Consider the following 47063-nt stretch of genomic DNA (forward strand, 5'->3'; position numbering starts at 1 on the left):
TAGGCCGGGCATCCGCCCGGCCCACGATAGGAAAAACGAAGTTCGACGTGGGCGCCGGATCCGATCCGGGGTTCACCTCTCAACGTGAAAGGCTCATCTCATGGCGATTGCCAGCCAGAACATCCGGATCAGGCTCAAGGCCTTCGATTACCGCGTGCTTGACGCAAGCACGCAGGAAATCGTGAACACCGCCAAGCGGACCGGCGCCACCGTGCGCGGCCCCATTCCGCTGCCGAACAACATCGAGAAGTTCACGGTTCTCCGTGGTCCGCATATCGACAAGAAATCGCGCGACCAGTTCGAGATCCGGACGCACAAGCGTCTTCTCGACATCGTCGATCCGACGCCGCAGACCGTGGACGCGCTGATGAAGCTCGACCTGGCCGCCGGTGTCGACGTCGAAATCAAGGTCTGAGGAGGTGACAGCCATGTTGCGCTCGGGCGTGATTGCAAAGAAGGTCGGGATGACCCGGATCTTCCAGGAAGACGGCAAGCAGGTGCCGGTGACGGTTCTGCAGCTCGACAAGCTGCAGGTCGTGGCGAAGCGGACCCCGGAACTTGACGGCTATTCGGCCGTTCAGCTGGGCGCCGGTTCGGCCAAGGCCAAGCGGACCTCGAAGGCCATGCGTGGCCATTTCGCCGCCGCGAAGGTTGAGCCGAAGCGGAAGATCGCGGAATTCCGGGTGGACCCGGAAAACCTGATCGAAGTGGGCGAAGAGATCACCGCGAACCACTATTTCGAAGGCCAGTACGTCGATGTGACGGGCGTTTCGATCGGTAAGGGTTTTGCCGGTGCGATGAAGCGGCACAACTTCGGCGGCCTGCGCGCGTCGCACGGTGTGTCGATCAGCCACCGCTCGCACGGCTCCACGGGCCAGTGTCAGGACCCGGGCCGCGTGTTCAAGGGCAAGAAGATGGCCGGCCACATGGGGGCCGCGCGGGTGACCACGCAGAACCTGCAGGTCGTGCGCACCGATGCCGACCGTGGCCTGATCATGGTCAAGGGCGCCGTGCCCGGATCGAAAGGTGGCTGGGTGACGCTGAAGGACGCGGTGAAGAAGCCGGTTCCGGAAAACGTGATTCTGCCCGCCGCGCTGAAATCGGATGCCGAAGCTGCCGCGAAGGCCGCCGAGGAAGCCGCAGCGGCCGCCGCCGCCGAGGCCGAGGCGGAAGCGGAACGCCTGGCCGCCGAGCAGGCCGCAGCCGAAGAGGCCGCGCTGAAGGAGGCCGAGGCCGAGATCGCCGCGGACAAGGATGCCGAGGGTGGCGACGCCCCCGAGGCCGAGAAGAAGGACGGTGAAGAATGAAATTCGACGTGATCAAGCTGGACGGCGGCAAGGCCGGTTCGGTCGATCTCGGGGACGACATCTTCGGCCTCGAGCCCCGCGCCGACATTCTGCACCGCGTCGTCCGCTGGCAGCGCAACAAGGCGCAGTCCGGCACGCACAAGGTGAAGACGCGCTCCGAGACGAGCTATTCCACCAAGAAGATCTATCGCCAGAAGGGCACCGGCGGCGCACGCCACGGCGACCGGAACGCGCCGATCTTCCGCAAGGGTGGCGTCTACAAGGGCCCGACGCCCCGGAGCCACGCGCACGACCTGACGAAGAAGTTCCGCAAGCTGGGCCTGAAGCACGCGCTTTCGGCGAAGGCGAAGGCGGGCGAGATCGTCATTCTCGACGCCGCGGAGGCGAAGGAGCCGAAGACGGGGGCGCTTGCCAAGCAGGTGCGGGACCTCGGCTGGAAGCGCGCGCTGATCATCGACGGCGCCGAGATCAACGAGAACTTCGCCCGTGCGGCGGCGAACATCGAGGGCCTCGATGTGCTGCCGAGCCAGGGCGCCAATGTCTATGACATCCTCAAGCGTGACACGCTGGTGATCACGAAGGCGGGTGTCGAAGCTCTGGAGGCTCGACTGAAATGAGTGCGAAGCCGGAACAGTACGATGTGATCCGCAAGCCGATCATCACCGAGAAGGCCACCATGGCCTCGGAAAACGGCGCGGTTGTCTTCGAAGTTGCGATGGGCTCCACCAAGCCCGAGATCAAGGATGCGGTCGAGGCGCTGTTCGGCGTCAAGGTGAAGGCCGTGAACACGACGATCTCGAAAGGCAAGGTCAAGCGGTTCCGCGGCCAGAAGGGCCGCCGGGCCGACGTGAAGAAGGCTTACGTGACGCTCGAAGAGGGCAACACGATCGACGTGACCACGGGCCTCTGAGCCCGGGCGTCATTCGGACGGGATGAGGGTGCGCCGGCTGGCGCGCCCTTTTTCGTTTTGGGCTTTGTTCGAACTGGTGGTTACTCGAGCCGGCAGCGGCCGCCGGCCCATTCGTCGTAATAGCAGGCCGTCCAGTTGATGCGGCCCGCGCCCTGGACGACGCTGATCCGGGTGGAGCGCCCTGCGGAGACCCGATCCTGGCAGGGATAGCGCTTGCCGCCCGCACCGAAGCGGCACTGGGAGTTGCCGCCATGGTAGGAGAAGACGACACCCCGGTTGCAGACGTTCTGGAGCAGGACATTGGCGCCTTCGCCGACATCGACCTTCTTGAGGCAGGCGGCCTGGGCCCCGGCGGGATGTGCCGTGAGCAGGAGAAGCGGGACGGCGAGGGAGGCGCAGGCGGCGAGAAGGGCGGGGGATCGGGAAAAGGCCATCGGACGTCGGGACACCGCTTGTTGCACTACGGGCAGAAGAGTGCCTGTGGTGGCGGAGGGGAGTCAAGGTTGGGGCGGATATCGTGATGGACGGCTGAAGGGGGCCTGCCGCCGGTGATGCGTGGAAGCGGGGTGGGGTGCCGGGCTGAAGCCCGGCCTACGGGGGGGGGCGTGAGCAGGTGGGGGGAAACCGCGCCGCGGTCGGTGGAATAGCGTGGTGCGGCAGGTTCGTTGCCATTGCCTGCGAATTTGGCGCTGTCGGCAGATCAACTCCCTTGCCACCCAATCCCCATTCCCTTATACGCCCCACACCAGCCACCCCGGATTCGTCCGGGGTGCTGATTTTTGGGCTTTGCCCATTTCTACCCGGGGACCCGGAAGGGGCCTCCTAAACAGAAAAGCCGGGTTTCCACCCGGCGCGAAGCAAACGGAAGACAGAAAGCATGGCACTCAAGTCGTACAAACCGACGACGCCTGGCCAGCGCGGGCTGGTTCTGATCGACCGTTCGGAGCTTTGGAAAGGCCGTCCGGTCAAAGCCCTCACCGAGGGTTTGACCAAGAACGGTGGCCGGAACAACACCGGACGGATCACGATGCGCCGCAAGGGCGGCGGGGCGAAGCGTCTTTATCGTATCGTCGACTTCAAGCGCACCAAGCACGACATGGAAGCGGTCGTCGCGCGCATTGAATATGACCCGAACCGGACCGCCTTCATCGCGCTCATCCAGTACCAGGATGGCGAGCAGGCCTATATTCTCGCCCCCCAGCGTCTGGCGGTGGGCGACAAGATCATTTCGGGCGAAAAGGTCGACGTGAAACCCGGCAACGCGATGCCGTTCTCGGGCATGCCGATCGGCACGATCGTCCACAACATCGAGATGAAGCCCGGCAAGGGCGGCCAGATCGCACGCGCCGCGGGCACCTATGCCCAGTTCGTCGGCCGTGATGGCGGTTATGCGCAGATCCGGCTGTCGTCGGGCGAGCTTCGCATGGTGCGCCAGGAGTGCATGGCCACGGTCGGCGCCGTGTCGAACCCCGACAACTCGAACCAGAACCTCGGCAAGGCGGGCCGCAACCGCAACCTCGGCAAGCGGCCGAGCGTGCGCGGCGTCGTCATGAACCCGATCGACCACCCGCATGGTGGCGGTGAGGGCCGGACCTCGGGTGGCCGCCACCCGGTGACGCCCTGGGGCAAGCCGACGAAGGGTGCGCGCACCCGCAACAAGAACAAGGCGTCGTCGAAGCTGATCATCCGCTCGCGTCACGCCAGGAAGAAGGGCCGCTAAGACATGGCACGCTCTGTTTGGAAAGGCCCCTTTGTCGACTCCTACGTCCTCAAAAAGGCCGAGAAGGCCCGCGAGTCGGGCCGCAACGACGTGATCAAGATCTGGTCGCGCCGCTCCACCATCCTGCCCCAGTTCGTGGGCCTCACCTTCGGCGTCTATAACGGGCAGAAGCACATTCCCGTTTCGGTGTCGGAAGACATGATCGGCCAGAAGTTCGGCGAATACAGCCCGACGCGGACCTATTACGGGCACGCCGCCGACAAGAAAGCGAAGAGGAAGTAAGCCATGGGCAAGGATAAGAATCCCCGCCGCGTGGCGGAGAACGAAGCGATGGCGAAAGCGCGCATGCTGCGCACCTCGCCCCAGAAGCTGAACCTCGTGGCTGCGATGATCCGCGGCAAGAAGGTGGACAAGGCGCTGAGCGACCTCACCTTCTCGAAGAAGCGGATCGCGGAAGACGTGAAGAAATGCCTTCAGTCGGCCATCGCGAATGCCGAGAACAACCACAACCTGGACGTGGACGAGCTGATCGTGGCCGAGGCCTGGGTCGGCAAGAACCTTGTGATGAAGCGCGGCAAGCCGCGCGCACGCGGCCGCTTCGGCCGGATCAACAAGCCGTTCTCGGAACTCACGATCAAGGTGCGTCAAGTTGAGGAGCAGGCCTGATGGGTCAGAAAGTCAATCCGATCGGCATGCGCCTTCAGGTCAACCGCACCTGGGACAGCCGCTGGTACGCGGACACGAAGGATTACGGCGATCTTCTTCTGGAAGACGTGAAAATCCGCGAGTTCATCAAGGAAGAATGCAAGCAGGCCGGTGTTTCGAAGGTGATCATCGAGCGCCCGCACAAGAAGTGCCGGGTCACGATCCACACCGCGCGCCCCGGCGTCATCATCGGCAAGAAAGGCGCGGATATCGAAGTTCTCCGCAAGAAGCTGGCCGCGATGACCGACAGCGAACTGCACCTCAACATCGTCGAGGTTCGGAAGCCCGAGCTTGACGCGCAGCTGGTGGCCGAGAGCATCGCCCAGCAGCTGGAGCGCCGGGTCAGCTTCCGCCGCGCGATGAAGCGGGCGGTGCAGAACGCGATGCGCATGGGGGCCCTCGGCATCCGTGTGAACGTGGCGGGCCGTCTGGGCGGCGCGGAAATCGCGCGGACCGAATGGTACCGCGAGGGCCGCGTGCCGCTTCACACCCTGCGCGCCGATATCGATTACGCCCTGGCCGAAGCGATGACGCCCTATGGCATCATCGGCATCAAGGTCTGGATCTTCAAAGGCGAGATCATGGAGCACGATCCCAGTGCCCGTGACCGTCGCCAGCAGGAGCTTCAGGACGGTCCGGCCCCCCGCGGTGCGGGTGGCGGCGGCCGCCGGAATTAAGGAGCAAGTAAGATGCTGCAACCAAAGCGCACGAAATTCCGGAAGATGCACAAGGGCCGGATCCGGGGCGAGGCCAAAGGCGGCTCGACCCTGAACTTCGGCACCTACGGCCTGAAAGCGGTGGAGCCCGAGCGCGTCACCGCGCGCCAGATCGAAGCCGCCCGCCGGGCCATGACGCGCCACATGAAGCGTCAGGGCCGGGTCTGGATCCGGATCTTCCCCGACACGCCGATCACCGCGAAGCCGATCGAAGTGCGGATGGGTAAAGGTAAGGGTTCCGTCGACCGTTGGGCGGCGAAGGTGAAGCCCGGCCGGATCATGTTCGAGATCGACGGCGTGGCCGACAGCGTGGCCCGCGAGGCGCTGCGCCTGGCGGCGATGAAGCTGCCGGTGAAGACACGGACGGTGGTTCGCGAGGATTGGTGACACCAATGATCGAGTGCGGCACAGGCGATTGCAACGCAATCGCCGCGGCCGGCACCCGGTGAAAGTTGAAGGGCCCCCGCCGGGTGATCGGCGGGGGCTTTCTCTTGCTTGGCCGGTGTTTCGGTTGTAATCCGACCCTCCTGCCAACCGATGGAGGGTGATATGGCCAAGCGCATCAAACCCGAAGACCGGGCATCCTTTCGAGCCGATCTCTAAGCGTCGCAAATCCTACCCGTCCGAGACCCGGGTAAAGACGGGGTACCGATTGGTGCATGGGCGATGTCGATCTCGTGGAAAAGCTTGGCAGGCGTGATCCGTGCCCCTGCGGTTCCGGAAAGATCTTCAAGCTATGCTGCCTCAAGTCCGGCAGATACGATGGGATGCACCGGGACCTCTACTTTTAGAGAACGTTGAGTTCCTGTTTCGCCCGGGCGGCCAGACCGGGCGGCGCCCGACCTTTGGGGCGGGAGGGCGCGTTGCGACGTTGGCTTTCCCGCGGAGCCTCATGCGGGTTTGAGACATAAAGCGCGCCGTTCGCTCGTCGTGCCGCGCCCTCCCAGGGTCGGGTACCACCCGGTCTGGCCGCGTCTTCGATCCCGGCCGCCAAGGCCACCGCTTTCCGTTGATGCGCCGCTGCAACGCTGTGGGATACGTGTGTTTCGGCGGGCTCGCGTCATGGTTGACCGAAACGAAGTGCGCGTGATGCAGTCCTGTCATGAGAGATATGAAACACATTGCTTTGCTTGCCCCGATCTGCGTCCTGGCCTTTGCCAATCCGGCGCTGGCGTTCAACTGGGGCTTCGTCAGGGTTCCCGACTGGATGGATCCCTGGCTTCTTCTGCTGGTCATCCTTCAGGCGCCGTTCTGGATTGTCGCTTTGCGCTACAAGCCGAGGGGTGTGAGCCTGATGCAGATGGACAAGACCGGCTTGCCCGCCTTTGCGCGGTTGTCGATCACGCTAGTGACGATCCTTTTCGCAGCGCTGATGCTGATGATCTTTATCGGGATGGGGCTGGCCCGGATGTAAGAGGCCGCGCCCACCCGGGCTAGTCGCTTTCCTGCCAGTGGTGTAGACGCAGGGCATGGCTGATTTGCGCGATCTCTTCGTCACACCGCTCTACCGTGCCCGCCTTGCCGAGCTTGGCCCGGCGATCGAGGGTGGGGAGCTTGAAGCCTCGTGCCTGTCGATCGCCGAGGATGACGAGGCGGGGCAGGACTGGTGCGAGGCCGAGGGGTATCCCGGCTATACCTCCTACGCGTCGCTGACCGATCTGCCCTGGCGGTTTCCGATCTTCGCCGCGCTCAAGGCGTGCCTGGACGAGCATGTGGCGGCCTTTGCGAAGGATCTGCAGTTCGATCTAGGCGACAAGGCGCTGAAGCTCGAGGATCTCTGGATCAACATCCTGCCGGAAGGCGGCATTCATACCGCGCATATCCACCCGCATTCGGTGATCTCTGGCACGACCTATGTGGCGATGCCGGAGGGCACGAGCGCGATCAAGTTCGAGGACCCGCGGCTTCAGATGATGATGGCCGCGCCGCCCCGCGTGAAGGAGGCGCGGGACGGTTTACGGCAGTTCGTCTATGTGCAGCCGGAGGTGGGGGACGTGCTTCTCTGGGAAAGCTGGCTTCGGCACGAGGTGCCGATGAACATGGCAGAGGAAGAGCGGATTTCGGTGAGTTTCAACTACGCCTGGGGATAGCGGCGCTTTTTCCTGAAGAAGAAGGCTTGCCAAGTGGATTTTCAGGGCCTATACGGCCCGCTCATCCACGGATCTCCGCCGGAATCAGGGTGACCCGCAGGCAACTGCATCGGGCCCTCCGGCGATTGTTGAAAGGACTATGGCGATGGACGCCAACGAATTGCGTAACAAGACGCCCGACGAGCTGCGCACGCAGCTTGCGGATCTGAAGAAAGAAAGCTTCAACCTGCGCTTCCAGCAGGCCACGAATCAGCTGGAAAACACCGCCCGCATGCGCAAGGTGCGCCGGGATACCGCGCGGGTGAAGACCATCCTGAACGAAAAAGCGGCCGCAGCCGCCCAGTCGGAGGCCTGAAGCCATGCCGAAGCGTATCCTTCAAGGCACCGTGACCAGCGACAAGAACGATCAGACCGTCACGGTTCTGGTCGAGCGCCGTTACACGCATCCGATGATGAAGAAGACCGTCCGCGCGTCGAAGAAGTACCGCGCGCACGATCCGAAGAACGAATTCAAGGTCGGCGACAGCGTCCGCATTCAGGAATGTGCGCCGATTTCGAAGACGAAACGCTGGGAGGTGGTCACCGCGTAAGCGACCCACCTTTCGGTTTGATCGAAACCCCGGGGCCAATGTCCGAACACGGCGGTCCCGGAAGTCGGGAGAAACCACATGATCCAGATGCAGACCAATCTGGATGTCGCTGACAATTCCGGTGCCCGGAAGGTTCAGTGCATCAAGGTCCTCGGCGGCTCGAAGCGGAAATATGCCTCTGTGGGCGACATCATCGTGGTGTCGGTCAAGGAAGCGATCCCGCGCGGCCGTGTGAAGAAGGGTGACGTGCGCAAGGCCGTCGTCGTCCGGACCGCCAAGGAAGTGCGCCGCGAGGACGGCACCGCGATCCGCTTCGACCGGAACGCCGCCGTGATCCTCAACAACGCGGGCGAGCCGATCGGCACCCGGATCTTCGGACCGGTGGTGCGCGAGCTTCGCGCCAAGAACTTCATGAAGATCATTTCGCTTGCGCCGGAGGTGCTCTGATGGCTGCGAAACTGAAAAAGGGCGACAAGGTCGTCGTGCTGGCCGGCCGCGACAAGGGCAAGGAGGGTGAGATCACCCAGGTGATGCCCAAGGACGGCAAGGCCATCGTGGACGGCATCAACATCGCCATCCGCCACACCCGCCAGACCCAGGCCAGCCAGGGCGGCCGCATCCCGAAAGCGATGCCGATTGACCTGTCGAACCTCGCGCTGGTCGATTCCAACGGCAAACCCACCCGCGTCGGCTTCCGCATGGAAGAGGGCAAGAAGGTGCGGTTCGCGAAGACCACGGGGGACGTGATCTGATGCTGGATTCTGCGAACTACTCCCCGCGGCTGAAGTCGCATTACGCCGAAACCGTGCGCGCCGCTCTGAAAGAAGAGTTCGGCTACAAGAACGACATGCAGATCCCGCGTCTGGACAAGATCGTTCTGAACATCGGCTGCGGTGCGGAGGCCGTGAAGGACTCCAAGAAAGCGAAATCGGCCCAGGAAGACCTGACCGCGATCGCCGGCCAGAAAGCCGTCGTCACGAAGGCGAAGAAATCGATCGCCGGTTTCCGCGTTCGCGAGGACATGCCGCTTGGCGCCAAGGTCACGCTGCGTGGCGACCGGATGTACGACTTCCTCGACCGCCTCGTCACCGTCGCGCTGCCGCGCGTGCGTGACTTCCGCGGCGTGCCGGGAACGTCGTTCGACGGCCGCGGCAACTATGCCATGGGGCTGAAGGAGCACATCGTCTTCCCCGAGATCGACTTCGACAAGGTCGACGAGGTCTGGGGCATGGACATCGTAATCACCACCACCGCGTCCACGGATGCGGAGGCCAAGGCGCTGTTGAAGCATTTCAACATGCCGTTCAACAGCTAAAGGATCAGGATCATGGCGAAGAAAGCAATGATCGAACGCGAGAAGAAGCGCCAGAAGCTGGTGGAGCAGTATGCCGCCAAGCGCGCGGCGCTGAAGGAAATCGCAAACGATGAATCGAAGCCGATGGAAGAGCGGTTCAAGGCGCGGCTGAAGCTTGCCAAGCTGCCCCGGAACTCGTCTCCCACCCGTCTTCACAACCGTTGCCAGCTGACGGGGCGTCCGCACGCCTATTACCGGAAGCTCAAGATGTCGCGGATCGCGCTTCGGGACCTCGGCTCGAGCGGCCAGGTTCCCGGCATGGTCAAGTCGAGCTGGTAAGGAGGGTATGAGATGAACGATCCTCTCGGTGATATGCTGACGCGCATCCGCAATGCGCAGATGCGTGGCAAATCCACTGTCGTGACGCCGGCGTCGAAACTGCGCGCCTGGGTTCTCGATGTGCTGGCGGACGAAGGCTATATCCGCGGCTACGAAAAGACGACCGGGGCCGATGGCCATCCGGCGATCGAGATTTCGCTGAAGTACTACGAAGGCGAGCCGGTCATTCGTGAGCTGAAGCGGGTCTCCAAGCCGGGCCGTCGCGTTTACATGGGTGTGAAGGATATTCCGCAGGTTCGCCAGGGCCTCGGTGTTTCGATCGTCTCGACGCCGAAAGGCGTCATGTCCGACCAGGCCGCGCGTTCGGCCAATGTCGGCGGCGAAGTCCTTTGCACGGTCTTCTAAGGAGGGATCCCCATGTCTCGAATTGGTAAGAAGCCGGTCGATCTGCCCTCGGGGGTCGAAGCCTCTGTCTCGGGCCAGACCGTATCGGTGAAGGGCCCCAAGGGCGCACGCGAGTTCACCGCGACCGATGACGTGTCGATCACCGTTGACGGCAACGTCATTTCGGTTGAGCCGCGCGGCAAGTCGAAGCGGGCCCGCCAGCAGTGGGGGATGTCCCGCACGATGGTGGCGAACCTCGTTCAGGGCGTGACCGAAGGTTTCAAGAAAGAGCTTGAGATCAACGGCGTCGGCTACCGGGCCCAGATGCAGGGCAACACCCTGAAGCTGAACCTCGGCCTCAGCCACGAAGTGAACTTCGAGGTGCCGCAGGGCGTCACGGTCACCTGCCCGAAGCAGACGGAAATCGTTGTCGAAGGCATCGATCAGCAGCTTGTGGGCCAGGTCGCGGCGAATATCCGCGAGTGGCGCGCGCCGGAGCCCTACAAGGGCAAGGGCATCAAGTACAAAGACGAATACATCTTCCGCAAGGAAGGTAAGAAGAAGTAAGGACCGGATAAATGGCACTTTCCAAACGGGAACTGTTCCAGAAGCGCCGCCTGCGCGTCCGGAACAAGCTTCGCAAGGTGAACGCAGGCCGCGTGCGGCTGAGCGTGCACCGTTCGAACAAGAACATCAGCGTTCAGCTGATCGACGATGTGCAGGGCGTGACCCTGGCCTCGGCCTCTTCTCTCGAGAAGGATCTGGGCATCGTCGGCAAGAACAACGTCGAAGCGGCGGCCAAGGTTGGCCAGGCGATCGCCGAGCGCGCCAAGAAGGCGGGCGTGGAGGAAGCCTATTTCGACCGCGGCGGCTTCATCTACCACGGCAAGATCAAGGCGCTTGCCGATGCAGCCCGCGAGGCGGGGCTGAAGCTTTGAGGTGAATGGTGGGGTGAAACCCCACCCTACGCCAAACGCACTGTAGGGTGGGGTTTCACCCCACCTTCGATGACCGGGGCCCGTGACGGGCACTGCGGTTGAAGATACCGGGCGGCAAGCGCCCACGATCAAAGGAGGCCTGACATGGCCAGAGAACCGAGAGGGGGCAACCGCCGCGAACGCGAGGAAGCTCCGGAATTTGCAGACCGCCTCGTGGCGATCAACCGGGTGTCGAAGACGGTGAAGGGCGGCAAGCGTTTCGGCTTCGCGGCACTCGTCGTGGTCGGCGACCAGCGTGGCCGTGTCGGCTTCGGCAAAGGCAAGGCCAAGGAAGTGCCTGAGGCGATCCGCAAGGCGACCGAGCAGGCGAAGCGGCAGATGATCCGCGTTGCGCTGCGCGAGGGCCGCACGCTGCACCACGATGTCGAGGGCCGTCATGGCGCCGGCAAGGTGGTGATGCGCACCGCGCCCGCCGGTACCGGGATCATCGCCGGTGGTCCTATGCGTGCCGTGTTCGAGATGCTGGGCGTTCAGGACGTGGTTGCCAAGTCGCTGGGTTCGCAGAACCCCTACAACATGATCCGCGCCACGATCGACGGCCTGCAGAAAGAGCAGTCGCCCCGTTCGGTCGCGCAGCGTCGCGGCAAGAAGGTGGCCGATATCCTGCCCAAGCGGGAAGACGCGCCGGAATCGTCGACCCAGGTTGCTGAGGAGGCCTGAGACCCATGGCAAAGACGATCGTCGTAAAGCAGATCGGTTCGCCGATCCGCCGCCCCGCCAAGCAGCGTCAGACGCTGATCGGCCTCGGGCTTAACAAGATGCACAAGACCCGCGAGCTTGAGGATACGCCTTCGGTGCGCGGAATGGTGAACTCGATCCCCCATCTGGTGGAGATCGTGGAGGAGCGGGGCTGAGGCCCTTCTCCCAGGAAGATCGTGACAAGCCCCGCTTCGGCGGGGCTTTTCTCTTTCGCGCGAGGCTTTCCGAGCCGGTGGATCGCATCCTCCTGGCCGGTTTCGCGCTGTGCCTCGCCGTCTTTCTTGGGTGTCTGGGATACGGGCTGGCGCTCGATTACTCGTTCTGGCTTGACGAAATGATCTCCGTATCCTTTGCGCAGGCCGGTTTCGGCGAGGCCCTGCGCCTTGCCTTTCAGGATGTGCACACCCCGCTCTATCCGGCGGTGCTTGCGCTCTGGACGAAGGGTTTCGGCACGTCGGAATTGGCGGCACGCGGTCTGTCGGCGCTGTGGGCGGGCGGGGCGCTTGCCTGCCTTCTGACGCTCCGGGGGCGGTTTCCGGATCGGCAGATCCTGATCGCGATGATCCTTCTGATCAGCCACCCGCTGTTTTTCTACTTTGCGCAGGAAGCGCGGCCCTATGCGATGCTGCTTTGCCTCAGCACGCTTTCGGTGTGCCTGCTTCTGCGCGGTTCGCCCTGGCTGCCCCTGGCAGCGGTCGCGCTGGGACTGACGCATTATTTCGGTGCGCTTCTTGCCGTCGCGCTTCTGAGCCTTTCGTGGTGGAACGGCCCGCGGGGCTGGCGGACCTGCGTTGTGCCGGGCCTCGTGTTTGCCTGCCTCGTGGCATGGCCGGTGTCGCAGTTGCTGTTCGGCCGGCTTGGAAGCCGGCTTGGAGGGGAGCACTGGATCGAGGCGGGGCCGGTGGAGTCGCTATACTTGGCAATGCGGGCGGTGGTGCCGGTGGTGGAGCGCGGCGTGTTCGCCGTCGGCCTGCCCAGAGACCTCGGCGGCTATATCCACCTTGCGTTCATCGTTCTGGGCGTGATCGGGATTGTCGGCCTGGCGATCCGGACGCCCAGAGCGCGGCTGTCGCAGCCGGCCATGGTGTTTCTGGCCTATGCGATCGTGGTTCTGGGCGCGTCGCTTCTGTCGTTTCATACGCCCGTCAGCACGGAGCGGAACTTCATCGTTCTGGTGCCGCTGGCGGCCGTTCTGGGCGCGGTGGTGTCGGGGCACCTGCTGGAGATGCGGCGCCTGAGAGGGGGCGTGGTGGCGGCGCTTATTGTCTATGTGGCGCTGTCCGTCCTGCTTGCCGGCGTCCGGGTTCTGGACAAGACCGCCCCCTATCAGGAGTGGCGTGGCCTCTTCGCAGACGCCGGCGCCGTTGCGATGGAGACGGGCGGAGCGATTTACGTCTGGATCCCGACGGATGGGCCGTCGTCGAATGGGTATTATGAGCGACCGCACCTGTTCTATGTTCCCGCTGATCTGGAGGTGCGGCCGATCTATCGGAGCGGTCTGGCGGGCTTGCGGCCCGGGGACGCCGTGGTGTTCGGCAATGTCGTCGTGACTGCTGACGGGGTCACCGCTTTCGAGGAGGCGTTGCGGGGGGCAGGGCAGGTTTTCCGGCCTTCGCGCGCGGCGCAAACCGCGTCGAGCGCCAACGGAATTGTCGTGATCCTGGGCGATGGATGACCTTCGGCCCGGTCTGCGCGGAGCCGGTGCCGCCGGTTGAGCCGGGGGATGGCTTTTCGGCGCGTGAACAAAGGCCGCAGCCCGTATCTTTCCCCGTATCTTTCATTGGCCCCTTGCCACGTTTGACTGCTTCCACTATACGCCGCCGGTGGCCAAACCGGCCCCAAATCAAACCAAGAAACGCCGTGTCCCCTCCGCATCGCTTCGGGAGGGTGTTCCGGCAAGGAGAAGCGACATGAAACTGAATGAACTCTCGGACAATCCGGGTGCCGCCAAGAAATCCAAGCGCGTGGGCCGTGGCCCCGGCTCGGGCAAGGGCAAGACCGCAGGCCGCGGTATCAAGGGCCAGAAATCCCGCTCGGGTGTGGCGATCAACGGCTATGAAGGCGGCCAGATGCCGCTTTACCAGCGGCTGCCGAAGCGCGGCTTCAACAAGCCGAACCGCAAATCCTTCGCGGTGGTGAACCTCGGCCAGATCCAGAAATTCATCGACGAGAAGAAGCTGAAGGCCGGCGAGATCGGCGAGGACGCGCTTGTCGAAGCAGGCCTCGTGCGCCGCAAGAAAGACGGTGTGCGCGTGCTGGCGAAGGGCGAAATCACCGCGAAGATCCAGCTTACCGTGACCGGCGCGTCGAAATCGGCGGTCGAGGCGGTCGAGAAAGCGGGCGGCTCGCTGACTGTCACAGTTGCGTCGGCGGCCGAATAAGAGGTTGTGGGCGCCGGACACGGCCCTTACATCCTGACAGAGTTTTCCTAGCGCCGCCGACCGGAAAACGGTTCGGCGGCGTTTGCACGAAAGAGACCACATGGCATCAGCAGCAGAGCAGATGGCGGCCAACATCAGCTGGGGCACCCTCGGGAAAGCCACGGAGCTGAGACAGCGCATCTTCTTCACGATCGGCCTTCTGATCGTCTACCGGATCGGCACCTATATTCCGGTGCCCGGGATCGACGGCAACGAGCTTCGCCAGTTCATGGAACAGGCGGCCGCGGGCCTCGGCGGCGTTCTGAACATGTTCACGGGCGGCGCGATCAGCCGGATGGGCATCTTCGCCCTCGGCATCATGCCGTACATTTCCGCGTCGATCATCGTGCAGCTTCTGGGTGCGATGCTTCCGGCCTTCCAGCAGCTGAAGAAGGAAGGCGAGCAGGGGCGGATGAAGCTGAACCAGTACACGCGCTACGGCACGGTGGTGCTGGCGACGTTCCAGGCCTACGGGCTTGCCGTTTCGCTTGAATCCGGCGGGCTTGCGACCGATCCCGGCTGGTTCTTCCGGGCTGCCGTGGTGATCACGCTCGTGGGCGGCACGATGTTCCTGATGTGGCTTGGCGAGCAGATCACCGCACGCGGCGTCGGCAACGGCATTTCGCTGATCATCTTCGTCGGCATCATCGCCGAACTTCCGCAGGCGCTGGCGCAGTTCTTCAGCCAGGGCCGTTCGGGGGCGCTGTCGCCTGCCGTGATCATCGGGGTGACGGCGATGCTTCTGGCCACGCTTGTCTTCGTGGTGTTCATGGAGCGCGCGCTTCGCAAGATCCATATCCAGTATCCGCGCCGCCAGGTGGGGATGAAGATGTATGATGGCGGGTCGAGCCACCTGCCGATCAAGGTGAACCCCGCGGGCGTCATTCCGGCGATCTTCGCGTCGTCGCTTCTTCTGCTGCCGACGACGATCGGCACGTTTTCGGGCAATACGACGAACCCGATCCTGTCGACGATCCTTGCGTATTTCGGGCCGGGCCAGCCGGCCTACCTGGTGTTCTTCACCGCGATGATCGTGTTCTTCACCTACTTCTATACCGCGAACGTGTCATTCAAGACCGAGGACGTGGCCGACAACCTGAAGAACCAGAACGGCTTTATCCCCGGTATCCGGCCGGGCCGGAAGACCGAGGAATACCTCGACTACGTCGTCAGCCGTATCCTCGTGGTGGGCTCCGCCTATCTCGCGCTGGTCTGCCTGATCCCGGAAGTCGTGCGGAGCAACCTTGCGATCACGGCCTATTTCGGCGGCACGTCCATCCTGATCATCGTGTCGGTCGGCATGGATACGGTTCAACAAATCCAGTCCCACCTCTTGGCCCATCAGTATGAAGGGCTTATTGAGAAGTCTCAGCTGCGCGGCAAACGGCGTGGCAAGACAGGGAAGGGGACAGCACGCCGATGAATATCATACTTCTCGGGCCTCCGGGTGCCGGCAAGGGCACCCAGGCCCGGAAGCTGGTGGACGAGCGGGGGATGATCCAGCTCAGCACGGGCGACATGCTGCGCGAGGCGCGGACCTCTGGCACGGAGATGGGCCTGAAGGTGGCCGGGATCATGGACCGGGGCGAACTTGTGACCGACGAGATCGTCATCGGGCTGATCGAGGAAAAGCTCGAAGGCGAGAAGGGTGGCGGGTTCATCTTCGACGGGTTCCCGCGGACGCTGGCCCAGGCCGATGCGCTGGGCGCGCTCTTGGAGCGGCATGGCGAAAACCTTGATGCCGTGATCGAGATGCGCGTGGAGGACGAGGTGCTGGTGGCGCGGATCGTCGCGCGCTCAACCTGCGGGATGTGCGGCGAAGTCTATAACGACGAGACGAAGCCGATTCCGGCGGATGGCAAGTGCACCAATTGCGGGGGCACGGAGTTCAATCGCCGCGCGGACGACAACGAGGACAGCCTGAAGACGCGGCTTCTGGCCTATTACAAGCAGACCTCGCCCCTGATCGGCTATTACTATGCCAAGGGCAATCTGAAGCCTGTGAACGGGCTTGGCGAGATTGACGAGGTGGCCGGCGAGATTGCGGCGGCGCTCGGCGGCTGACGCGGGGCTTCACGTGAAGGCATTTCTGAAACGTGTTTTGCCCGATGCACTGTTCGCTGAGTTGCGATAACTTTTTCAGTTCCGGGATCGCGGCCACGTCGCACGCTTTGTTGCCAAGGAACACGCACACGCGAGCAGGGCGCAAAAGCAGGAACTGATCCGCACATTTCGCCGGATTGACCGTCGCATAGATTGTCCGCATACGATGTCGGAGATCCTTTATTTCGTCGACGTGATCCTTGACACACCCGCCGATCGCAATGGGGCGTTCATGGAGTGCGGGGCCTTCAAGGGTGAAAGCACGGCGAAGTTTTCGATCGCCTGCAGGCTGGCCGGTCGACGGCTGATCGTTTGTGACAGCTTCGAGGGCATCCCGGAAAACGACGAATCCGATCACATGACGCTTGACGGTAAGGCCGTGGAGTTTCCGAAAGGCAGCTATATGGGCGGCCTTGAAGAAGTGGAGAAGAACATTGCCGACAATGGCGCGATCGAGGTGTGTGAGTTCGTAAAGGGATACTTCGAAGAGACCTTGCCGGAGCGCGAGGATGTTCTTGTTGGCGTTTATCTTGATGTGGATCTGGCCAGTTCCACACGGACATGCATTGGCCATCTCTGGCCGCGCCTTGTTGACGGCGGCTGGCTCATGTCGCAGGACGGGCATCTTCGCCTTGTGCTGGATGAGTTCAAGGATCCGAACCTCTGGGTCGAAACCTTGGGTGAAGAAGTTCCCCACCCGCTGGGCTTTGGCGAGGAAAAGCTGATCCGGCTGCAGAAGACGGCAAGATAGATCTAGCGATCCTGCACTCAGGATATGGCACTTTCGTTGCGTGTCTGTTCGGTCGTTTGCGCGCGACTCTCATCGCTCCTGCGACCATATCTGGTCTTCAATCGTAGGGCAGGGGCCTCGATGAGGTGCCACGAAAGGATCGCGGCGATCAGTGTGAGCGGCAACGCGAATGCCATGTTCTCAACCGGGCTCATACCGGGGAACAGAAAGCTTCCAAGCTGCTGAAACGGGAAGGCGTAAATATAGATCCCGTAGGAGTAGTCTCCGAGCCCGTTGAATCTGCGGACCCTGCCAGCGGGGACATAGGCCAGATAAAACACCGTGTATACGGTCGCCATGGAAAGTACAGTGTGGTGGAACGGCAGCGAGGTTGTGGCGAATGCGAGAGCCAGCAACGGAATGACCGCCCAACCCGAGAGCCGAATTCTGTCTCGCAGCAAATAGACGATAGAGCCCATGACAAAGGGCAGTGCGAGGAAGGCAAGAGCCATCATGCGTCCGGGAAGCCCGGCGACTTCTCCGAACTCGACAATCAGGATCGTGAAAACCGTCGCCGCCGCCAGCAGCAGAAGGCCCAGCTTTCGCGACGCAATGCCTCCGATGAGCCCCAGCGCGGCTACGCCTGCATAGCAGGTGAGCTCATGGTTCAGTGTCCAGAGCGACCCGTTGATCGCTTCGGGAAATGGGTTTTCGGTAAAGACGCCTGGCAGGGCGGGTTGCAGAAAGTAGAGTGACAGGTTGCTTGGCACATAGCTGAGGGTATCCGTGGCACCGAAATACTCCTCTAGGGAGAGGTTCGTGACTGATGTGCCAAGGATCAGCGCGGTTAGCACAAGCACAACAAGAAGGGCTGGAAAGATCCGAAGTGCGCGTGCTGCGAGCCACCTCGAAAAGCGCGAAGAGTTGTCAAAGCTTTGTGTGATCAGAAGCCCGGAAACCGCAAAGAAAGTCAGGACCGAAAGATGCCCCAGAGGCTCACCCACGATCCGCTCAAGCGGCTGGATTGCGGAGGGCCCAAGCGTGAGTGGATAGGCGTGGCTTATCAGAACGCCCGTGGCCGCCAGAAAACGGATCAGGTTAAAGTTGTTGTCGCGGCCCTGAATGGCCTCTGAAATAAGCAATTCACCTGCTCCTTGCGCCCTGGGGCACATAACATATGAAGGTACGGGCAAGAGGATGTCTACAAGATGGCAAGGGGTGGAAGAAAAGCCCTTGACAGAGGGTTGACGCTCCGCCCTCGACCCCTTAGATCACGCCATCTCTGCAGGAGAATCGTCTGACGCACCGGGTCGCGCCCGGTTCAAAAAGACACCCCGAATAGATTGAAAGCCCGTGGCCCTACGCCTCGGGCTTCAGTTGTGAAAAAAGGGCCTGGGACTACGGGCTCGCAACGAAAGGAAAAGCCACGTGGCACGTATCGCCGGCGTCAACATCCCGACCGCTAAGCGCGTTCCGATCGCGCTCACCTACATCACCGGAATCGGCCATTCGTCGGCCAAGGCCATCTGCGAGGCCGTGAACATCGACGCTACGCGCCGGGTGAACGAACTTTCCGACGCCGAAGTGCTCGCTATCCGCGAACACATCGACGCCAACTATTCGGTCGAGGGCGACCTGCGCCGCGATGTTCAGATGAACATCAAGCGGCTGATGGACCTCGGCTGCTATCGCGGCCTCCGGCATCGCCGGAACCTCCCGGTGCGCGGCCAGCGCACCCACACCAACGCGCGCACCCGCAAGGGCCCCGCGAAGCCGATCGCCGGCAAGAAGAAGTAAGGGAGGGCGTTAGATATGGCACGCGATACCCGTCGTGGGAAGAAGAAGGTTTCGAAGAACATCGCCGCTGGCGTGGCGCATGTGAATTCGTCGTTCAACAACACCAAGATCCTGATCTCGGACGTGCAGGGCAATGCGATTGCCTGGTCGTCGGCCGGCACCATGGGCTTCAAGGGCTCGCGGAAGTCGACGCCCTATGCCGCCCAGATGGCCGCGGAAGACGCGGGCCGGAAGGCGCAGGAGCACGGCGTGCGCACCCTCGAAGTCGAGGTGCAGGGCCCCGGGTCCGGCCGTGAGAGCGCATTGCGCGCCCTGGCCGCCGTCGGCTTCAACATCACGTCGATCCGCGACGTGACGCCGATTGCGCATAACGGCTGCCGTCCGCCGAAGCGCCGCCGCGTCTGATCGGGCATCGTCTGTACCGGGCGGCTGACAGGTCGCCCGGATTCGTCATTTGGAACCTCGGGAGTTCGCCGCTTTAGGACATGGGCGCCGGACGGGAATTGAGGAGACACGCATGATCCATAAGAATTGGCAGGAACTGATCAAGCCGACGCAGCTTGACGTGAAGCCCGGAAACGACCCTGCGCGCCAGGCAACGGTGATCGCCGAACCGCTCGAGCGCGGTTTCGGTCTGACCCTTGGCAACGCGCTGCGGCGTATTCTGATGTCTTCGCTTCAGGGCGCCGCCATCACTTCGGCCCAGATCGACAACGTTCTGCACGAGTTCTCGTCGGTCGCGGGCGTCCGCGAGGACGTGACCGACATCGTACTGAACCTCAAGGGCGTCGCGATCCGCATGGACGTTGACGGCCCGAAGCGTCTTTCGATTTCGTCGAAGGGCCCGGCCGTCGTGACCGCCGGCGACATCTCGGAAACCGCCGGGATCGAGATTCTGAACAAGGATCACGTGATCTGTCACCTCGACGAGGGCGCGGACCTGTTCATCGAACTGACGGTGAACACGGGCAAGGGCTATGTCTCGGCGGACAAGAACCGGCCCGAGGACGCGCCGATCGGCCTTATTCCGATCGATGCGATCTATTCGCCGGTGAAGAAAGTCAGCTATGACGTCCAGCCGACCCGCGAGGGGCAGGTTCTGGACTATGACAAGCTGACGCTGAAGCTCGAAACCGACGGGTCGGTCTCGCCGGACGATGCGGTCGCCTATGCGGCGCGGATCCTGCAGGACCAGCTTTCGATCTTCGTCAACTTCGACGAGCCGGAATCGGCGCGGACGGAAAGCGACGACGACGGCCTCGAGTTCAACCCGCTTCTTCTGAAGAAGGTGGACGAGCTGGAGCTTTCGGTGCGGTCGGCGAACTGCCTGAAGAACGACAACATCGTCTATATCGGCGACCTGATCCAGAAGACCGAAGCCGAGATGCTGCGCACCCCGAACTTCGGCCGGAAATCTCTGAACGAGATCAAGGAAGTGCTGTCGGGCATGGGCCTGCACCTTGGCATGGATGTCGAGGAATGGCCGCCGGAGAACATCGAGGATCTTGCGAAGAAATTCGAGGATTCGTTCTGATTTGCCGAGGTGGGGTGTAACCCCACCCTACGGCATCGGGTTGGGCGGAGGATGATCCGCCAACCCCAAGGAGAGCGGCAGACACGCATCTGACCGCCGGACAAAGCAAAATCGCCCGTAGAGGGCAAAGAAGGAGACACGAAGATGCGTCATGCCCGCGGTTACCGCCGCCTGAACCGGACCCATGAACACCGCAAGGCGATGTTCGCCAACATGGCAGGGTCGCTTATCGAACACGAACAGATCAAGACCACGCTGCCCAAGGCGAAAGAGCTTAAGCGGATTGCCGACAAGCTTGTGACGCTGGGCAAGCGCGGGGATCTTCATGCCCGCCGCCAGGCCGCCGCGCGCCTGAAGCAGGATGCCCATGTGGCGAAGCTTTTCGAGGTGATCGGCCCGCGCTATGCCGAGCGTCAGGGCGGCTATGTCCGCGTGCTGAAGGCCGGCTTCCGCTATGGCGACATGGCCCCGATGGCGATCGTCGAATTCGTGGACCGCGATCCCGCCGCGAAGGGCGCCGGCGATCGCGCGCGCGTCGAAATGGAAGAACAGGGCGAGGAGGCGTAAGACGCCCTCAGAGCCGGAGTTCGAGGGGCCGCGCGGCACTTGCGCGGCCCCTTTTCACGTCAGATTCGAACCTGCCCTGCGGGCGCGGAGCAGGTTCAGGGATTCGGTCAGAACCTCCGCGTCTGTCTGCTGCCAGCGCCCCGCTTGCCGTGAGCTGGTTCTCAGAAACCTCATGAGATCCGTACGCGCCGTAGGGTCGAGAGTATCGATATGGCGCATTGGATCTTTCGTTTTGTCGGTCACGCACACCTCTGGATTGTATGGATTGGCACCAAAATACAATTTAAGGTTGACCGCGCGCAGAACAACTTGTCTAAAAGTACATGCGGAGTAGGGTGATATCGTGAATTCGATAGCGAGCGAGAATGCAGGACTGGAGCTGGGCCTTTCACGGCTCAAGCGCCTTGCGCCACAAGGGTTCGCCCTTGGTCTGCATATTCGTTTCGCGTCGGCTCACATCATGGTGCAAACCTACGATCCTGCATGGATCGAGCTGTATACGTCCCGCGGTTACATGATGTGCGATCCGTTGGTGTCCTGGGGGTTTGCGACCACCGGGACGGCGCGCTGGAGTGCGCTTGACCATCCAGATCCGCACAATGTGCTGGGGCAGGCTTCCGCATACGGATTGAATTACGGGGTGGCGGTTTCGACCGGGCCGACGACCTCGCGTTCGATCGGGGGGTTTGCACGAAAAGACCGCGAGTTCACTGACGAAGAAATCGGCCTGATTGAACAAACAGTCATCCTGCTGCACGAAGAATCCACGCCTCCTGACAACCTGACCCAAGCACAGCGACACGCGCTGCGCCTTATCGCGTCGGGCCATCGCTACGCGGAAGCCGCCGCCCTCCTGGGAATATCGGAAAGCGCGTTGAAGGCACGGCTGAAGTCCGCCCGTGACCGCCTCTATGCGCGCACGACCGCCGAGGCGATTCAACGGGCGCAGGAGTACAAGCTCCTCTGAAAGAGTCGCCCCGGCTGGGAAGTTTCTCAACCCCAAGCTGGAGGCTACTATGCAAACCACAACCCTTTCTTTTGGCAACTTCCACACGCATGGCGAGCTTTTTGCTTACATACTTCGCGCTAGACGCGAGTCGTTCATCGTGCAGCGCAAGTGGGATCTGCCCGAAGCGGATGGCATGGAGTTCGACCAGTACGACACGCCGCAGTCGCGCTGGATTGCGGTGCATCACCTAGGCGAGGTGCTGGCCGGAATCCGGATGACGCCGACCACCGCACGCTGCGGGATCTACACCTACATGATCCGGGATGCGCAACTGGGCCTTCTCGACTCGATCCCGGCCGACCTTTTGCACGAAGAGGCGCCGGTGGACCCCCATGTCTGGGAGACGAGTCGGGTCTTCATCGCGCATCACGTACCCGCGAAACTGCGGTTGCAGGTTCAGGCGCAACTGATGGAACAGATGGTGCGTACGGCGCGGGACGAGGGGGCGACGCAATTGCTTGGCCTCTGCCCGCGGGCGTGGATGCGCTGGATGCGGCGCCTGGGTTACCAGACCTATCACGTCGGCCCCTGCCTCGATATCGGCGGATCGATGAACCAGGCGATCATGATGCACCTGCGCGAGAGCCTGCACTAGGGCAGCGCTTTTCACGGGCCGATCCGCACCGTAGGGTCGGCTCATGTCGGATCTTTTCGATACCGCGCCGGGGGCGGAGACCCCCCGGCCCGACGCGCCGCGGCCGCTGGCCGACCGGCTGCGTCCGGTTGTGCTTGGCGAGGTTATCGGGCAGGAGCACATCCTTGGCCCCGACGGGCCCCTGGGTGTGATGCTGGCTGCCGGCAGCCTCGGGTCGGTGATCTTCTGGGGGCCGCCGGGCGTGGGGAAGACGACGATCGCGCGGCTTCTGGCGGATGCGACCGACCGGGCCTTCGTGCAGATCAGTGCGATCTTTTCGGGCGTGGCGGAGCTTCGGCAGGTGTTCGAGGCCGCGAAGCTGAGGCGCCGGTCAGGGCAGGGAACGCTTCTGTTCGTCGACGAGATCCACCGGTTCAACAAGGCGCAGCAGGACGGGTTCCTGCCGCATATGGAGGATGGAACGATCCTTCTGGTGGGGGCGACGACGGAGAACCCTTCGTTCGAGCTGAACGCCGCGCTTCTGAGCCGGGCGCAGGTGCTGGTTCTGAACCGGCTGACGCCCGCCGACCTCGAGCGGCTGGTGCAGCGGGCCGAGAAGGTGCTGGACCGTGCCCTGCCGCTTGATGGGCCGGCGCGCGAGGCGCTGATCGAGATGGCGGACGGGGACGGGCGGGCGCTTCTTAACCTCGCCGAGCAGGTGATGGCCTGGACGGTTGACGGCAAGCTTGACACCGCGGCGCTGACCGCGCGCCTTCAACGGCGGGCGGCGCAATACGACAAGTCGGGCGACGCGCATTACAACCTGATCTCGGCCCTGCACAAATCGGTGCGCGGATCGGACCCGGATGCCGCGCTCTACTGGCTGGCTCGGATGCTTCAGGGCGGGGAGGATCCGCGATACCTGGCCCGGCGGATCACGCGGATGTCGGTGGAGGATATCGGGCTGGCGGAACCGCAGGCGCAGCGTGTCTGCCTTGATGCCTGGGAGACGTATGAGCGGCTTGGATCGCCCGAGGGCGAGTTGGCGCTGGCGCAGGCCGTCGTCTACCTCGCGCTCGCGCCGAAATCGAATGCCGCTTATGCCGGGTACAAGGCGGCGGTGTCGGCCGCGAAATCTTCCGGTTCCGAGCCGCCGCCGAAGCACATCCTGAACGCGCCGACGCGGCTGATGAAGGACCAGGGCTATGGCGCGGGTTATGCCTATGATCACGATGCGGAGGACGGGTTTTCGGGGCAGAACTATTTCCCGGAGACGATGAAGCGCGGGGTGTATTACCAGCCCGTCGAACGGGGCTTCGAGCGGGAGCTGAAACGGCGCATCGATTACTTCGTGAAGCTGAGGGCGAAGCGGGGCGACGGTTGACAATGGCCGCCCCGGGGATCAGGTGAGCGGCCATGATTGGAACAGCGGTTCAGGTGGCCCTCGGGGGCGCGATCGGCGCGGTGATGCGCTATCTCGTCGGCGTGGGCGTGTTCCGGCTTTGGGGCGGCGGGTTTCCCCTTGGTGTGCTGAGCGTGAATATCTTCGGGTCTTTTCTGATGGGGGTGTTCGTGGTGGCGGCCGCGCATCGTGGACTGACGCATCTTTCGCCCTTCGTGATGACCGGGATCCTGGGCGGGTTCACGACGTTTTCCGCGTTCTCGCTTGAGGCCGTCACGCTCTACGAGCGCGGGGCGCTGGGACAGGCGGCGCTTTACGTGGGGCTTTCGGTTGTCCTGTCGATCGGCGGGCTGATGTTCGGGCTTTGGGCGGCGCGGGCGGCGTTCGCATGAGCCGGGTTCAGACGGTGAACGTGGCCGAAGGCGATGGCGGGCAGCGGCTTGACCGGTGGCTCCGGCGGATGTTCCCGCAAGTGACGCAGGGCCAGATCGAGAAAATGTGCCGGAAGGGCGAGATCCGGGTTGATGGGGGCCGCGTGAAGGCCTCGACCCGCGTCGAAGAGGGCCAGGCGGTAAGGGTGCCGCCGCTGCCGGACGCGGAGACGGCGCCGAAGCCCGCGCGCCCGAAGGTTTCGGACGCGGATGCCGAGTTGATGCGGGCCGCTGTGCTTTGGAAGGACGATCACATCATCGCGCTGAACAAGCCCGCGGGCCTTCCGACGCAAGGGGGTACCGGGCAGACGCGGCATGTCGACGGCCTCTCTGAAGCGTTGCGGTTCGGGTATGACGAGAAGCCGAGACTGGTGCACCGGCTGGACAAGGACACGTCGGGCCTTCTTCTGCTGGCGCGCACGCGGGCGGTGGCGCAGAGCCTGACCGAGGCGTTCCGGTCCCGGGAGACGCGCAAGATCTATTGGGCCGCGGTGGCGGGCGTGCCGAAGCCCGCGATGGGGACGATCCGGTTCGGCCTTGTCAAGGCGCCCGGGCACGGGCGGGGCGGCGAAGGCGAGAAGATGATCTGCATCCATCCCCGCGATGTCGACAGCACGCCGGGAGCGAAGCGTGCGACATCGGATTACGCGGTGATTTCCGCGCTGGGCGGGCGGGTGGCCTGGGTGGCGCTCGTGCCGGTCACCGGGCGGACGCATCAGCTGCGCGCACATATGGCGGAGATCGGGCATCCGATCGTTGGGGACGGGAAATACGGCGGATCGGGACAGGAGAACCTGGGTGATGGCTGGGGCGCGCAGCTTGGGGGAGAGGTGAGCCGCAAGCTTCACCTTCATGCCCGGCATCTGCGGCTGAAGCATCCGGTGACGGGGGCCGATCTGTCGCTGACCGCCCCGCTGCCCGATCACATGGTCCGCACGTGGCAGATGCTGGATTGGCATGCCAAGGATGCGCCGGCGGACCCGTTCGAGGAGGAGCTATGAGCGAGTGGGCGGCCAAACGCTTCTGGACCGACACGCAGGTGGCCGAAGTCGAGGGCGGGTTCGAGGTGCGGCTGGACGGGCGGCCCGTGCGGACGCCGTTCAAATCGCCCCTGCACCTGCCGACGCGTGCGGTGGCCGAGCTTCTGGCCGGGGAATGGGAGGCGCAGAGCGGGACGATCGACCCCAACAGCATGCCCGCGACGCGGATGGCGAATTCGGCGATCGAGAAGGTCGCGCCGCAATGTGCGGCGGTGATCGCGCATCTCGCGAGCTATGGCGAGACCGATTTGTTGTGCTACCGGGCCGAGAGCCCCGAGGGACTTGTCGCCTTGCAGGCGGAGGCCTGGGACCCGTGGCTTGACTGGGCGCGGGACACCTACGGGGCCGAACTGACGACGACCAGGGGCGTTTTGCCGGTCACTCAGCCAAGGGAGGCGATCGACGCGCTGACCGCGCCGATGGCCGCGATGGGGCCGTTCGAGCTGGCCGCATTCCACGATCTGGTGAGCCTGCCGGGATCCCTGATCCTCGGGCTGGCCGCGGCGGCGGAAGCGGCGGCGCCGGAGCCGCTTTGGCAGGCCGCGCGGCTCGACGAAGTTTGGCAGATCGAGCAATGGGGCCACGACGACGAGGCCGAAGCAGTGAATGCACATAAATTACAGGCGTTTATGGATGCCGCCGTATTCCTTCGCGCGGTGCGTAGCGAAGCGGCATAGGGCCTTCGAAACACTCAATTTTCAGGCAGAGACGCCTTGAAAAACGGCTCTTTTACTTGACCTCAGGGGTCTTATGTACTCTCTATCCCACGCGATGAGGGGGTGCCCTTTCATTGGAAATCCGGTCTGGGAGGATCGGCAAAGCCGCCCGCATAAACCGACGGGCAACCAGGATGAGGTAAAAATGAAAAAATCCATCTATTTCGGCGCGTTTGCCGCTGCTGGCCTTCTGGCCGGCGCCGCGCAGGCGACCACCCTCGAAGACATTCAAGCCCGTGGCGCGCTTAACTGTGGCGTGAACACCGGTCTGGTTGGCTTCGCGGCGCCTGACGCCAACAACAACTGGCAGGGGTTCGACGTTGAACTTTGCCGCGCTGTGGCCGCTGCGGTCCTCGGCGATGCGGATGCCGTCAAGTACGTGCCGCTCACGGGTAAGACCCGCTTCACCGCGCTGGCCGCTGGCGAAATCGACCTGCTGTCGCGGAACACCACCTGGACGTTCTCGCGCGACAACGACCTGAAGTTCGAATTCGTGGGCGTCAACTACTATGACGGTCAGGGCTTCATCGTTCCGAAGGAACTGGGCGTGACGTCTGCGAAGGATCTGGACGGGGCGACCGTCTGCATCCAGACCGGCACGACGACCGAACTGAACCTTGCCGACTTCTTCCGTTCGAACGGCATCTCGTATGAGCCGGTTCCGATCGAAACGAACGCGGAAGCGCTTCAGCAGTACACCGCCGGTGCCTGCGACACCTACACCACGGACGCTTCGGGTCTTGCCGCATCGCGCGCGACCTTCGAGGATCCGGGTGCGCATGTGATCCTGCCCGAAATCATCTCGAAAGAGCCGCTTGGCCCGCTTGTGCGCCACGGCGACAACGAGTGGGGCGACATTGCCCGCTGGGTTCTGAACGCGCTGATCGCGGCTGAAGAGCTTGGCGTGACCTCGGCAAATGTCGGCGAACTGGCCAACGGCACGGACAACCCGGAAATCAACCGTCTTCTGGGTTCCGAAGGCGGCCTTGGCGAAATGATCGGCCTGTCGAACGACTGGGCGAAGAACGCCATCATGGCCACCGGCAACTATGGCGAGATCTTCGAGCGCCACATCGGTGAGAACACTCCGATCGGTCTGGCCCGTGGCCTGAACGCGCAGTGGACCGATGGCGGCCTGATGTACGCACCGCCGTTCCGCTAAGACAAGACACCGAAGAGCGTAGAGAAATCTGCGCCCTTCGCGTATTCAAGAACGACCCCCGATAGCGCAACGACGCCAAAACCAGAACGGGGGACGACGGGGAACATTGCATATGACGACGCTCACCGACCCGCCCGTGGAGTCGTTCCGGCTGTCCATGCTGCTGAACGACACGCGGTACCGGGGCTATACGCTCCAGTTCATTGCGCTGATCTTGATCTTTCTGTTCTTCGGGTGGCTGATCTCGAACGCCATTCAGAACCTTGCCGATCTTGGTCAGGATATCTCGTATGAGTTTCTCGGCGAGGCCGCCGGGTACGACATCAACCAGCAGCCCATTCCGTATAACAGCCAGGACACGCATTTCCGGGCTTCGATGGTCGGGGTTCTGAATACCCTGATCGTTGCCTTCCTGGGATGCTTGACGGCGACCGTTCTTGGTGTTGTCGCCGGGGTTCTGCGCCTTTCGAACAACTGGATCGTATCGAAGCTGATGGCGATCTATGTCGAGGCGTTCCGGAACGTGCCGGTGCTGATCTGGATCCTGATCATCTTCTCGATCATGACGGTGAGCCTTCCGGGGCCGCGCGACTTCCGGGGTGACGACGCAACGGCGTCGATGCTGTTCGACAGCTTCGCCTTCACGAACCGGGGTGTTTACGTGCCGCGCCCGATCTGGGAGGCCGGATCCTGGCTGGTTGTCGTGACCTTCCTTTTGTCGGTGCTCGCGATCATCCTGTACCGGCGCTATGCCACCAAGCTTCTCTACGACACGGGCCGGCTTCTGCCGACGTTCTGGCCGTCGCTGGCGCTGTTCTTCGTGCCGACGCTTCTGATGTTCTTCATCCTCGGCCGTCCGATCGGCCTGGAGTATCCCGAACTCAGGGGCTTCAACTTTCAGGGGGGCATCCAGGTTCGCGGATCGCTGATCGCGCTTTGGTTTGCGCTGGCGATCTATACCGGCGCGTTCATTGCAGAGAACGTCCGCGCGGGTATCCAGGCGATTTCAAAGGGGCAGACGGAGGCGGCGGCGTCGCTTGGCCTCAGGCCCAACCGGATCATGAGCCTCGTGATCCTGCCGCAGGCGCTTCGGGTGATCATCCCGCCCTTGATTTCGCAGTATCTGAACCTGACGAAGAACTCGTCGCTGGCGATCGCCGTGGGATACATGGACGTGACCGGGACGCTGGGGGGCATCACGCTGAACCAGACCGGACGGGCGATCGAGACGGTTCTTCTTCTGATGCTGTTCTATCTGCTGATCTCGTTGTCGATCTCGGCGGTGATGAACCTCTATAACAACGCCGTCAAACTGAAGGAGCGCTGATATGTCGGAAATGCACGCGCATTCAGTCGCCTTCGTTCGGGAAACGTCGATTCCGCCTTCGCCGCCGCCGGCGGCGGAGACCGGGGCGGTCAAGTGGGTGCGGGAAAACCTGTTTTCCTCGGTCACCAACAGCATCCTGACGCTTCTGGCGCTTCTGGCCGTCTATTCGATCCTTTCGCTGATCCTGCCCTGGCTTCTGAACGGGATCTGGAACACCGGTTCGCGCCGGGAATGCCTTGACCAGCTTCAGGGCCAGGTTGGCGGCTGTTTTTCGGTTCTGACCGAGCGGTGGCACCAGCTTATCTTCGGGCGCTATCCGATCGACAGTTACTGGCGGCCGACGCTGGCCTTCGTGCTGATGTTCGTGGCCATTGCGCCGGTGCTGTTTTCGGCGCTGCCGCGGAAGATGCTGATCTGGACCGGGCTGTTCCCCTTCGTGGCCTACTGGCTGGTCTGGGGCGGATCGATCCTGAGTCCGCTGGCCGTTCTGATCGGCTTCGTCATCGGTTACCTGGTGTACCGGAAGCTTGTGGATCAGTCCTTTGCCATGGGCTTTATCGGCGGATTGATCGCCACTGTTCTGTTCTGGTGGGTGTCGGGGCTGATCCTGGGCGAAGATCCGCCTCGGGTTCTGGCGCTGACGCCGGTGGAATCGCGGGAGATCGGCGGGTTCATGCTGAACATGATCCTTGGCGTGACCTGTGTGTCGCTGTCGTTGCCGCTTGGGATCGCGCTTGCGCTGGGCCGGCAATCGAAAATGCCGATCATCCGGATCTTCTCGGTCATCTTCATCGAGTTCATTCGCGGTGTGCCGCTGATCACGCTTCTGTTCGTTGCGAACGTGGTTCTGGCATACTTCCTGCCGCCCAATGCGAACTTCGACATCATCGTACGCGTGATGATCATGATCACGTTGTTCGCGGCGGCCTATATCGCGGAGGTTATCCGTGGCGGCCTAGCCGCGTTGCCGCGCGGACAGTACGAGGCGGCGGATTCGCTGGGGCTCGACTACAGCCAGGCGATGCGGCTGATCATCCTGCCGCAGGCGCTGAAGATCTCGATCCCTGGGATCGTGAACGTGGCTGTCGGTCTGTTCAAGGATACCACGCTTGTATCGGTCATCTCGATGTTCGACCTCGTGGGGATCATCCGTGGACCGATCGTGTCGGTGACCGAATGGCAGGGGATCTATTGGGAGCTTTACGGCTTTGCCGCGCTTCTGTTCTTCGTCTGCTGCTACGGCATCTCGCAATACTCACAATGGCTGGAGCGGCAGCTTCAGACCGATCATCGTTAAGGGGAGGCCGTGACCATGGCTATGACCGACGAGGCACTTGCCCGCAAAGACGCGAACGTTTCCGACGAGGTGGCGATCTCGATCGAGAACATGAACAAGTGGTATGGCACGTTCCACGTGCTGCGTGACATCGACCTGACGGTGTACCGGGGCGAGCGGATCGTGATCTGTGGCCCTTCGGGGTCGGGCAAGTCGACCCTGATCCGGTGCATCAACGCGCTGGAGGAGCATCAGAAGGGCCGGATCGTCGTCGACGGCACGCTTCTGTCGTCCGACATCAAGAACATCGACACGATCCGGTCGGAGGTTGGCATGGTGTTCCAGCACTTCAACCTCTTCCCGCATCTCACGATCCTGGAGAACTGCACCCTGGCACCGATCTGGGTGCGGAAGATTCCGAAGAAGGAAGCCGAAGAGACGGCGATGCACTTCCTCACCAAGGTGAAGATCCCGGAGCAGGCCAACAAGTATCCCGGCCAGTTGTCGGGCGGCCAGCAGCAGCGGGTGGCGATTGCGCGGAGCCTGTGCATGCGGCCTCGGATCATGCTGTTCGACGAACCGACCTCGGCGCTTGACCCGGAGATGATCAAGGAAGTGCTCGATACGATGATCGAGCTGGCCGAAGAGGGCATGACGATGCTGTGCGTGACCCACGAGATGGGCTTTGCCCGCCAGGTGGCGAACCGCGTGATCTTCATGGATGACGGGCAGATCGTGGAGCAGAACGAGCCGGAGGAGTTCTTCAAGAACCCGAAGAGCGACCGGACGAAGCTGTTCCTGAGCCAGATCCTCGGGCACTGATCCCGCGGAGGCCCAGCGCGCCCCGAGAGACGGCCCCGGCTTGTGCCGGGGCATTTCTTATTCGAGGAGTTCGCGGGGCAGAACGAACGCGACCAGGGTGCCATCGCCCCAGTCGACGTCGCGCCAGTGGGATTTCCCGAATTCGATGACCGCTGTCGCGCAGGTCGGGAAATCGGCGTAGCGCGGGTGATCGGCGGGTGCGTTGACGATGCGTTCGGCGAAATCGGCGATGCCCGGGTTGTGCCCGATGATCATCGCCGACGGGGCCGAGAGCCCGCGGAGGACCGCGAGGATCGACGGCGCGCTGGCGTGATAGAGGGCCGGATCGGAGCGCATGGGCGCCTTGTCGGGAAGTTCCCGGGCGATGGCCGACCACGTGTCGACCGTGCGCCTGGCGCCGGAAACGACGACCTCTGCCGGAACGTGGCCGGCTTCGGCGATCCACTGGCCGATTGCAGTGGCCGAGCGGCGCCCGCGGCCGTTCAGCGGGCGATCGAAATCGTCGAGCGTCGGATCGCTCCAGCTTGATTTGGCGTGCCGGGTCAGAACGAGTTTGAGGGTCATCTCGCGAAGTGGCTCATGTGATAGGCCGACTGGGCCTCGAGGCGTCCGTAGGTTTCAGAGATCGGGCATGCGCGGCGCACGGCGCACCCCTTCGCCATGCAGCTTTCCTTCCCCACCTCGGTGGAGAGATAGCCTTTGCACGCCGGAATGTCATATCCAATTGTCGTGAGGGCAGTGACGGGGCAGGCGGAGAGGCAGGGACGTGTATCGCAGGTGTCACAGGGGCGGGGGCCGGGCTGTGGAAGCGCGAGGCGCTCCCCGAGGCCGAGGGCGCCCCGGTAGGAGACCATGAGGCCCGCCCGATCATTCACGAGCAGCGTCACCGGGCTTTCCCAGGCGCGGCCGGAGCGGCGCGCCCAGGCGATGAACGGGTGCCAGGGAGGGCCGGAAAACGGGAAGTAGGCCTTGCCGCCGAGATCGCAGGCCAGCGTGCCTATGACGCGGCGGGACCAGCGATCGACCGCGTCGGGCTGGCCATCGGCCCATTCCGGGGTGTCGAGGAGATGAGGCCAGAAGCCCGGTTCGCCCGGCCCGAGGAGGACGAGCGTTTTGATCGACGAGGGGAGCCCGTCGCCCTCTGCCGGGTGGAAGGCCCCGAAAATGTCGAGTTGCGCGGCGCGGACCTTGGCCTCGAGCGCCGCGTAATTCATCGCGGCGCCCGGATCAGGCTGCCGGCCCCGTGTTCGGTGTAGAGCTCGAGCAGGCAGGCATTCGGGGCGCGGCCATCGAGGATGACCACGGCGCGCACGCCGCCCGCGATGGCCTCGAGCGCGGTTTCTGTCTTCGGGATCATGCCTCCGGCGATCGTGCCGTCGGCCGTCATCGCCGTGATCTGATCGGGTGTCAGTTCGGTCACGACCTCGCCCGAGGCATTCTTCACGCCCGCCACATCGGTCAGGAGAAGCAGGCGGTCTGCCTTAAGCGCCGCGGCGATGGCGCCCGCCGCGGTGTCACCGTTCACATTGTAGGTGGCGCCGTCGCGGCCCATGCCGATCGGAGCGATCACGGGGATCGTATCCTTCTCGCCGAGATCGCGCAGGAATTCGGCGTTGATTTCCACCGGCGTGCCGACGAAGCCCAGATCGGGATGCGTCTGTTCGCAGATCATGAGGCCGGCATCCTTGCCGGAAAGCCCGACGGCGCGGCCGCCCTGGGCACCGATGGCCTGGACGATGCGCTTGTTGACCCGGCCGGAGAGCACCATTTCCACCACTTCGACCGTGGCCGCGTCGGTGACCCGCTTTCCGCCCACGAAATCGGATTTGATCTCGAGCCGGGCGAGCATGTCGTTGATCATCGGGCCGCCGCCATGGACGACCACGGGTTTTACGCCCACCTGCTGCATCAGCGCGATGTCGCGGGCGAAGCTTTCCATTTCGGCGTCATCGCCCATCGCGTGGCCGCCGAATTTGATGACCACGGTTGCGCCGTCGTAGCGTTGCAGGAAGGGCAGCGCTTCGGACAGCGTTCGTGCGGTGGCGATCCAGTCGCGGGTCATGTCTCTGGGCTTCATTTCTGTGCTCTCCGCCCCCCTGTTAGGCGGTCCGGCGCGGGGCCTCAAGACCTGTGCGGTGCGGTTCGCGTTACTCGAGTTCCGCGATGACGGCGCGGAGGGTATCGATGCCCTGGCCCTTCTCGGACGATGTGGTGATCAGTTCCGGGTAGGCCGCGGGATGCGGCTGAAGCGCGGCGCGGACCTGTGCGAGCACGCGCGCGCGATCCTTTTCCTTCACCTTGTCGGTCTTCGTCAGCACCGTCTGGAAGGGCACGGCGGCCTTGTCGAGCAGGCCCATGATCTCTTCATCCACCGGTTTGACGCCGTGGCGGGCGTCGATCAGCACGAAGGCGCGGCGGAGGTTGGGACGCCCTGCGAGGTAGGCCTTGAGGAGCGCCTGCCATTTCCTGACGACCGCGAGGGGCGCGTTGGCGAAGCCATAGCCGGGAAGATCGACGAGGTAATGGGTGTCGCCCAGGGTGAAGAAATTGATTTCCTGCGTGCGGCCTGGCGTGTTCGAGGCCCGGGCGAGGCCGCGTCGCCCGGTCAGGGCGTTGATCAGCGTGGATTTCCCGACATTCGAGCGCCCGGCAAAGCAGATCTCGATCCGGTCGCCGGGCGGCAGGCCATCCATCGCGACGACACCTTTCAGGAAGTCGGTGTTCTGGCGGAAGAGCTGTGTTCCGGTCTCGAGCGCGGACGGCTCGGGCGTGGCTTCGGGGAAGGGGAGGGTCGTCACTGGGGCACCTCGACCGGATCGCCGGTGGCGATCGCGCCGTCCGAGAGCACCTCTGCATAAACGCCGAAATCCTGGTGATCCCAGCTTCTGAGCGCGGCGAGGGTATCGGCGTCGCGGCGGCCGGTCTCGGGGTTTGCCATGGTGGCCTTGCAGCGGGTGATGCGTTCGCGGATCGTGAAGGCGACCGCGCCGATCCGGATCGTCTTGCCGATCCATTCGAATTCCTGCCAGGGGGCGAGGCCCTCGATCCAGAGATTGCCGCGCCAGCGGTGGATCGAGAGGGGCGTGTCGAGGCGCTGTTCGACCGCGCGGTGGGTTGCGGCGTTGTGGATCGAAAGCCAGGGATCGGGGACGTCGGTGAGGTGGGCCGCATCGGTGCGATAGAGGCCGGTCGGGGGCGGAAGATCCTCGGGCCAGATCCCGCCCAGCCAGTGCAGCAGGCGGGGGGTATCGTCGGGATTGTCAGGGTGAAGCGTGAGGGGTCCCGCCTCGGGATGGTTCAGGGTTAGGCTCGCCCCGTCCTCCGACAGATGCGCCGTGGCGGCCATCAGGGAGGGCCCGCTGACGCCCCGGAGGAAGTTGACCTTCGGCGCCCAGCCTGGCCCCTCGATGCGGGACTTGCCGTGTGTGACGGCCCAGATCCTGTCACCCGGCATCCACTGGCCGGCCGTCAGGTTCACCCTTTCGCAAACCTCCCGGCCAATCGCCTTGAGCGGGTGGCGTACGATATGGGTGAGGGTGGCGGTCACTTCTTGTCGGGTTTGCTGGTCTTGTTCGCCGCGGTTTTTTCGGTTCCGCCCGGCTTCTTCCTGAAGCCCGAGGTGATGTTGCCGAACACGTCAGGCTTCATGCCCTGGCTGCGCATGATCGCGTATTGCTGCATGAAGGTGATCGTGTTGTTCGCGATCCAGTAGATCACGAGCCCGCTGGCGAAGGAGCCTAGCATGAACATGAAGACCCAGGGCATCCAGGCGAAGATCATCGCCTGCGTGGGATCGGTGGGTGCCGGGTTCAGCTTTTGCTGCAACCACATCGAGATGCCGAGGATCAGGGGCAGGATGCCGATGAAGATCAGCGCGAGGATCGAGCCCGGTTCCGGCCCTGCCCAGGGCAGGACGCCCCAGAGGTTGAAAAGCGACGACGGGTCGGGGGCCGAAAGATCCCTGATCCAGCCGATCCAGGGGGCGTGGCGCAGTTCGATGGTGACGAAGATCACCTTGTAGAGCGAGAAGAAGATCGGGATCTGCAGAAGGATCGGCAGGCAGCCCGCGGCCGGGTTGACCTTTTCCTTCTTGTAGAGGCCCATCATCTCCTGCTGGAGTTTCTGGCGGTCGTCGCCGGCGCGTTCCTTGATCTTCTCCATCTCCGGCTGAAGTTCCTTCATCCGGGCCATGGAGACATAGGATTTGTAGGCCAGGGGAAGGAGCAGCGCCTTGATGATGAAGGTGAGCGCGATGATCGCCCAGCCCATGTTGCCGATGACCCCGTTGAGCCAGTGCAGGACGGCGAAGATCGGCTTCGTCAGGAAGAAGAACCAGCCCCAGTCGATCGAATCGATGAAGCGGTAGATGCCCTTGGCTTCCTCGTATTCGCGGATCGTTTCCCATTCCTTGGCGCCGGCGAAAAGGCGCTGGGTGACCTCGACCGTGGCACCCGGGGCGACGTCGCGTGTCGAGAGGAGGGCCGTGGTGCGGTAGATGTCGCGGGCCGCGTCATATTGCAGGGCGGCCTGGAACGGTTCGGCCGTGTCGGGGATGAGCGTCGTCATCCAGTAGTGATCGGTGAAACCGATCCAGCCGTTCTGTTCGACCTGAACGACATCCGAGGCCGGGCCCCAGCGCGGATCGGCATCGAAATCGCGCAGGTCGTCGTAGCCGTATTCATCGAGCTGCTCGCCGGTCTGGCGGATCGGGCCTTCCTGGATGATGAAGAAGCCCTTGAGATCGTCGGGTTCGCCGTGGCGCGCGATGACGCCGTAGGGGGCGAGGCGCACGGGGGCACCGGAATTGTTCGTCACCGACTGTGTGACGGTGAACATGAAGTCGTCATCCACCGAGATCCGGCGCTGGAAGCTGAGGCCGGCGCCGTTATCCCATGTCAGCAGCAGATCGTTCCCGGTGGTCAGCGCGCCGTCGCCGCTTTGCGACCACGGTGTCGACGCGCCGGGAACGGCCCCGGCATCGAGCCCCGCACCGGGCGACCAGCCGAACAAAGCGTAATAGGCGCGGTTCTGCCCTTCCGGCACAAGGAGAGTAACGGTATCGGCGCCCGGATCGATGGTTTCGCGGTAATCGGAGAGGTTCAGCGTGTCGATGCGGCCGCCGGCAAGGGAGATCGAGCCGGAGAGCCGGTTTGTTTGGATCTCGACGCGCGGCGCGGCGGGCGCCTCGGGAGCGGCAGTGGCGCCCTGACCGGATCCCGGAACACCGGCCTCGGATGTGCCGGGCAGAGTGGGATTGGCTTCCGCACCCGGGACGGCCGGCTGCACGGTGCCTTCCGCGGTCGCCGGGGCCACATCCTGTGGAGGAACCGGCTCTTCCGGCGGGAAGAGAATGAACCAGATGAGAATGACGAGAAAGCTCAGCGCTGTCGCCAGGATAAGATTCCGGTTCTGTTCGTCCATGCCCGTCCACCGCAGATTTCTTGGGTAGGTCGGGGCAGGTTCAACCTGTCGCGGGCCAAAAGGTCAAGCCGTTTTCCCGGTCAGCGGCAGGCTCTCGGCCGGGTGGGACGATTCGACCTGATTCTCAGATCTGGCGCGGTGGAGCAGCGCCGCGGTGTGTTCCTTCACCCATGGGGCGACCTGCTCGAACGGCATGGGCCGCGCGATGCCGTAGCCCTGAAGGTGGTCGCAGCCGAGCTGGCGCAGAATCGCGTGTTCGGCGGGGGTTTCGACACCCTCGGCAAGGGTTTGAAGTTCAAGCCGCTTTGCCAGGATCAGAATCGCAGACACGATGTTCTGTTGTTCCATGTCGGTATCGATCTGGGTGACGAAGGAACGATCGATCTTGATGCGGCCGACCGAGAACCGCTTGATATTCGCGATGGAGGCGTGCCCGGTTCCGAAATCGTCGAGATCGATCATGAAGCCCAGATCCGCGAGCAAGCGCAGGTTGCGGATGATGGTATCGCTGGATGACTGCGCGATGACGGTTTCCAGCACCTCGACAGACACACGCATCGGCGGAATATCGAAGCGATCGAGTTCCCACCTGATCTTGTCGACGATAGACGGGTTGCGAAGTTCCTCGGCAGAGAAGTTCAGCGAGATCTTCGGAACCAGGATGTCTTCGGCATCCCATGCGCGCAGAGCGTTCAGGCTTTTGTAGAGCATGACCTCACCCAACCGCTCCAGCAGCCCGAGCTCTTCCGCTGCCGTAAGAAATTCAGACGGAGGCACGAGGCCGCTTTCGGGATGTTCCCAGCGGGCAAGCACCTCGAAGCCGGTGATTTCCCCGGTCGTGGCGGAGATCTGGGGTTGAAACCACGGTTTGATCTGATCGTTTTCAAGCGCGTTCGGCAGTTGATCCGACAAGGCGCCGCGCGACCTGGCCCTTTTCTGGATGTCGGGCGAAAATGCCCGGATCGCCCCGTTGCCGTGCGATACGGCATCGTCGAGCGCCTGTTCGGCGGCTTCGATCAGCATGGCGCCGGATTGCCCCGGGCGCCGCTTGGGCGTGCAGAAGCCAATGGAGCTTGTGACATAGATCCGCGTGCCATCGAGGGCGATCGGCTCCTGAACCGCGTGCTGAAGACGAACCGACATCTGGATCAAGCTTTCAAGATCCGCCCGCGTTGCCGCTGTCAGGACGACGATGAAGCGCGGGCCGTCCAGCCGGCCCAGAAGATCCGACGACCGGATAACCGAGCGCAGCCGTCCGGCGACCGTGTGCAGGATGTCGGATGCGGCGGTGTGACCGAACTGAAGCTCGAGATCGGAGAATTCGTCGATTGCGAGTGCAAGGGATGCCATCATACCGCTTTGCGTTGGGCCATCAGCCAGCAAGTCATCGGTTCTGGCGATGATTTCAGGGCGAAAGGGAAGCTCCGACACGGGATCGCGCTGCAGACCATCGAGGCGCGCGCGCCGGATGTAGAGACCGGCCATGGCGAAGGCGGCGGGCATCAGAATCGCGATCGCGATCAACGCCGCCTCGCCACCGAGCCAGAACGCGGCCAATGTCATCGCAGGCATGAATGCAAGGAGATGAGGGCCGGACAGGAGCCGCCGCAACGTCGTTTGCAACTGTAGTAGTGAGGACCCAATAGAAATGCGCATCGCCAACCCAAGCCTTCGCAAGCGCTCAACCGCCGCGGGCAAACGGTTAGCGTCAGGCTCTGGGTAGAGAGTTAATCAAGCCGGGTTCGCGGCGACAGAAAACAGACAAGTTTATGTATCTGCCGCGCCGTCCGGCCCGGTAGTATCCCGCATCAGCCCCGCGAAATCGAACATCCGCTGATCGAGGAGATGCGAGGGGCGGACATTGGTCAGCGCGCGAAAAAGCACCTGGCGGCGCCCCGGTCGGTTGCGTTCCCAGCCGTTCAGCATTTCCTTTACCTGCTGGCGCTGCAGCCCATCCTGACTTCCACACAGGTCGCATGGGATGATCGGATAGTTCATCGCGCGGGCGAAACGATCGCAATCGTCTTCGGCGACATGGGCAAGCGGCCGGCAGACGAAAAGATCCCTGTCCTCGTTGAGAAGGCGCGGCGGCATCGTGGCGAGCCTGCCGCCGTGAAAGAGGTTCATGAAGAAGGTTTCGAGGATGTCGTCGCGATGGTGGCCAAGCACAACGGACGAACAGCCTTCTTCCCGGGCGATACGGTAGAGGTTGCCGCGCCGGAGCCGCGAGCAGAGGGCGCAATAGGTGCGGCCTTCGGGAACCTTGTCGGTGACGATGGAATAGGTGTCCTGGTATTCGATCCGGTGCGGCACGCCCATGCGGGTGAGAAATTCAGGCAGGACGGTGGCCGGGAAGCCCGGCTGACCCTGGTCGAGATTGCAGGCGAGGAGATCGACGGGCAGGAGGCCGCGCCATTTCAACTCGTAGAGCGCGGCGAGCAGGGTGTAGCTGTCTTTCCCGCCGGAGAGGCAGACGAGCCAGCGGGCGCCGCGTTCGACCATTCCGTATTCCTCGATCGCCTCGCGGGTCTGGCGCAGGATGCGCTTGCGGAGTTTGCGGAACTCGGTGGTCTTCGGCGCGCCGTGGAAGAGCGGGTGGATGTCGTCGAGATCGTCAAGCATCGGTACCTCGTCAGCAGTGGCGACGGGGTAGCCGATCTGTCGCCATGGCGAAAGCGGGTTGTTTGCCGGCGGTCTGTCCCTCGCAGCGGCGGTGTCGGCCCTGAAGGCCCTTACTTCGGCGGCACGTCGTCCACGCCCATGCCACCCCAGGGGTGGCATCTGAGGATCCGGCGCAGGGCGAGCCAGCCGCCCCGGAGCCCTCCATGGGTGCGGAGCGCCTCGAGCGCGTAGGCCGAACAGGTGGGATCGTAGCGGCAGTTGAAGCCGACCCACGGGCTGAAGATCAGCCGGTAGGCGCGGACGGGCAGCGAAAGGAGCCAGGCCAGCGGCGTCATGGCGCGCGCTGGTGCAGGCGCCGGAGGGCCGTGCGAAGATCCGAGACCAGATCTTCGAAGGGCAGGGCGGCGGTTGCGTCCTTGCGGCCGATCAGCACGTAATCCCAGCCGGGACGCCCATGATCGGGGAGCACAGCCCGCGCCGCTTCGCGCAGGCGGCGCTTCGCACGGTTCCGGGCGACGGCATTGCCGACTTTCTTGGAGCAGGTGAAGCCGATGCGCAGAGCCGGGGTTTCATCCCGCCGGTCGATCCCCTGAAGCACGAAGCCCCGCGAGACCTCGCGCCGTCCACGGGCCGCGCGCAGGAAATCCTTGCGCTGTTTGAGGCCCTCCGGACGTGCGAACGCCGCCGGGGGCTGGCTGGCCTCCGGCGGCGACATGATTCCCTCTGGGGCGTTGATCAGGCCGAAAGCTTCTTGCGGCCGCGTGCCCGGCGGGCGTTCAGGATCTTGCGCCCGGCCTTGGTTGCCATGCGCGCGCGGAAGCCGTGGCGGCGTTTCCGCACGAGGTTCGAAGGCTGAAAGGTGCGTTTCATCACCCGGTCTCCATCCGTCAGGCCCGAACCCGGTTTCGGGTGGATTCGAGCGAATATCTCTCAGAAGCCGCTCTGTTAGTGGGTGCGGGGATCGAAGTCAACGCGCGAGACGGGGCTGAACTGCAACAAATCCACGCAGCTGCCGGGGTAAATGTTTCAATCGATCCAGTCCCCGCGGCAACCCTGACACGTGACGTTCACCCTCAATCAACCGAGCGTGATGATCCTGTCGCTTTGCTTTCACGCCCCTCATCTTGTGGCAGAAGGTATGAACGAGAACGAGGACCGGACACGTGACCGATATGACCGACATGCCACAAAGCAGCGGGCTGGCAAGGCGCCTGCCGCTTATTGCGATCCTGCTTGTGGCGGCGATCGGGGCCTTCACCCTGCGCGATCATCTGAGTTTCCAGGCCCTGGCCGACAATCGCGAGGCACTGATCGCGTTTCGCGATGCGAATTACGGGCTGACGGTTGTGGCCTTCATCGCGGTCTATGTCGTGATCGTCGCCTTCTCGCTGCCCGGGGCGACGGTGGCCACGCTGACCGGCGGTTTTTTGTTCGCGACCTTCCCGGGCGCACTTTTCAACATTGTCGGGGCGACGATCGGGGCGACGCTCATATTTCTGGCCGCACGCTGGGGGTTGGGCGAGCGCTTGGCGGAAAGGATGGACAATTCAGAAGGCACGGTGAAGAAGATCAAGGCCGGGATCGACGAGAACCAGTGGGAGATGCTGTTTCTGATCCGCCTCGTGCCCGCCGTTCCGTTCTTCGTCGCGAACCTCGTTCCGGCGCTTGTCGGCGTACCGGTTATCCGTTTCGTCGTCACGACATTTCTGGGGATCATTCCCGGGGCCGTTGTATACACATCCGTCGGCGCCGGCCTGGGAGAGGTGCTTGCCCGGGGCGAGACGCCGAACCTCGGGATCATCTTCGAGCCGCATATTCTTCTGCCGATCCTCGGCCTTTGCGCGCTTGCCGCGCTTCCCATCGTCCTGAAGGCGATCCGCGGCAGGAAGGGCCTTTGACCCATGGAACGTATCAAGACGGATATCTGCGTGATCGGCGCCGGCTCTGGCGGCCTTTCGGTGGCGGCCGGTGCGGTTCAGATGGGCGCGAAGGTCGTGCTGATCGAGGGCCACAAGATGGGCGGGGATTGCCTGAACTACGGTTGTGTGCCGTCGAAGGCGCTTCTTGCGGCCGGCAAACAGGCCCAGGCGATGCGCACCAATGAGTCCTTCGGGGTTACACCGGTGATGCCGGAGGTCAGCTATTCTGCCGCGAAGGATCATGTGCACCGTGTGATCAAGACGATTGCGCCCGTCGACAGCGAGGAGCGGTTCGAGGGCCTTGGCGTTCACGTCATCCGCGAATGGGGCCGCTTTATCTCGCGAACCGAAGTGCAGGCGGGCGACACGGTGATCGAGGCGCGCCGGTTCGTGATCGCCACGGGATCGTCGCCTTTCGTGCCGCCGATCCCGGGGGTGGAGGATGTCGAGGCTCACACGAACGAGACGATCTTCGACCTGCGCGAGCGGCCCGAGCATCTTCTGATCATCGGCGGCGGGCCGATCGGGATGGAAATGGCGCAGGCGCATGTGCGGCTTGGATCCAAGGTGACCGTGATCGAAGGGCAGACGGCCATGGGCAAGGACGACCCCGAACTGGCGGCGATCGTACTTGAAAAGCTGCGTGCGGAGGGCGTCGAGATCGTTGAAGGTGCCCAGGCGACGCGGATCAAGGGCGAAGACGGTCGGATTACGGTGGAGACCGAAGGCGGGAGCTTCACTGGCACGCATCTTCTGATGGCTGTTGGGCGAAAGGTGAATATCGAGACGCTCGACCTTGAAAAGGCTGGCGTGGCTCATGACCGCGCCGTGAAGGTCGGGGCCGATCTGCGATCGGTGACCAACAAGCGCGTCTATGCCGTTGGTGATGCGGCTGGCGGGCTGCAATTCACGCATCTGGCCGGCTATCATGCGGGTGTGATTGTCCGGTCGATGCTGTTCGCTCTGCCATCGAAGCAGCGCACCGATCACATCCCCTGGGTGACCTATACCGACCCGGAACTTGCGCAGGTCGGCCTGACCGAGGAACAGGCGATACGCGAGCACGGGCGGCATGCGGTGACGGTGGCCCGGTTTCCCTATGAGGAAAACGACCGGGCGATCGCGGAGGGCAAGACGACGGGCCTGATCAAGGTGATGGTGGTGAAAGGACGGCCCGTTGGCGCCTCCATCGTCGGGGCGCAGGCCGGTGAGCTGATCGGTGTCTGGGCGCTTGCCATCGCGAACAAGCTGAAGATGAGCGCGGTGGCCAACATGGTCGCGCCCTATCCGACGCTTGGCGAGATCAACAAGCGTGCCGCTGGGGCCTATTTCTCGCCGAAACTGTTTGATAATCCTACGGTAAAGAAGGTGGTGGGCTTCGTGCAGACCTACCTGCCCTGACGCGCGGAAGGCCCAAGCAGCAGAGATGTTTCTGAATTCGCTCTCCGGCCGCTTCCTGATGCTGACGATCATCTTCGTCATGCTGGCGGAAGTTCTGATCTTCGTGCCATCGGTGGCGCGGTTCCGGCTGGATTACCTCAGCAACCGGCTGGAACGGGCGCAGATCGCGTCGCTGGCGCTGGAAGCCAACGACATGATCGATGACCGGCTGGAATACGAGCTTCTGAAGAATGCCGGTGTGCTGAACGTCGTCTTGCGGCGGGACGAGATGCGCCAGCTTGTGCTGTCCAGCGAGGTTCCGGCGCCGATTACCGCGACCTATGATCTGCGCAACACGACGGCACTTGAACTGATCCGCGATGCACTGTCGCGCCTCGTGAGGCCCGCGCCCGAGGTGATCCGGGTCATCGGGGAGCCGGTGCAGGGGGCGGGGCTTCTGATCGAGGTGACCTTGCCGACCGAGCCGCTGCGCGAGGCGCTGATCGATTACGGGGTTCGGATCCTGATCCTGTCCGCCGTGATCTCGGTTCTGACCGCGAGCCTTCTGTTTTTCGCCGTGCGGCGCCTTCTGGTGAAGCCGATCCGCGGGGTCGTGGATGCCATGAAGAGCTATTCCGAGGCGCCAGAGGATGCGCGCCGGATCATCGGACCGTCTGCGACGGTGCGGGAGCTTCGGGATGCCGAGGAGACGCTTCAGGCACTGCAGACGGAACTGACGGGCGCCCTGCGCCAGAAGGAGCGGCTTGCGCAGCTGGGCGGCGCGGTGGCGAAGATCAGCCACGACCTGAGGAACATCCTGACGGTGGCGCAGCTTTTCGGCGACCGGATCGAGAACAGCGAGGATCCCGGCGTGCGGCGGATGGCACCCAAGCTTCTGGGTTCGCTGAGCCGGGCCGTCAATCTTTGCGAGACGACGCTGGTGTTCGGGCGCGCCGAAGAACCTCCGCCGATGCTGGACAGGATCCAGCTGCATCGCGTGACGCAGGATGTCATCGAGGGGGAAAGCCTGTCGGCGAGCGATCTTGTGAGCTTCGAAGACAAGGTGTCGCCGGGCCTGATCCTGCGGGCGGATCCCGAGCAGTTGTTCCGCGTGTTGTCGAACCTCGTGCGTAATGCGCGCCAGGCCATCCTGGCCACCGGTGCGGCGGGCGTCGTGACCGTCACCGCCGAGGAGACCGAGACCGAGTGGAGCATCTATGTCAGCGACACCGGGCCCGGGTTGCCGCCCAAGGCGCGGGAAAACCTGTTCCGGGCGTTCCAGGGCGGGGCGCGGAAAGGGGGATCCGGGCTTGGCCTTGCCATCGCGGCGGAACTGGTGCGCGGGCATGGCGGGCGGCTTGACCTCGTGAAGTCGGACGGGGAGGGCACGACGTTTTCGATCGTGCTACCGAAATCCGTCGCGGGGCTGGAGAGTGCGGCGTAGAGTAAAGGCTTGCGCTTCGCCGTCACCGGGGCTACATCGCCCGGTATTCCGCGCGCTGGTAGCTCAGTTGGATAGAGTACTTGACTACGAATCAAGGGGTCGGGGGTTCGAATCCTCCCCAGCGCGCCACTATATCCTTATAACTATTTGTTAAAATTTAATAAATTTGGGAGACATCCATATTTAGCCCTCTCTTGTTCCCCCTTTGGGTATTGGAACTGGAAGGAACTTAAGGGAACAGTGCGTCGATCAAGAACCGGAAGCTGGTCGTTCCGTTAAATATAAGGACCTGCACTTTTCTCGTTCTTCTCGCTTCAGATAGCGATGCCCGGAGCCAAATGCGTTAGTCGGCAGGATCAAGTATCTACTGTCACTGCGCGTGCGACACGGCGACATGTGCGACAATGCGACAGACTTCTCGCGCGATGATCATACCCAAAATGGTGTGAGAAAGAGCCATCTTCCTTTTGCGAGGACATTGTCCCCCTCGAACAGGCCAGCTCTACTGTAGTGATGTAGGTCAATGCTCACGTTCTTGAGGTTGATATGTCTTCGTAAAGCAAGCGGGTTGGCTCTTGGCTCTGTTGTGTAGCTCAACTTTCGGAACTGCAGTCTTCGTAGCCTAAGACATAGCTCCGATGAGGCAGGCGCGCCCAGCAAAAGGTCGGACCATGCGTACCAGAACAGAGGTATTTATGGACACTTCTGAAAACCGACCACCACGTATCCAGGAAGCTGGCTGGTTTGAGATCGCATCCGAGGTTGGCAGGCGGATCAAGTTCATTGAGGTGCTTGTTCTCTTCTTTATTGCTCTCTTGGCGGCCTTCGTTACAGGCCAGTCCATATTCATCATGATCTTGGCTGCTGTCTCCGACGGTCCTGGTCAGCAAGGCGTAGTATTGGCATTTGATTGGCTCCCTGCACCATTCTGGGGGCTAACTCTTTTGCTTGCTGGGCCGCTTTTGATAGGCACTGGGTTGGCAAGCGGCTTCTTGGGCTACGTCTGGCTCCTTGTCGGGGCTACTACATGGATGTTTCTTTTTTCTCTGATCTTCCTCTCATTTATGGGTGATTTTTTGTTTGTGCTCGCGTGGTCACTTCACTCCGCGACGCTATACGGGCCGCTTGCGGCCTCGTTCTTTTGGGAGGCCCTCCTGTTACGCCATCCTGATCTTGCTCCGGGCGCAACCTCAAGAGATACTAGGTGGCGTCTTCTGCTCCTAGCGACGGTCATTATCCTGGGTCATGTGCTCTCCCTAGCTCTGGCTTTGGTAGCGGAGACGCAGGACGCTAAGAGCTCGCAGCCTAGCCCAGAACAAGCGGACAAGTATGTTGCCGACAATCTTCCAAGTACACGCAGGTCCGCGGAGAGTGGCAGTACCTCTGCGCAGTATCAGCTTGGGCGTTGGTACAGTTTGGGTCGAGGCGTACCGAAGGACAATACTGAAGCGGCTCATTGGTACCGGTTGGCGGCAGAGCAAGGTCACGTACAAGCTCAAACCAGATTGGCTGAACTGTATTACCGAGGTGAGGGCGTACCGCAGAACAACCAGGAAGCTGTACGCTTGTTAAGACTTGCCGCCGAGGAGGATTTTGCCCCAGCACAGATTGATCTGGCTTGGGCGTATTACCGTGGCGAAGGCGTCCGAGAGGATCTTCCAGAGGCGGCCCACTGGTTTAGAGCCGCAGCAAAGCAGGGCTATGCGAACGCGCAATATCAACTCGCCGTGATGTATGACCTAGGAGAGGGCGTCCCAGAAGATCGGGTTCGCGCTCTAGCTTGGTTGCTGATCGCCACCGAAGCCGGGCATCGAAAGGCCCAGTTGATGCGAAATCAAGTTATTCAAGAACTTCGTTACGAGGAGCTCACCGAAGCTAGAGAGCTTTCGAGGGTGTGCATTGAGAGTGGATTAGCGGAGTGTCCTCTCTGACAAGCAGTCATTCGCTGCGCGATGCACCAAGATCCGCTTTTCCGGCATGTGGCAGTCTGTAGCTTATAGGTCCCGATGCCGAACCAAAAATTTAGTGAACTTAAGTTCACTGCTCCTCATGCCTATCGCCCAACATACTCTGCCTTTAGCTTCGCGATTACCGCAGAGAATTCTTGCTCGTGGTGGTCAACGTGGCGGCGCCCCTCAGGGGTAGACTTCCAAAAGTTGAGAAGTTCGTCGTGCGTGTTGCCGCGCGCCATTGGCCTGCGGGCTTCGCGCGGATGGTCCGAGAGATAAGCTTCAATGATCTCTTCGTCGCGCCTGATCTCGTCTTCTGTGTCGTACAGAGCAGCGAGCGGTTCGATTGGGGCCCGCATCGGTGAAGGATTAATCTCATACTCCTCCTTGATCGCTTGGAGCCGTGACCTGAACTCATTGCCCCAGGTGGGATCGGTCCACTTGGCCCAAGCTCGTTCCTCCTGTCGTTTCACCGCTTCAAGGTATCTTTCGCGCGGGATCGCAAGCCGCTTACGGAGGGCTGATAGACGGGACTTGGGAGCCTCAGGCACCGAGCAGCTCCAATCTTGCGTGAAGCTCATCGAGCTCTCGGTGCAGTTCCTCGGTCTCCATCGCCTTTCGCGCCGCCTCGACGGTGCGCAGGAGAGCATCGGCCTCGTCAGTGGTAATGTCTCCTGCGGAAACGGCCACTAGGACGGCATTCACGGCCTTCAGGATGTCTTCTGGCTTCTCGATCAAGGGCAGACTGACCTTCAGGGGGCGACACTTGCGCGGTGGCAGAATACGTTCCAGGCACAGCCGGATCGCCGTCATTTCACCGGCCTTGGCCAGTTCTATGGCTTTAGTCGTGATGGCCGCGGCATCACCGTCCATCAAAGCTTCCGCCGCCAAGGTGGCCTTGTTACGCGCGCCCTTAGGCCGACCCTTTGGATTGCCGCTTTTACCCTTCGCGAACTTGCCGGTTTTTGGCGCCTTCGCCTGTTTCGCGCCTGTACTTTCAGTAGGTTTGCCCATTCCAAATCTGCCGTCGCTGTAGCTCAGCATATTATGGCAGCATTTCTGACCTTTATGAAGCTCATTCTGGTGAACTTAAGTTCACCGATGGCGGGTGTGTTGGCGCGTTGCTAAGAGCTTTGGACGCGATTACCCTCGGTCAAGCTTTCACTGCGCAGCGATGATCGCTTCAAGGACTTCAAGAGCAGCAGCTTCTGTGAATAAGTCCAAACGCAGGTCGTTGGCCGCTGCATATCCAAAGACACCGACCATCGTATTCCTACCCCAAGCCCCGTCGATGCCCGATGAGTAAAGCCCTTTTGCCTTGAGGCTGGATTGAACGATCTTCCTGTCATCCAGAGGAAGAGAATTGAATGAGGCTCTGAGCTCGGGGAAGGCTCCGGTAACGCTTGGCCTATTGCTGAAGTACTCGTCCCGCTTGTGTTCAACGAAGAACACGGCACTGTTCTTGTCAATCAGGACGCCTTTCCCGTGCTTGGCGCTCTCTGCAAACGGGCCGACATACGTTATCGGCCCTTCAGGATTTGCTGGCCCTTTTGGATAGAAGGCAACCCCTCGTCCGGACCTCTTACCCTCGACCCACTGGCCCTCGTAGCGATACCCGTCGGTATAGGTCATCACGCCGAAGCCGTCGTTCTTGGCGTTCCGGAAT

General features: G+C 62.7%; 61 protein-coding genes, 1 tRNA gene and 1 pseudogene. 47 read left to right on the plus strand and 16 right to left on the minus strand.

What is annotated here, in order from left to right; all coding sequences use genetic code 11:
• The first annotated feature begins 106 nt into the window (after positions 1-106).
• The 4 genes from rpsJ to RXV90_RS23180 are packed head-to-tail and all read left to right on the plus strand — an operon-like array spanning position 107 to position 2217.
• Complete coding sequence (rpsJ, locus tag RXV90_RS23165) at positions 107-415, plus strand: 30S ribosomal protein S10 (RefSeq protein WP_316652423.1); 309 nt, start codon at positions 107-109, stop codon at positions 413-415.
• Positions 416-428: 13 nt separating this feature from the next.
• Complete coding sequence (gene rplC / locus RXV90_RS23170) at positions 429-1307, plus strand: 50S ribosomal protein L3 (RefSeq protein WP_316652311.1); 879 nt, start codon at positions 429-431, stop codon at positions 1305-1307.
• The gene (gene rplD / locus RXV90_RS23175) at positions 1304-1924 is read left to right on the plus strand and encodes a 50S ribosomal protein L4 (protein ID WP_316652313.1); all 621 of its coding nucleotides are present in this window, start codon (positions 1304-1306) and stop codon (positions 1922-1924) included. Before rplC ends, rplD begins: the two co-directional genes overlap by 4 nt.
• The gene (locus RXV90_RS23180) at positions 1921-2217 is read left to right on the plus strand and encodes a 50S ribosomal protein L23 (RefSeq protein ID WP_316652315.1); all 297 of its coding nucleotides are present in this window, start codon (positions 1921-1923) and stop codon (positions 2215-2217) included. Before rplD ends, RXV90_RS23180 begins: the two co-directional genes overlap by 4 nt.
• 80 nt (positions 2218-2297) lie before the next feature.
• On the opposite strand, the gene RXV90_RS23185 is transcribed toward RXV90_RS23180, so the two are convergent.
• Positions 2298-2651, minus strand: a complete 354-nt coding sequence (locus tag RXV90_RS23185; RefSeq protein WP_316652317.1) for a hypothetical protein — start codon at positions 2649-2651, stop codon at positions 2298-2300.
• A gap of 443 nt (positions 2652-3094) precedes the next feature.
• On the opposite strand from RXV90_RS23185, the gene rplB reads away from it, so the two are divergent.
• The 24 genes from rplB (at position 3095) to RXV90_RS23300 (ending at position 17026) form a co-directional block, all read left to right on the plus strand.
• On the plus strand, positions 3095-3937 hold the full coding sequence (gene rplB, locus RXV90_RS23190; protein ID WP_316652319.1) for a 50S ribosomal protein L2: 843 nt from the start codon (positions 3095-3097) through the stop codon (positions 3935-3937).
• A gap of 3 nt (positions 3938-3940) precedes the next feature.
• Entirely contained in the window at positions 3941-4219 is a 279-nt protein-coding gene (gene rpsS, locus RXV90_RS23195; RefSeq protein ID WP_316652321.1) for a 30S ribosomal protein S19, read from the plus strand.
• 3 nt (positions 4220-4222) lie between these two features.
• On the plus strand, positions 4223-4603 hold the full coding sequence (gene rplV, locus RXV90_RS23200) for a 50S ribosomal protein L22 (protein WP_316652322.1): 381 nt from the start codon (positions 4223-4225) through the stop codon (positions 4601-4603).
• Complete coding sequence (gene rpsC, locus RXV90_RS23205; RefSeq protein ID WP_316652323.1) at positions 4603-5319, plus strand: 30S ribosomal protein S3; 717 nt, start codon at positions 4603-4605, stop codon at positions 5317-5319. Before rplV ends, rpsC begins: the two co-directional genes overlap by 1 nt.
• 12 nt (positions 5320-5331) lie before the next feature.
• Complete coding sequence (gene rplP / locus RXV90_RS23210; RefSeq protein ID WP_316652325.1) at positions 5332-5745, plus strand: 50S ribosomal protein L16; 414 nt, start codon at positions 5332-5334, stop codon at positions 5743-5745.
• A 272-nt stretch (positions 5746-6017) separates the two neighbouring features.
• Positions 6018-6149 carry an SEC-C metal-binding domain-containing protein gene (locus tag RXV90_RS25905; RefSeq protein ID WP_410482397.1) on the plus strand — a complete coding sequence of 44 codons (132 nt, stop codon included), beginning with the start codon at positions 6018-6020 and terminating at the stop codon, positions 6147-6149.
• A gap of 311 nt (positions 6150-6460) precedes the next feature.
• Entirely contained in the window at positions 6461-6772 is a 312-nt protein-coding gene (locus RXV90_RS23215; protein ID WP_316652327.1) for a hypothetical protein, read from the plus strand.
• 55 nt (positions 6773-6827) lie between these two features.
• The gene (locus tag RXV90_RS23220; protein WP_316652329.1) at positions 6828-7448 is read left to right on the plus strand and encodes a 2OG-Fe(II) oxygenase family protein; all 621 of its coding nucleotides are present in this window, start codon (positions 6828-6830) and stop codon (positions 7446-7448) included.
• A 145-nt stretch (positions 7449-7593) separates the two neighbouring features.
• Complete coding sequence (gene rpmC, locus RXV90_RS23225) at positions 7594-7803, plus strand: 50S ribosomal protein L29 (RefSeq protein ID WP_316652425.1); 210 nt, start codon at positions 7594-7596, stop codon at positions 7801-7803.
• 4 nt (positions 7804-7807) lie between these two features.
• The gene (rpsQ, locus tag RXV90_RS23230) at positions 7808-8038 is read left to right on the plus strand and encodes a 30S ribosomal protein S17 (protein ID WP_316652331.1); all 231 of its coding nucleotides are present in this window, start codon (positions 7808-7810) and stop codon (positions 8036-8038) included.
• A 78-nt stretch (positions 8039-8116) separates the two neighbouring features.
• Positions 8117-8485 carry a 50S ribosomal protein L14 gene (rplN, locus tag RXV90_RS23235; RefSeq protein ID WP_085793564.1) on the plus strand — a complete coding sequence of 123 codons (369 nt, stop codon included), beginning with the start codon at positions 8117-8119 and terminating at the stop codon, positions 8483-8485.
• Positions 8485-8790, plus strand: coding sequence for a 50S ribosomal protein L24 (gene rplX, locus RXV90_RS23240; RefSeq protein WP_316652335.1), 306 nt, complete (start codon positions 8485-8487; stop codon positions 8788-8790). The genes rplN and rplX overlap by 1 nt, the downstream gene beginning before the upstream one ends.
• On the plus strand, positions 8790-9353 hold the full coding sequence (gene rplE / locus RXV90_RS23245) for a 50S ribosomal protein L5 (protein WP_316652338.1): 564 nt from the start codon (positions 8790-8792) through the stop codon (positions 9351-9353). The genes rplX and rplE overlap by 1 nt, the downstream gene beginning before the upstream one ends.
• A 12-nt stretch (positions 9354-9365) precedes the next feature.
• On the plus strand, positions 9366-9671 hold the full coding sequence (rpsN, locus tag RXV90_RS23250) for a 30S ribosomal protein S14 (protein WP_316652339.1): 306 nt from the start codon (positions 9366-9368) through the stop codon (positions 9669-9671).
• Positions 9672-9683: 12 nt separating this feature from the next.
• Positions 9684-10076: a 30S ribosomal protein S8 gene (rpsH, locus tag RXV90_RS23255; protein WP_316652341.1), complete on the plus strand. Its 393-nt coding sequence runs from the start codon at positions 9684-9686 to the stop codon at positions 10074-10076.
• Between the two features lie 12 nt (positions 10077-10088).
• On the plus strand, positions 10089-10622 hold the full coding sequence (gene rplF / locus RXV90_RS23260) for a 50S ribosomal protein L6 (protein ID WP_316652343.1): 534 nt from the start codon (positions 10089-10091) through the stop codon (positions 10620-10622).
• A gap of 11 nt (positions 10623-10633) precedes the next feature.
• Positions 10634-10993 carry a 50S ribosomal protein L18 gene (rplR, locus tag RXV90_RS23265; protein WP_316652344.1) on the plus strand — a complete coding sequence of 120 codons (360 nt, stop codon included), beginning with the start codon at positions 10634-10636 and terminating at the stop codon, positions 10991-10993.
• A gap of 144 nt (positions 10994-11137) precedes the next feature.
• Entirely contained in the window at positions 11138-11713 is a 576-nt protein-coding gene (gene rpsE, locus RXV90_RS23270; RefSeq protein WP_316652347.1) for a 30S ribosomal protein S5, read from the plus strand.
• A gap of 5 nt (positions 11714-11718) precedes the next feature.
• Positions 11719-11907: a 50S ribosomal protein L30 gene (gene rpmD / locus RXV90_RS23275; protein ID WP_096806461.1), complete on the plus strand. Its 189-nt coding sequence runs from the start codon at positions 11719-11721 to the stop codon at positions 11905-11907.
• Between the two features lie 77 nt (positions 11908-11984).
• Complete coding sequence (locus RXV90_RS23280; RefSeq protein ID WP_316652351.1) at positions 11985-13427, plus strand: glycosyltransferase family 39 protein; 1443 nt, start codon at positions 11985-11987, stop codon at positions 13425-13427.
• A 235-nt stretch (positions 13428-13662) separates the two neighbouring features.
• Positions 13663-14133 carry a 50S ribosomal protein L15 gene (rplO, locus tag RXV90_RS23285; RefSeq protein WP_316652353.1) on the plus strand — a complete coding sequence of 157 codons (471 nt, stop codon included), beginning with the start codon at positions 13663-13665 and terminating at the stop codon, positions 14131-14133.
• A gap of 100 nt (positions 14134-14233) precedes the next feature.
• Entirely contained in the window at positions 14234-15595 is a 1362-nt protein-coding gene (secY, locus tag RXV90_RS23290; RefSeq protein WP_316652355.1) for a preprotein translocase subunit SecY, read from the plus strand.
• On the plus strand, positions 15592-16236 hold the full coding sequence (locus RXV90_RS23295) for an adenylate kinase (protein WP_316652357.1): 645 nt from the start codon (positions 15592-15594) through the stop codon (positions 16234-16236). The genes secY and RXV90_RS23295 overlap by 4 nt, the downstream gene beginning before the upstream one ends.
• A gap of 205 nt (positions 16237-16441) precedes the next feature.
• The gene (locus tag RXV90_RS23300; protein WP_316652359.1) at positions 16442-17026 is read left to right on the plus strand and encodes a TylF/MycF/NovP-related O-methyltransferase; all 585 of its coding nucleotides are present in this window, start codon (positions 16442-16444) and stop codon (positions 17024-17026) included.
• A 17-nt stretch (positions 17027-17043) separates the two neighbouring features.
• Here the strand turns inward: RXV90_RS23300 and RXV90_RS23305 are convergent, their stop codons facing one another.
• Positions 17044-18147 carry an acyltransferase family protein gene (locus tag RXV90_RS23305; protein ID WP_316652361.1) on the minus strand — a complete coding sequence of 368 codons (1104 nt, stop codon included), beginning with the start codon at positions 18145-18147 and terminating at the stop codon, positions 17044-17046.
• A 286-nt stretch (positions 18148-18433) separates the two neighbouring features.
• Between RXV90_RS23305 and rpsM the strand changes: the two genes are divergently transcribed.
• From rpsM to RXV90_RS23375, 14 genes are all read left to right on the plus strand, one after another.
• On the plus strand, positions 18434-18802 hold the full coding sequence (rpsM, locus tag RXV90_RS23310) for a 30S ribosomal protein S13 (RefSeq protein WP_316652363.1): 369 nt from the start codon (positions 18434-18436) through the stop codon (positions 18800-18802).
• Positions 18803-18817: 15 nt separating this feature from the next.
• Entirely contained in the window at positions 18818-19207 is a 390-nt protein-coding gene (gene rpsK, locus RXV90_RS23315) for a 30S ribosomal protein S11 (RefSeq protein WP_316652365.1), read from the plus strand.
• 112 nt (positions 19208-19319) lie between these two features.
• Positions 19320-20336, plus strand: coding sequence for a DNA-directed RNA polymerase subunit alpha (locus tag RXV90_RS23320; RefSeq protein ID WP_316652367.1), 1017 nt, complete (start codon positions 19320-19322; stop codon positions 20334-20336).
• 144 nt (positions 20337-20480) lie between these two features.
• The gene (gene rplQ / locus RXV90_RS23325) at positions 20481-20903 is read left to right on the plus strand and encodes a 50S ribosomal protein L17 (RefSeq protein WP_316652369.1); all 423 of its coding nucleotides are present in this window, start codon (positions 20481-20483) and stop codon (positions 20901-20903) included.
• Between the two features lie 343 nt (positions 20904-21246).
• Positions 21247-21870, plus strand: a complete 624-nt coding sequence (locus RXV90_RS23330; protein ID WP_316652371.1) for a helix-turn-helix transcriptional regulator — start codon at positions 21247-21249, stop codon at positions 21868-21870.
• A gap of 49 nt (positions 21871-21919) precedes the next feature.
• Positions 21920-22507: an acyl-homoserine-lactone synthase gene (locus tag RXV90_RS23335; protein WP_316652373.1), complete on the plus strand. Its 588-nt coding sequence runs from the start codon at positions 21920-21922 to the stop codon at positions 22505-22507.
• A gap of 43 nt (positions 22508-22550) precedes the next feature.
• Entirely contained in the window at positions 22551-23870 is a 1320-nt protein-coding gene (locus RXV90_RS23340; RefSeq protein ID WP_316652375.1) for a replication-associated recombination protein A, read from the plus strand.
• Positions 23871-23902: 32 nt separating this feature from the next.
• The gene (crcB, locus tag RXV90_RS23345) at positions 23903-24280 is read left to right on the plus strand and encodes a fluoride efflux transporter CrcB (protein WP_316652377.1); all 378 of its coding nucleotides are present in this window, start codon (positions 23903-23905) and stop codon (positions 24278-24280) included.
• A complete protein-coding gene (locus tag RXV90_RS23350; RefSeq protein ID WP_316652379.1) occupies positions 24277-25320 on the plus strand; it encodes an RluA family pseudouridine synthase in 1044 nt (347 codons plus the stop codon). Before crcB ends, RXV90_RS23350 begins: the two co-directional genes overlap by 4 nt.
• A complete protein-coding gene (locus RXV90_RS23355; RefSeq protein ID WP_316652381.1) occupies positions 25317-26036 on the plus strand; it encodes an ATP12 family chaperone protein in 720 nt (239 codons plus the stop codon). The genes RXV90_RS23350 and RXV90_RS23355 overlap by 4 nt, the downstream gene beginning before the upstream one ends.
• A 184-nt stretch (positions 26037-26220) precedes the next feature.
• The gene (locus tag RXV90_RS23360; RefSeq protein ID WP_316652383.1) at positions 26221-27237 is read left to right on the plus strand and encodes an amino acid ABC transporter substrate-binding protein; all 1017 of its coding nucleotides are present in this window, start codon (positions 26221-26223) and stop codon (positions 27235-27237) included.
• A gap of 112 nt (positions 27238-27349) precedes the next feature.
• A complete protein-coding gene (locus RXV90_RS23365) occupies positions 27350-28564 on the plus strand; it encodes an amino acid ABC transporter permease (protein WP_316652385.1) in 1215 nt (404 codons plus the stop codon).
• A 1-nt stretch (position 28565) separates the two neighbouring features.
• Positions 28566-29861 (plus strand): amino acid ABC transporter permease, encoded by a 1296-nt coding sequence (locus RXV90_RS23370; RefSeq protein ID WP_316652387.1) that lies wholly within the window; start codon positions 28566-28568, stop codon positions 29859-29861.
• 15 nt (positions 29862-29876) lie between these two features.
• Complete coding sequence (locus RXV90_RS23375; RefSeq protein ID WP_316652389.1) at positions 29877-30662, plus strand: amino acid ABC transporter ATP-binding protein; 786 nt, start codon at positions 29877-29879, stop codon at positions 30660-30662.
• A 57-nt stretch (positions 30663-30719) separates the two neighbouring features.
• Here RXV90_RS23375 and RXV90_RS23380 read toward each other — a convergent pair whose 3' ends face one another.
• From RXV90_RS23380 to rpmH, 11 genes are all read right to left on the minus strand, one after another.
• On the minus strand, positions 30720-31226 hold the full coding sequence (locus RXV90_RS23380) for a SixA phosphatase family protein (RefSeq protein WP_316652391.1): 507 nt from the start codon (positions 31224-31226) through the stop codon (positions 30720-30722).
• Positions 31223-31876, minus strand: a complete 654-nt coding sequence (locus RXV90_RS23385; protein WP_316652392.1) for a ferredoxin — start codon at positions 31874-31876, stop codon at positions 31223-31225. The genes RXV90_RS23380 and RXV90_RS23385 overlap by 4 nt, the downstream gene beginning before the upstream one ends.
• Entirely contained in the window at positions 31873-32739 is an 867-nt protein-coding gene (gene argB / locus RXV90_RS23390; RefSeq protein WP_316652394.1) for an acetylglutamate kinase, read from the minus strand. Before argB ends, RXV90_RS23385 begins: the two co-directional genes overlap by 4 nt.
• 70 nt (positions 32740-32809) lie before the next feature.
• Positions 32810-33460: a ribosome biogenesis GTP-binding protein YihA/YsxC gene (gene yihA / locus RXV90_RS23395; RefSeq protein ID WP_316652396.1), complete on the minus strand. Its 651-nt coding sequence runs from the start codon at positions 33458-33460 to the stop codon at positions 32810-32812.
• A complete protein-coding gene (locus RXV90_RS23400) occupies positions 33457-34209 on the minus strand; it encodes an MOSC domain-containing protein (protein ID WP_316652398.1) in 753 nt (250 codons plus the stop codon). Before RXV90_RS23400 ends, yihA begins: the two co-directional genes overlap by 4 nt.
• Positions 34206-36083, minus strand: a complete 1878-nt coding sequence (gene yidC / locus RXV90_RS23405; RefSeq protein ID WP_316652400.1) for a membrane protein insertase YidC — start codon at positions 36081-36083, stop codon at positions 34206-34208. Before yidC ends, RXV90_RS23400 begins: the two co-directional genes overlap by 4 nt.
• Before the next feature lie 63 nt (positions 36084-36146).
• Positions 36147-37646: a putative bifunctional diguanylate cyclase/phosphodiesterase gene (locus tag RXV90_RS23410; protein WP_316652402.1), complete on the minus strand. Its 1500-nt coding sequence runs from the start codon at positions 37644-37646 to the stop codon at positions 36147-36149.
• Positions 37647-37850: 204 nt separating this feature from the next.
• Positions 37851-38705: a tRNA 2-thiocytidine(32) synthetase TtcA gene (gene ttcA, locus RXV90_RS23415; protein WP_316652404.1), complete on the minus strand. Its 855-nt coding sequence runs from the start codon at positions 38703-38705 to the stop codon at positions 37851-37853.
• Between the two features lie 110 nt (positions 38706-38815).
• Complete coding sequence (yidD, locus tag RXV90_RS23420) at positions 38816-39040, minus strand: membrane protein insertion efficiency factor YidD (protein WP_316652406.1); 225 nt, start codon at positions 39038-39040, stop codon at positions 38816-38818.
• The gene (rnpA, locus tag RXV90_RS23425; protein WP_316652408.1) at positions 39037-39420 is read right to left on the minus strand and encodes a ribonuclease P protein component; all 384 of its coding nucleotides are present in this window, start codon (positions 39418-39420) and stop codon (positions 39037-39039) included. The genes yidD and rnpA overlap by 4 nt, the downstream gene beginning before the upstream one ends.
• Before the next feature lie 20 nt (positions 39421-39440).
• Positions 39441-39575, minus strand: coding sequence for a 50S ribosomal protein L34 (gene rpmH / locus RXV90_RS23430; RefSeq protein WP_074219990.1), 135 nt, complete (start codon positions 39573-39575; stop codon positions 39441-39443).
• A gap of 302 nt (positions 39576-39877) precedes the next feature.
• Here rpmH and RXV90_RS23435 point away from each other — a divergent pair, with 302 nt between their 5' ends.
• The 5 genes from RXV90_RS23435 (at position 39878) to RXV90_RS23455 (ending at position 45379) form a co-directional block, all read left to right on the plus strand.
• Positions 39878-40603, plus strand: a complete 726-nt coding sequence (locus RXV90_RS23435; RefSeq protein WP_316652427.1) for a TVP38/TMEM64 family protein — start codon at positions 39878-39880, stop codon at positions 40601-40603.
• A gap of 3 nt (positions 40604-40606) precedes the next feature.
• The gene (locus RXV90_RS23440) at positions 40607-42025 is read left to right on the plus strand and encodes a dihydrolipoyl dehydrogenase family protein (protein ID WP_316652412.1); all 1419 of its coding nucleotides are present in this window, start codon (positions 40607-40609) and stop codon (positions 42023-42025) included.
• A gap of 25 nt (positions 42026-42050) precedes the next feature.
• Positions 42051-43448, plus strand: coding sequence for a sensor histidine kinase (locus RXV90_RS23445; protein ID WP_316652414.1), 1398 nt, complete (start codon positions 42051-42053; stop codon positions 43446-43448).
• A gap of 52 nt (positions 43449-43500) precedes the next feature.
• Positions 43501-43577, plus strand: a tRNA-Arg gene (locus RXV90_RS23450).
• A gap of 542 nt (positions 43578-44119) precedes the next feature.
• Positions 44120-45379, plus strand: a complete 1260-nt coding sequence (locus RXV90_RS23455; protein ID WP_316652416.1) for a tetratricopeptide repeat protein — start codon at positions 44120-44122, stop codon at positions 45377-45379.
• Positions 45380-45501: 122 nt separating this feature from the next.
• Here the strand turns inward: RXV90_RS23455 and RXV90_RS23460 are convergent, their stop codons facing one another.
• The 3 genes and pseudogenes from RXV90_RS23460 to RXV90_RS23470 all read right to left on the minus strand — a co-directional run.
• Positions 45502-45870 carry a hypothetical protein gene (locus tag RXV90_RS23460; protein ID WP_316652419.1) on the minus strand — a complete coding sequence of 123 codons (369 nt, stop codon included), beginning with the start codon at positions 45868-45870 and terminating at the stop codon, positions 45502-45504.
• Between the two features lie 70 nt (positions 45871-45940).
• On the minus strand, positions 45941-46441 hold the full coding sequence (locus tag RXV90_RS23465) for a DUF5681 domain-containing protein (protein WP_316652421.1): 501 nt from the start codon (positions 46439-46441) through the stop codon (positions 45941-45943).
• 117 nt (positions 46442-46558) lie between these two features.
• Positions 46559-47063, minus strand: a pseudogene (locus RXV90_RS23470) (hypothetical protein); the annotation flags it as partial.

The organism is Ovoidimarina sediminis (genome assembly GCF_032586175.1).
GTDB lineage: Bacteria > Pseudomonadota > Alphaproteobacteria > Rhodobacterales > Rhodobacteraceae > Ovoidimarina > Ovoidimarina sediminis.

Coding starts and splice junctions, on each gene's coding strand:
- RXV90_RS23385 (WP_316652392.1), bottom strand. CDS start 31,876: ATGAATTACGCGGCGCTCGAGGCCAAGGTCCGCGCCGCGCAACTCGAC.
- rplC (WP_316652311.1), top strand. CDS start 429: ATGTTGCGCTCGGGCGTGATTGCAAAGAAGGTCGGGATGACCCGGATC.
- rplF (WP_316652343.1), top strand. CDS start 10,089: ATGTCTCGAATTGGTAAGAAGCCGGTCGATCTGCCCTCGGGGGTCGAA.
- RXV90_RS23360 (WP_316652383.1), top strand. CDS start 26,221: ATGAAAAAATCCATCTATTTCGGCGCGTTTGCCGCTGCTGGCCTTCTG.
- rpsQ (WP_316652331.1), top strand. CDS start 7,808: ATGCCGAAGCGTATCCTTCAAGGCACCGTGACCAGCGACAAGAACGAT.
- rpmD (WP_096806461.1), top strand. CDS start 11,719: ATGGCAAAGACGATCGTCGTAAAGCAGATCGGTTCGCCGATCCGCCGC.
- rplQ (WP_316652369.1), top strand. CDS start 20,481: ATGCGTCATGCCCGCGGTTACCGCCGCCTGAACCGGACCCATGAACAC.
- rpsH (WP_316652341.1), top strand. CDS start 9,684: ATGAACGATCCTCTCGGTGATATGCTGACGCGCATCCGCAATGCGCAG.
- rplX (WP_316652335.1), top strand. CDS start 8,485: ATGGCTGCGAAACTGAAAAAGGGCGACAAGGTCGTCGTGCTGGCCGGC.
- crcB (WP_316652377.1), top strand. CDS start 23,903: ATGATTGGAACAGCGGTTCAGGTGGCCCTCGGGGGCGCGATCGGCGCG.
- RXV90_RS23410 (WP_316652402.1), bottom strand. CDS start 37,646: ATGACATTGGCCGCGTTCTGGCTCGGTGGCGAGGCGGCGTTGATCGCG.
- RXV90_RS23300 (WP_316652359.1), top strand. CDS start 16,442: ATGTCGGAGATCCTTTATTTCGTCGACGTGATCCTTGACACACCCGCC.
- RXV90_RS23380 (WP_316652391.1), bottom strand. CDS start 31,226: ATGACCCTCAAACTCGTTCTGACCCGGCACGCCAAATCAAGCTGGAGC.
- rplP (WP_316652325.1), top strand. CDS start 5,332: ATGCTGCAACCAAAGCGCACGAAATTCCGGAAGATGCACAAGGGCCGG.
- RXV90_RS23435 (WP_316652427.1), top strand. CDS start 39,878: ATGACCGACATGCCACAAAGCAGCGGGCTGGCAAGGCGCCTGCCGCTT.
- rplB (WP_316652319.1), top strand. CDS start 3,095: ATGGCACTCAAGTCGTACAAACCGACGACGCCTGGCCAGCGCGGGCTG.
- secY (WP_316652355.1), top strand. CDS start 14,234: ATGGCATCAGCAGCAGAGCAGATGGCGGCCAACATCAGCTGGGGCACC.
- rplE (WP_316652338.1), top strand. CDS start 8,790: ATGCTGGATTCTGCGAACTACTCCCCGCGGCTGAAGTCGCATTACGCC.
- rpmH (WP_074219990.1), bottom strand. CDS start 39,575: ATGAAACGCACCTTTCAGCCTTCGAACCTCGTGCGGAAACGCCGCCAC.
- RXV90_RS23180 (WP_316652315.1), top strand. CDS start 1,921: ATGAGTGCGAAGCCGGAACAGTACGATGTGATCCGCAAGCCGATCATC.
- RXV90_RS23440 (WP_316652412.1), top strand. CDS start 40,607: ATGGAACGTATCAAGACGGATATCTGCGTGATCGGCGCCGGCTCTGGC.
- RXV90_RS23375 (WP_316652389.1), top strand. CDS start 29,877: ATGGCTATGACCGACGAGGCACTTGCCCGCAAAGACGCGAACGTTTCC.
- rplO (WP_316652353.1), top strand. CDS start 13,663: ATGAAACTGAATGAACTCTCGGACAATCCGGGTGCCGCCAAGAAATCC.
- RXV90_RS23335 (WP_316652373.1), top strand. CDS start 21,920: ATGCAAACCACAACCCTTTCTTTTGGCAACTTCCACACGCATGGCGAG.
- RXV90_RS23340 (WP_316652375.1), top strand. CDS start 22,551: ATGTCGGATCTTTTCGATACCGCGCCGGGGGCGGAGACCCCCCGGCCC.
- rplN (WP_085793564.1), top strand. CDS start 8,117: ATGATCCAGATGCAGACCAATCTGGATGTCGCTGACAATTCCGGTGCC.
- ttcA (WP_316652404.1), bottom strand. CDS start 38,705: ATGCTTGACGATCTCGACGACATCCACCCGCTCTTCCACGGCGCGCCG.
- RXV90_RS23365 (WP_316652385.1), top strand. CDS start 27,350: ATGACGACGCTCACCGACCCGCCCGTGGAGTCGTTCCGGCTGTCCATG.
- RXV90_RS23445 (WP_316652414.1), top strand. CDS start 42,051: ATGTTTCTGAATTCGCTCTCCGGCCGCTTCCTGATGCTGACGATCATC.
- rplV (WP_316652322.1), top strand. CDS start 4,223: ATGGGCAAGGATAAGAATCCCCGCCGCGTGGCGGAGAACGAAGCGATG.
- rpsK (WP_316652365.1), top strand. CDS start 18,818: ATGGCACGCGATACCCGTCGTGGGAAGAAGAAGGTTTCGAAGAACATC.
- rpsC (WP_316652323.1), top strand. CDS start 4,603: ATGGGTCAGAAAGTCAATCCGATCGGCATGCGCCTTCAGGTCAACCGC.
- yidC (WP_316652400.1), bottom strand. CDS start 36,083: ATGGACGAACAGAACCGGAATCTTATCCTGGCGACAGCGCTGAGCTTT.
- RXV90_RS23295 (WP_316652357.1), top strand. CDS start 15,592: ATGAATATCATACTTCTCGGGCCTCCGGGTGCCGGCAAGGGCACCCAG.
- rpsN (WP_316652339.1), top strand. CDS start 9,366: ATGGCGAAGAAAGCAATGATCGAACGCGAGAAGAAGCGCCAGAAGCTG.
- rplR (WP_316652344.1), top strand. CDS start 10,634: ATGGCACTTTCCAAACGGGAACTGTTCCAGAAGCGCCGCCTGCGCGTC.
- RXV90_RS23370 (WP_316652387.1), top strand. CDS start 28,566: ATGTCGGAAATGCACGCGCATTCAGTCGCCTTCGTTCGGGAAACGTCG.
- RXV90_RS23465 (WP_316652421.1), bottom strand. CDS start 46,441: ATGCTGAGCTACAGCGACGGCAGATTTGGAATGGGCAAACCTACTGAA.
- RXV90_RS23355 (WP_316652381.1), top strand. CDS start 25,317: ATGAGCGAGTGGGCGGCCAAACGCTTCTGGACCGACACGCAGGTGGCC.
- RXV90_RS23220 (WP_316652329.1), top strand. CDS start 6,828: ATGGCTGATTTGCGCGATCTCTTCGTCACACCGCTCTACCGTGCCCGC.
- RXV90_RS23320 (WP_316652367.1), top strand. CDS start 19,320: ATGATCCATAAGAATTGGCAGGAACTGATCAAGCCGACGCAGCTTGAC.
- rpmC (WP_316652425.1), top strand. CDS start 7,594: ATGGACGCCAACGAATTGCGTAACAAGACGCCCGACGAGCTGCGCACG.
- rplD (WP_316652313.1), top strand. CDS start 1,304: ATGAAATTCGACGTGATCAAGCTGGACGGCGGCAAGGCCGGTTCGGTC.
- yidD (WP_316652406.1), bottom strand. CDS start 39,040: ATGACGCCGCTGGCCTGGCTCCTTTCGCTGCCCGTCCGCGCCTACCGG.
- RXV90_RS23455 (WP_316652416.1), top strand. CDS start 44,120: ATGCGTACCAGAACAGAGGTATTTATGGACACTTCTGAAAACCGACCA.
- argB (WP_316652394.1), bottom strand. CDS start 32,739: ATGAAGCCCAGAGACATGACCCGCGACTGGATCGCCACCGCACGAACG.
- rnpA (WP_316652408.1), bottom strand. CDS start 39,420: ATGTCGCCGCCGGAGGCCAGCCAGCCCCCGGCGGCGTTCGCACGTCCG.
- RXV90_RS23215 (WP_316652327.1), top strand. CDS start 6,461: ATGAGAGATATGAAACACATTGCTTTGCTTGCCCCGATCTGCGTCCTG.
- rpsE (WP_316652347.1), top strand. CDS start 11,138: ATGGCCAGAGAACCGAGAGGGGGCAACCGCCGCGAACGCGAGGAAGCT.
- RXV90_RS25905 (WP_410482397.1), top strand. CDS start 6,018: ATGGGCGATGTCGATCTCGTGGAAAAGCTTGGCAGGCGTGATCCGTGC.
- RXV90_RS23350 (WP_316652379.1), top strand. CDS start 24,277: ATGAGCCGGGTTCAGACGGTGAACGTGGCCGAAGGCGATGGCGGGCAG.
- rpsS (WP_316652321.1), top strand. CDS start 3,941: ATGGCACGCTCTGTTTGGAAAGGCCCCTTTGTCGACTCCTACGTCCTC.
- RXV90_RS23185 (WP_316652317.1), bottom strand. CDS start 2,651: ATGGCCTTTTCCCGATCCCCCGCCCTTCTCGCCGCCTGCGCCTCCCTC.